The sequence below is a fragment of the Micromonospora sp. NPDC005215 genome, assembly GCF_040607915.1.
GTDB lineage: Bacteria > Actinomycetota > Actinomycetes > Mycobacteriales > Micromonosporaceae > Micromonospora.
The window spans coordinates 1-56,233 of the sequence record NZ_JBEXHQ010000023.1; the positions used below are offsets into that span (position 1 = coordinate 1).

Annotated in this window: 51 protein-coding genes (1 of these 51 cut by a window edge); 16 read left to right on the plus strand and 35 right to left on the minus strand. The window is 72.7% G+C overall.

Going from position 1 to position 56,233, the window contains the following annotated elements; all coding sequences use genetic code 11:
- Nucleotides 1-884: 884 nt before the first annotated feature.
- From ABZU25_RS18220 to ABZU25_RS18230, 3 genes are all read right to left on the minus strand, one after another.
- Nucleotides 885-1,511: a hypothetical protein gene (locus ABZU25_RS18220; protein WP_355030511.1), complete on the minus strand. Its 627-nt coding sequence runs from the start codon at nucleotides 1,509-1,511 to the stop codon at nucleotides 885-887.
- 13 nt (nucleotides 1,512-1,524) lie between these two features.
- On the minus strand, nucleotides 1,525-3,309 hold the full coding sequence (locus tag ABZU25_RS18225; RefSeq protein ID WP_355030512.1) for a DUF4012 domain-containing protein: 1,785 nt from the start codon (nucleotides 3,307-3,309) through the stop codon (nucleotides 1,525-1,527).
- 97 nt (nucleotides 3,310-3,406) lie between these two features.
- Nucleotides 3,407-4,654 carry a glycosyltransferase family 4 protein gene (locus ABZU25_RS18230; RefSeq protein WP_355030513.1) on the minus strand — a complete coding sequence of 416 codons (1,248 nt, stop codon included), beginning with the start codon at nucleotides 4,652-4,654 and terminating at the stop codon, nucleotides 3,407-3,409.
- A gap of 168 nt (nucleotides 4,655-4,822) precedes the next feature.
- Between ABZU25_RS18230 and ABZU25_RS18235 the strand changes: the two genes are divergently transcribed.
- Nucleotides 4,823-5,377, plus strand: a complete 555-nt coding sequence (locus tag ABZU25_RS18235) for a low molecular weight phosphatase family protein (protein WP_355030514.1) — start codon at nucleotides 4,823-4,825, stop codon at nucleotides 5,375-5,377.
- On the opposite strand, the gene ABZU25_RS18240 is transcribed toward ABZU25_RS18235, so the two are convergent.
- Entirely contained in the window at nucleotides 5,358-6,821 is a 1,464-nt protein-coding gene (locus ABZU25_RS18240; RefSeq protein WP_355030515.1) for a polysaccharide biosynthesis tyrosine autokinase, read from the minus strand. The genes ABZU25_RS18235 and ABZU25_RS18240 overlap by 20 nt on opposite strands.
- A 337-nt stretch (nucleotides 6,822-7,158) precedes the next feature.
- On the opposite strand from ABZU25_RS18240, the gene nhaA reads away from it, so the two are divergent.
- Entirely contained in the window at nucleotides 7,159-8,505 is a 1,347-nt protein-coding gene (gene nhaA, locus ABZU25_RS18245; protein ID WP_355030516.1) for a Na+/H+ antiporter NhaA, read from the plus strand.
- A gap of 37 nt (nucleotides 8,506-8,542) precedes the next feature.
- Here nhaA and ABZU25_RS18250 read toward each other — a convergent pair whose 3' ends face one another.
- The 10 genes from ABZU25_RS18250 to ABZU25_RS18295 all read right to left on the minus strand — a co-directional run bounded on the left by ABZU25_RS18250 (nucleotide 8,543) and on the right by ABZU25_RS18295 (nucleotide 16,224).
- Entirely contained in the window at nucleotides 8,543-8,740 is a 198-nt protein-coding gene (locus ABZU25_RS18250) for a hypothetical protein (protein WP_355030517.1), read from the minus strand.
- A gap of 4 nt (nucleotides 8,741-8,744) precedes the next feature.
- Nucleotides 8,745-9,068, minus strand: coding sequence for a hypothetical protein (locus ABZU25_RS18255; RefSeq protein WP_355030518.1), 324 nt, complete (start codon nucleotides 9,066-9,068; stop codon nucleotides 8,745-8,747).
- Nucleotides 9,065-9,427, minus strand: coding sequence for a DUF1622 domain-containing protein (locus tag ABZU25_RS18260; RefSeq protein ID WP_355030519.1), 363 nt, complete (start codon nucleotides 9,425-9,427; stop codon nucleotides 9,065-9,067). The genes ABZU25_RS18255 and ABZU25_RS18260 overlap by 4 nt, the downstream gene beginning before the upstream one ends.
- Nucleotides 9,428-9,466: 39 nt before the next feature.
- The gene (locus ABZU25_RS18265; RefSeq protein WP_355030520.1) at nucleotides 9,467-10,054 is read right to left on the minus strand and encodes a TMEM165/GDT1 family protein; all 588 of its coding nucleotides are present in this window, start codon (nucleotides 10,052-10,054) and stop codon (nucleotides 9,467-9,469) included.
- A 218-nt stretch (nucleotides 10,055-10,272) separates the two neighbouring features.
- Nucleotides 10,273-11,238, minus strand: coding sequence for an L-histidine N(alpha)-methyltransferase (gene egtD, locus ABZU25_RS18270; RefSeq protein WP_355030521.1), 966 nt, complete (start codon nucleotides 11,236-11,238; stop codon nucleotides 10,273-10,275).
- Between the two features lie 49 nt (nucleotides 11,239-11,287).
- Nucleotides 11,288-12,034 carry an ergothioneine biosynthesis protein EgtC gene (gene egtC, locus ABZU25_RS18275; protein WP_355030522.1) on the minus strand — a complete coding sequence of 249 codons (747 nt, stop codon included), beginning with the start codon at nucleotides 12,032-12,034 and terminating at the stop codon, nucleotides 11,288-11,290.
- Nucleotides 12,035-12,074: 40 nt separating this feature from the next.
- Complete coding sequence (egtB, locus tag ABZU25_RS18280; protein WP_355030523.1) at nucleotides 12,075-13,412, minus strand: ergothioneine biosynthesis protein EgtB; 1,338 nt, start codon at nucleotides 13,410-13,412, stop codon at nucleotides 12,075-12,077.
- Complete coding sequence (gene egtA / locus ABZU25_RS18285) at nucleotides 13,409-14,647, minus strand: ergothioneine biosynthesis glutamate--cysteine ligase EgtA (RefSeq protein ID WP_355030524.1); 1,239 nt, start codon at nucleotides 14,645-14,647, stop codon at nucleotides 13,409-13,411. The genes egtB and egtA overlap by 4 nt, the downstream gene beginning before the upstream one ends.
- A gap of 157 nt (nucleotides 14,648-14,804) precedes the next feature.
- Nucleotides 14,805-15,575, minus strand: coding sequence for a hypothetical protein (locus ABZU25_RS18290; RefSeq protein WP_355030525.1), 771 nt, complete (start codon nucleotides 15,573-15,575; stop codon nucleotides 14,805-14,807).
- A 16-nt stretch (nucleotides 15,576-15,591) separates the two neighbouring features.
- Nucleotides 15,592-16,224 carry an RNA polymerase sigma factor gene (locus tag ABZU25_RS18295; RefSeq protein ID WP_355030526.1) on the minus strand — a complete coding sequence of 211 codons (633 nt, stop codon included), beginning with the start codon at nucleotides 16,222-16,224 and terminating at the stop codon, nucleotides 15,592-15,594.
- Between the two features lie 538 nt (nucleotides 16,225-16,762).
- Between ABZU25_RS18295 and ABZU25_RS18300 the strand changes: the two genes are divergently transcribed.
- The gene (locus ABZU25_RS18300; protein WP_355030527.1) at nucleotides 16,763-18,133 is read left to right on the plus strand and encodes a serine/threonine-protein kinase; all 1,371 of its coding nucleotides are present in this window, start codon (nucleotides 16,763-16,765) and stop codon (nucleotides 18,131-18,133) included.
- 126 nt (nucleotides 18,134-18,259) lie between these two features.
- Nucleotides 18,260-19,522: a nucleotide sugar dehydrogenase gene (locus ABZU25_RS18305; protein ID WP_355030528.1), complete on the plus strand. Its 1,263-nt coding sequence runs from the start codon at nucleotides 18,260-18,262 to the stop codon at nucleotides 19,520-19,522.
- 142 nt (nucleotides 19,523-19,664) lie between these two features.
- Here ABZU25_RS18305 and ABZU25_RS18310 read toward each other — a convergent pair whose 3' ends face one another.
- From ABZU25_RS18310 to ABZU25_RS18325, 4 genes are all read right to left on the minus strand, one after another.
- Nucleotides 19,665-22,139 (minus strand): ABC transporter permease, encoded by a 2,475-nt coding sequence (locus ABZU25_RS18310; RefSeq protein ID WP_355030529.1) that lies wholly within the window; start codon nucleotides 22,137-22,139, stop codon nucleotides 19,665-19,667.
- A gap of 147 nt (nucleotides 22,140-22,286) precedes the next feature.
- Entirely contained in the window at nucleotides 22,287-22,952 is a 666-nt protein-coding gene (locus ABZU25_RS18315; protein ID WP_355030530.1) for a response regulator transcription factor, read from the minus strand.
- The gene (locus ABZU25_RS18320; RefSeq protein WP_355030531.1) at nucleotides 22,949-24,160 is read right to left on the minus strand and encodes a sensor histidine kinase; all 1,212 of its coding nucleotides are present in this window, start codon (nucleotides 24,158-24,160) and stop codon (nucleotides 22,949-22,951) included. The genes ABZU25_RS18315 and ABZU25_RS18320 overlap by 4 nt, the downstream gene beginning before the upstream one ends.
- 80 nt (nucleotides 24,161-24,240) lie before the next feature.
- Nucleotides 24,241-24,942: a DUF305 domain-containing protein gene (locus ABZU25_RS18325; protein ID WP_355030532.1), complete on the minus strand. Its 702-nt coding sequence runs from the start codon at nucleotides 24,940-24,942 to the stop codon at nucleotides 24,241-24,243.
- 138 nt (nucleotides 24,943-25,080) lie between these two features.
- Between ABZU25_RS18325 and ABZU25_RS18330 the strand changes: the two genes are divergently transcribed.
- The 7 genes from ABZU25_RS18330 to ABZU25_RS18360 all read left to right on the plus strand — a co-directional run bounded on the left by ABZU25_RS18330 (nucleotide 25,081) and on the right by ABZU25_RS18360 (nucleotide 31,086).
- The gene (locus ABZU25_RS18330) at nucleotides 25,081-26,517 is read left to right on the plus strand and encodes a hypothetical protein (protein ID WP_355030533.1); all 1,437 of its coding nucleotides are present in this window, start codon (nucleotides 25,081-25,083) and stop codon (nucleotides 26,515-26,517) included.
- Nucleotides 26,518-26,646: 129 nt separating this feature from the next.
- Nucleotides 26,647-27,858 (plus strand): SLC13 family permease, encoded by a 1,212-nt coding sequence (locus ABZU25_RS18335; protein ID WP_355030534.1) that lies wholly within the window; start codon nucleotides 26,647-26,649, stop codon nucleotides 27,856-27,858.
- 127 nt (nucleotides 27,859-27,985) lie between these two features.
- Nucleotides 27,986-28,141 carry a lasso RiPP family leader peptide-containing protein gene (locus ABZU25_RS18340; protein ID WP_355030535.1) on the plus strand — a complete coding sequence of 52 codons (156 nt, stop codon included), beginning with the start codon at nucleotides 27,986-27,988 and terminating at the stop codon, nucleotides 28,139-28,141.
- Nucleotides 28,142-28,165: 24 nt separating this feature from the next.
- A complete protein-coding gene (locus tag ABZU25_RS18345) occupies nucleotides 28,166-28,780 on the plus strand; it encodes an ATP-binding cassette domain-containing protein (RefSeq protein ID WP_355030536.1) in 615 nt (204 codons plus the stop codon).
- 16 nt (nucleotides 28,781-28,796) lie between these two features.
- A complete protein-coding gene (locus ABZU25_RS18350) occupies nucleotides 28,797-29,654 on the plus strand; it encodes an ABC transporter permease (RefSeq protein ID WP_355030537.1) in 858 nt (285 codons plus the stop codon).
- A gap of 8 nt (nucleotides 29,655-29,662) precedes the next feature.
- The gene (locus ABZU25_RS18355) at nucleotides 29,663-30,808 is read left to right on the plus strand and encodes an asparagine synthase-related protein (RefSeq protein WP_355030538.1); all 1,146 of its coding nucleotides are present in this window, start codon (nucleotides 29,663-29,665) and stop codon (nucleotides 30,806-30,808) included.
- Nucleotides 30,805-31,086: a PqqD family protein gene (locus ABZU25_RS18360; RefSeq protein WP_355030539.1), complete on the plus strand. Its 282-nt coding sequence runs from the start codon at nucleotides 30,805-30,807 to the stop codon at nucleotides 31,084-31,086. The genes ABZU25_RS18355 and ABZU25_RS18360 overlap by 4 nt, the downstream gene beginning before the upstream one ends.
- 104 nt (nucleotides 31,087-31,190) lie before the next feature.
- Here ABZU25_RS18360 and ABZU25_RS18365 read toward each other — a convergent pair whose 3' ends face one another.
- From ABZU25_RS18365 to ABZU25_RS18390, 6 genes are all read right to left on the minus strand, one after another.
- Nucleotides 31,191-32,117: a nucleotidyltransferase family protein gene (locus tag ABZU25_RS18365; protein ID WP_355030540.1), complete on the minus strand. Its 927-nt coding sequence runs from the start codon at nucleotides 32,115-32,117 to the stop codon at nucleotides 31,191-31,193.
- Nucleotides 32,114-32,992, minus strand: coding sequence for a hypothetical protein (locus tag ABZU25_RS18370; protein ID WP_355030541.1), 879 nt, complete (start codon nucleotides 32,990-32,992; stop codon nucleotides 32,114-32,116). The genes ABZU25_RS18365 and ABZU25_RS18370 overlap by 4 nt, the downstream gene beginning before the upstream one ends.
- Nucleotides 32,993-33,057: 65 nt before the next feature.
- The gene (locus tag ABZU25_RS18375; protein ID WP_355030542.1) at nucleotides 33,058-35,748 is read right to left on the minus strand and encodes a fibronectin type III domain-containing protein; all 2,691 of its coding nucleotides are present in this window, start codon (nucleotides 35,746-35,748) and stop codon (nucleotides 33,058-33,060) included.
- Between the two features lie 304 nt (nucleotides 35,749-36,052).
- Nucleotides 36,053-36,883: a MerR family transcriptional regulator gene (locus ABZU25_RS18380; protein WP_355030543.1), complete on the minus strand. Its 831-nt coding sequence runs from the start codon at nucleotides 36,881-36,883 to the stop codon at nucleotides 36,053-36,055.
- A gap of 36 nt (nucleotides 36,884-36,919) precedes the next feature.
- Nucleotides 36,920-38,533 carry an asparagine synthase-related protein gene (locus tag ABZU25_RS18385; protein WP_355030544.1) on the minus strand — a complete coding sequence of 538 codons (1,614 nt, stop codon included), beginning with the start codon at nucleotides 38,531-38,533 and terminating at the stop codon, nucleotides 36,920-36,922.
- A 4-nt stretch (nucleotides 38,534-38,537) separates the two neighbouring features.
- Nucleotides 38,538-39,506, minus strand: coding sequence for a DUF5715 family protein (locus tag ABZU25_RS18390; protein ID WP_355030545.1), 969 nt, complete (start codon nucleotides 39,504-39,506; stop codon nucleotides 38,538-38,540).
- 199 nt (nucleotides 39,507-39,705) lie between these two features.
- Between ABZU25_RS18390 and ABZU25_RS18395 the strand changes: the two genes are divergently transcribed.
- A complete protein-coding gene (locus tag ABZU25_RS18395; RefSeq protein WP_355030546.1) occupies nucleotides 39,706-40,278 on the plus strand; it encodes a PIG-L family deacetylase in 573 nt (190 codons plus the stop codon).
- On the opposite strand, the gene ABZU25_RS18400 is transcribed toward ABZU25_RS18395, so the two are convergent.
- The 3 genes from ABZU25_RS18400 to ABZU25_RS18410 all read right to left on the minus strand — a co-directional run bounded on the left by ABZU25_RS18400 (nucleotide 40,275) and on the right by ABZU25_RS18410 (nucleotide 42,924).
- Entirely contained in the window at nucleotides 40,275-41,081 is an 807-nt protein-coding gene (locus ABZU25_RS18400; RefSeq protein WP_355030547.1) for an isocitrate lyase/phosphoenolpyruvate mutase family protein, read from the minus strand. The two genes, ABZU25_RS18395 and ABZU25_RS18400, sit on opposite strands and share 4 nt — an antisense overlap.
- Nucleotides 41,078-42,112, minus strand: coding sequence for a cytochrome P450 (locus ABZU25_RS18405; RefSeq protein ID WP_355030548.1), 1,035 nt, complete (start codon nucleotides 42,110-42,112; stop codon nucleotides 41,078-41,080). The genes ABZU25_RS18400 and ABZU25_RS18405 overlap by 4 nt, the downstream gene beginning before the upstream one ends.
- Nucleotides 42,113-42,180: 68 nt before the next feature.
- Nucleotides 42,181-42,924: a winged helix-turn-helix domain-containing protein gene (locus ABZU25_RS18410; protein WP_355030549.1), complete on the minus strand. Its 744-nt coding sequence runs from the start codon at nucleotides 42,922-42,924 to the stop codon at nucleotides 42,181-42,183.
- A gap of 208 nt (nucleotides 42,925-43,132) precedes the next feature.
- On the opposite strand from ABZU25_RS18410, the gene ABZU25_RS18415 reads away from it, so the two are divergent.
- Nucleotides 43,133-43,822: a hypothetical protein gene (locus ABZU25_RS18415; RefSeq protein WP_355030550.1), complete on the plus strand. Its 690-nt coding sequence runs from the start codon at nucleotides 43,133-43,135 to the stop codon at nucleotides 43,820-43,822.
- Nucleotides 43,823-44,512: 690 nt separating this feature from the next.
- On the opposite strand, the gene ABZU25_RS18420 is transcribed toward ABZU25_RS18415, so the two are convergent.
- A complete protein-coding gene (locus ABZU25_RS18420; protein WP_355030551.1) occupies nucleotides 44,513-44,908 on the minus strand; it encodes a hypothetical protein in 396 nt (131 codons plus the stop codon).
- Between the two features lie 235 nt (nucleotides 44,909-45,143).
- A complete protein-coding gene (locus tag ABZU25_RS18425; RefSeq protein ID WP_355030552.1) occupies nucleotides 45,144-45,662 on the minus strand; it encodes a 2'-5' RNA ligase family protein in 519 nt (172 codons plus the stop codon).
- 439 nt (nucleotides 45,663-46,101) lie between these two features.
- Here ABZU25_RS18425 and ABZU25_RS18430 point away from each other — a divergent pair, with 439 nt between their 5' ends.
- Nucleotides 46,102-47,847, plus strand: coding sequence for a DEAD/DEAH box helicase (locus tag ABZU25_RS18430; RefSeq protein ID WP_355030553.1), 1,746 nt, complete (start codon nucleotides 46,102-46,104; stop codon nucleotides 47,845-47,847).
- 48 nt (nucleotides 47,848-47,895) lie between these two features.
- Here ABZU25_RS18430 and ABZU25_RS18435 read toward each other — a convergent pair whose 3' ends face one another.
- The 4 genes from ABZU25_RS18435 to ABZU25_RS18450 all read right to left on the minus strand — a co-directional run bounded on the left by ABZU25_RS18435 (nucleotide 47,896) and on the right by ABZU25_RS18450 (nucleotide 52,588).
- The gene (locus ABZU25_RS18435) at nucleotides 47,896-48,300 is read right to left on the minus strand and encodes a DoxX family protein (RefSeq protein WP_355030554.1); all 405 of its coding nucleotides are present in this window, start codon (nucleotides 48,298-48,300) and stop codon (nucleotides 47,896-47,898) included.
- Between the two features lie 133 nt (nucleotides 48,301-48,433).
- Nucleotides 48,434-50,764, minus strand: coding sequence for an endopeptidase La (lon, locus tag ABZU25_RS18440; RefSeq protein ID WP_355030555.1), 2,331 nt, complete (start codon nucleotides 50,762-50,764; stop codon nucleotides 48,434-48,436).
- 139 nt (nucleotides 50,765-50,903) lie between these two features.
- The gene (locus ABZU25_RS18445) at nucleotides 50,904-51,773 is read right to left on the minus strand and encodes a manganese catalase family protein (RefSeq protein WP_355030556.1); all 870 of its coding nucleotides are present in this window, start codon (nucleotides 51,771-51,773) and stop codon (nucleotides 50,904-50,906) included.
- 83 nt (nucleotides 51,774-51,856) lie between these two features.
- Complete coding sequence (locus ABZU25_RS18450; protein ID WP_355030557.1) at nucleotides 51,857-52,588, minus strand: HAMP domain-containing sensor histidine kinase; 732 nt, start codon at nucleotides 52,586-52,588, stop codon at nucleotides 51,857-51,859.
- Between the two features lie 98 nt (nucleotides 52,589-52,686).
- Between ABZU25_RS18450 and ABZU25_RS18455 the strand changes: the two genes are divergently transcribed.
- Together ABZU25_RS18455 and ABZU25_RS18460 are read left to right on the plus strand one after the other, a co-directional pair.
- Nucleotides 52,687-53,295, plus strand: a complete 609-nt coding sequence (locus ABZU25_RS18455; RefSeq protein ID WP_355030558.1) for a response regulator transcription factor — start codon at nucleotides 52,687-52,689, stop codon at nucleotides 53,293-53,295.
- 140 nt (nucleotides 53,296-53,435) lie between these two features.
- Nucleotides 53,436-53,783 carry an Lsr2 family protein gene (locus ABZU25_RS18460; protein ID WP_355030559.1) on the plus strand — a complete coding sequence of 116 codons (348 nt, stop codon included), beginning with the start codon at nucleotides 53,436-53,438 and terminating at the stop codon, nucleotides 53,781-53,783.
- Between the two features lie 126 nt (nucleotides 53,784-53,909).
- On the opposite strand, the gene ABZU25_RS18465 is transcribed toward ABZU25_RS18460, so the two are convergent.
- Both ABZU25_RS18465 and ABZU25_RS18470 read right to left on the minus strand, forming a co-directional pair.
- A complete protein-coding gene (locus ABZU25_RS18465) occupies nucleotides 53,910-55,169 on the minus strand; it encodes a hypothetical protein (RefSeq protein ID WP_355030560.1) in 1,260 nt (419 codons plus the stop codon).
- Nucleotides 55,170-55,453: 284 nt separating this feature from the next.
- Nucleotides 55,454-56,233, minus strand: partial view of a DUF2726 domain-containing protein gene (locus tag ABZU25_RS18470; protein ID WP_355030561.1) — the 3' portion only. The gene runs 105 nt beyond the window's last position; 780 of the gene's 885 nt are visible here — the last part of the coding sequence; the start codon falls outside the window, past its right edge — the gene reads right to left on this strand; it ends in the stop codon at nucleotides 55,454-55,456.

The following is a 56,233-nucleotide window of genomic DNA, read 5'->3' on the forward strand; positions in this document are numbered from 1 at the left end:
ATGGGGGTAGCTCCTTCGGGGGTAGGAACACCCAACCACTGACCGGGGAGTCGGCGGCACGGGTGAGAGCACCTCGTCCGGCGCTGCACAAACAAGAAAGTCTTCGGGGGTGGGCAACCGACAAGCCGCAGGGCTCGTGGTGCCGGGTCCAGATGTAACGACCGGGGGGCCGGGGTCATTCCGGGGGCGGCCCATCCATCGGCACCCTCGTGGGGACCGCGGTCGTTCGTGGGGACTGTAACGACCGGGCCGCGGCCCGCATTCCAACCCCGGTGGGCGGGGCGGCGGGCCGGTGGTGCTGCGATCGTCAGGGTATGTAACGACCCCGGCCCGGCCATCATTCCGGCCCCCAGGTGCGGCCCACCACAACGCCGAAACACCCAAACCCGCCGCAATGCCCCGCCGGTCTGCCGCCCGTGTCATCCGGCGGCCCGACACTTGCGCCAGGCCATCCGCTCCGCACATGATCCACTCGACATCATTGATACCGGGGCATCCGGCACGCTCCGACACCCCGACATCAAGAAACCCGAGTCGATCAAGACGGGTCGAGCACAGCCGAGGCTTATGAAAACGGATGAAGCCCCCGAAATGGGCTCTTGACTGAGCTTGTATCAGTGGATGACCCAACGGTGCCCCGGATCTGGACACCTCCGAGCGCCGGGGTACCAGCGTGGATGTACCCAGCGCCGGACGCACCCGGGGCCGGACGGCATCCGGGGGCCGCACGCACCCGGGGCCGCACGCACCCAGGGCCGCACGGCACCCGGGCCGGACGCACCCGGGGCCGGACGGCATGTGGGCCAATAGGCGCTGGCGCCCGTCGGAGTGTTCCGACGGGCGCCAGCTTCAGGTGCGATCCGGGCAGGGCCCGGTGGTGCGGATTAGTGCGCAGCCCCACCGAGGCGCTGGCGGCGACGCCAGGCCAGGGTCAGCAGCAGCATGACCGCTCCGGCGCCGACGAGGCCGCCGCCGAGCTTCATGGGCGTGCCGATGCTGTCACCGGTGACCGGCAGCGGCTGCTTCTTGGGCAGCACCCGCAGCTCGGTGGTGGCGGTACGGCCGGACTCCCGACCCGTGGCGGTGAAGGTCAGCAGACCCGTCACCGACGGCTTGTAGCTCCTGCTGAACCTCCCCTGGGCGTCGGTGACCGCCGTGAAGTTCAGCGGCGCGCTCGCCTGGTAGGCCACCGGGGCCATCGCCACGGTGCTGCCGTCGCTGCGGCGAGCCGGAGCCTGACCGCCGGCCGGAGCGGCCAGCGGAGCCACCGTCACCGAGATGTCGACGGTCTCGTTCGGTCCGAAGCCGGTGCCGGTCAGCACGACCGTCTCGCCGATGAAGATCGTCGGTCGGTTGACGGTCAGGGCCGGGTTCACCGGCGTGTACGGCGGCGGCTGGGTCGGGTCAGTCGTGGTAGGCGCCGGCTGCGGCTGTGCCGCCCCCGCTGCCGTCGGCACGGCCACCACGGCCAGGCCGACCGTGAGCGCCATGATGATGCGGGTTAGCCGCATGATTGGTTCCCTCCTACTGGTCACAGCTTGGTGCGGAATGAACTTGGGTGATCCAGGGGCTGGCGGTGGGGGTTAGCCACAACTCGGCCTGCCCGACGCCGGTCTTGGCCGTCAGCACGGTGACCTCAAGCGCCTTCTCGGCGCCGGGGGCGACGTCGACGCTGGCGGTCGCCACCTGACGGCGGCGTTCCGTGCCGCTGCCAAGCGCCGTCTCGACCCCGTCGAGCCGGGCCTCGAGCACCGCCCCGCCAGCCGGGCTGAAGATCGACACCAACGTGCGGGCGGTGTACGGATCACCAGCCATACCGAGACCGAGGACGGATTCGCTAAGTCCGGACTTCGGCGCGGTCGAGCGCAGGGTCACCCGCAGCCGGAGCTCGCGGCGACCGTCGGGCCGGCATTCGCCCACCGTCAGGTTCGCCGTCGGCCGCAGGTAGTAGCCGAGCTTCGCGCCGCTGCCGTCGTTGAGGAAAACGCCGACGGTCGGCACGGTGTCCTGTTCCGGAAGCGTCCCGGCCATCCGGCTCGCGCCGAATGTCCGCTGTTCCTCAGGTCGGGCACTCCAGAACAATATCCGTCGTTCAGTGATAGCACGGTCAAATGCGGACAACAACACACGAGGGTTGACATTCTTCTTGAAGAAGGCGTCGAACACCGACGCGGCCGACGCCGCGAAGAACTCGTCCTGCTGCCGTACGTTCAGCCGCTGGTAGCTGTCGTTGAGCAAGGTCTGCACGACCTTCTCGCTGGCCAGCGGGACGCCACCGGGCACCAACACCGGGCCGGTCGCCTTGAGCAGGTAGGACAGCACCACCGGGTCGACGGCGAGCACACCGTCGACAGTGATGCCCGTCGAGCGCCGGAACATCTCGCGGTACAGCATGGCGGCGGTCGGGAAGTGCGGAGACAGATTGACGTCGGCGGGATAGATGCCGGGCAGGTCGGTCCAGAGTGCCCGGGTCTCGGCGGGCACCTTCAGCGCCGGGGTGAACCGGCCCAGCGAGGCACTGCTGCCCTGCTTGCCCATCTTCACCGCGCCGTTCTCAGCCTCGATCATCGCGTACGCGCCGAACATGCCTCCGGTGGCGCGCAACTCGGCGAGGTTCTGTGAGACCAGCAGGTACCGTCGCGGTCCGTTCGCGCCGAGCAGCGGCGGCAGCAGGCGGGCTCCCTGGTCGGCGGCCGTGGTGAGGCTGGACAGCCGGTCGATCTCGTCGCGCAGGTCCGTCAGTGCCTGCCGGATCTGGCTGACCAGGCGATCGGCCGGCACCGCACCCAGGTCTCGGCGGGTCCGCTGCACCGACTCGTTGACTCCGGTCAGCTCGGTGGACACGGCGGTGAGCCCAGCGAGATCCAGCCGTCCGCCGGTCGGCACCAGGCTGGTCAGATCCGTCCGCAGCAGACTCGGGAACGCCTCCCGGGCCAGTTGGTCGATGGCGACGGCGATCCGGCGGACGGCGTCGAGATCGTCACCCGCGAGCGGCGTTCGCCGACCCAGTCGCCAACTCGGATCAGCTGTCGCCGCCCGAGCGGCACCGGACTGCTCCTGTAGGGCGGCGAGCGTCCGCAGGGCACGGTCGGTGTCCCCGCCCACCACCTGGGCGCTCAGCTCCCGGGCCAGGCCGGCGGCGTTGAGCAGGTGGGTACGCGCCTGCCAGCCGCGGAAGCCGATCCATCCGCCGGTCGCCAGCAGCAGCGAGCCGACGACCAGGGCACCGAGGAGGGCACGTCGCAGTCGGGCGCGCCGACGACGCCGGGATCGGCTCCGCCGCCGGGTCGGCCGTTCGCTTTCCGTCACACCACACTCCCGTTCGCGGAACCGGACAGAAGGTCCGTTCCCTGACGTTCTTAGCACGCGTCGGGCACGTTCATACCGTTATTCGTTTTTTCGCCCTTTAAGCGAATTTCCTTCGCCGTTCGCCGACTGGCTCGGTGACTCGTCCCGCCGCCTCGTGCAGCAGTCGCTCGATCCGGTCCACCCCGGCGGGCAGCGACATCTCCCGCAGGTACGCCGCCCGCCCCCGGCGACCCATCTCGGTACGCGTCGGCGGCGGGATCGTGGCGGCCAACCAGAACCGGTCGGCCAGCGCCGCCCAGTCCTCCGGTGGGCAGGACAGCCCAGCCCTGACTCGTTCGACCAGCTCGGTGGTATCGCCGCCGGCCGACGCGACCACCGGTGCGGCACAGGAGAGCGCCGCCTGCAGCTTGCCGGGCACCGTGCCGCGCAGTTCCGGAAGGTCGCGCAGCATGACCAGCTGATAGTCGGCGGCGGCGTACAGCTCGGGCATGTCGACCGGCGACCGGCGCTCCACGAAGCGGACGTTGTCCGCGCCCAACTCGGCGGCGAGCCCTCGGACCCGCCGCTCGGCCGAGCCCGAACCGACAAGGACCAGGTCCATCGTCCGGTCCAGCGCCGCAGCCGCCCGGACCGCGGTCTCCAGCCCCTGCCGTGGGCCGATCGTGCCGGCGTGCATGACCACGCAGCGACCGTCCCGCCGGACCAACTGGCGGGCCGCCGCGCCGGGTGTCGCCGGATAGAAGATCCGCTCGTCGGTCCAGTTGAGCACCAGCCGGACCCGGTCCGGTTCGGCGCCGGCGGCGACGACCAGGTCCCGCATCGACGGCGCGGCGACCGCGATCCGCGCCGCGGACCGGTAGATCCGGGTCATCGCGCTGCCCATCCGCGCCACCCAACGCCCCTCGGCCGCCTCGTCGGCGCCGTCGCGGGTCCAGACGTCCTGGACGTGCAGCACCGCCGGCACCTGCCCGAGCAGCCGGAGCACCCCGGCGGCGGCGAACGTCGTGGCCGGGAGTTGGAAGACGTACAGCGCGTCGAGGTCGCTGAAGTACCGACGGGCGGCCAGCGTCGCGCTGCCGGCGAAGGAGAGGTAGCTGGCCATCCGGGCGCCGGTGGACGTGGCGCCTCCCGGGTAGCGGGGCACCCTCCGCACGGTCAGCCGTTCGCTGTGCGTCTCGTGGTGCCAACGCTGCCGCCAGCCGGGATAGACGTGCCCGCCGGGGTAGTCCGGAAACCCGGTGAGCACCCGGACCTCGTGCCCCCGCGCCGCCAACTCCTCGGCGAGGCTGCCGGGGATGAACGCGGGCTCGGGCGGAAAGTGGTAGGACAGGATGCCGATCTTCATTGCCGCGCCCCCATCCGCTGCGAATCGGCGTCGACCGGCGCGGCACCCTGACCGACGGGTGGACGGCCCGCGTACGATGCCGACAACCCCTCCCCGCGCGGCCGCCGGCACCGACGCACCGTTCGCACGGTGTGCCCGCCCGCGTCCGCACCGACGAGAGGGGCACCGATGGCTGATCGCGTGTTGTTCGTCTGCCACGCCAACCTGTGCCGGTCACCGATGGCCGAGCATCTGGCCCGCCGGCTGCTGGCCGACCGGCCCGTCACGGTGGCCAGCGCCGGCACCGACGCGATCGACGGGCTGTCCATGCATCCGTACGCCCTGGAGGTCGCGACCGAGAGCGGCGCGGACCCGTCGGCGTTCCGGACCCGGGGTTTGCGGCCCGAACACCTCATCGACGCGACGCTGGTGCTGACCGCCACCCGCCGCCAGCGCTCGGTCTGCACCGCGCTGGCACCGAGCGCGCTGCACCGGACGTTCACCCTGCGCCAGTTCGGTCGGCTGGCCGCGGCGGCCGAGCCGCCCGCCGGGCCGGCGGACGACCCGTTGCGGGCGGCGATCGCCGCCGTCGCCCAGGCCCGGGGACGGCTGCAACCCGCCGCCCCGGACGCGGACGACCTTCGGGACCCGATCGGCGGCACGTCCGCCGACTTCCGCCGCTGCGCCGAGGAGATCGAACGGTCGCTGCGACCCCTCGCCGCGCTCATCGGGGCAGCCGGGTGAGTTCCTGGGTGTGGTCGGCGACGCCGTTGACCCCGGTGGTGGTGTCGCTGTGCCGGCCGCACATCGTCCGGTCGGCCGGTACCGACGCCGGAGGCATCGAGGCGACCACCCGGTAGGCCTCGTACTGGTACGCCTCGGCCTTGGCCACCTTGGCCATGTTCAGCACGCAGCCGAGCAGGCGGACCGAGACCGAGTGCAGTGCGCGGGCCGCCGCGGCCACCTGGGTCCGTGAGGTACGGCCCTGCTGGCTCACCAGCAGCGCACCGTCGGCCTGCACGGCCACGACCACGCCGTCGGTCACCGCGAGCAGCGGAGCGGTGTCGATGATCACGATGTCCGCGGACTCCCGCAGCGCCAGCAGCAGATCCGACATCGCCTTGGAACCGAGCAGCTCGCTGGGGTTCGGTGGGGCGGAACCGCTGGGTAGCACCAGCATCGACTTGTCGCCCCAGCGCTGCACCACGTCGCCGACCTTCACGTCGCCGACGAGCACGTCGGTGAGGCCGACCCCGGCGTCCAGCCCCAGGTACTCGTCGACCTTCGGCCGGCGCAGGTCCGCGTCGACAAGCAACACCCGCCAACCCGCCTCGGCCAGCGCGATGGCCAGGTTGCAGGAGAGCGTGGTCTTGCCCTCGCCCTGCAGCGCGCTGGTCACGGCGATGACCCGGGCCGGCTCATGGACATCCACGAAGCGCAGGTTCGTCCGCAGCTTGCGCACCGCCTCGGCGCGGGCCGAGGTCGCGGCGGCGCCGATGATGAGCGGCTCGGAGCGGGCACTGCTCTCGTAGGGGATCTCGCCGAGCAGCGGACTGCCGGTGGCGCGTTGCAGGCCGGCGGAGTCCCGCAGCCGGACGTCGGCGACGCCGCGCAGGATCGCCAGGCCGACGCCGAGCATCAGGCCGATCAACCCGCCGAGGGTGAGGTTGCGCGTCGGCTGCGGTGAGACCGGGTTGGCGGTGACCCGTGGGCCGCTTACCACCTCGATCTTGATCGGGGCCTTACCTTCGGGTGTCGTCTCGACCTTCTGCACCAGGTCGACGAACTTTGCCGCGAGCGACTCCGTCACCCGCAACGCCCGGGTCTGGTCGGTGTCGGTGACCGAGGCGCGCAGCAGGACGGTGCCGGTCTCGGTGGAGGTGCTCACCCGGCTGCGCACCTCGTCCGCGGTGAGGCCCACCGGGGTCTCGGCCACCACGCTCTGCGACAGCCGGTCGCTGGTGAGCAGGTCGGCGTACGACTTGACGCGCTGTTGGAGGAAGAGCCCACCCTGGTAGGCGTCGCTGACGCCGGAGTTGGGGGTGGTGACGAAGAAGGTCACCGAGGCGACGTACCGGGGTTGTGCCCGTACGGTCAGGAACGCCGAGACGCCCAGGGCCACCATGACCGTGACCAGCACGACCCACCAGTGCCGACGCACGTGGCGCAATTGGCGGAGCAGGTCCATCAGGAGCGCCTCCGCGTCGGTCCGGTTACGCCAAAAAACTTCACGAAAACCCCCAAGGTCGTCTGTAAACTCGTGAAACCATTAAAGCCGCTCATGCGGCTTATGTCCGGAGTTAGGCAGTTCTGCCTCGACACGTGCGCCCGCATAACCAACCGGGCGAGGGTGCATTCGGCAGCGGCGAGACCCGGGGAAAAGTCGGCCGCCGATCGGATGCCGACCGAACGGCCCCTGCGGTCGCCGCCGCACTTGAGCCCGGATAGGGTCGGCAGCGGTGTGCCGGGAAGTCTGGTCGGCGAGTGGATTCCTGCCGTCCTGACTCCCGAGGTGAACCCCGCAGATGACCTCCCCACCGTCGAAGCCCCGGCCGAGAACCCGGCTGTTCTCGCGATCGTCCTGGCCCGAGGCCCGGCACCTGGCCGACGTGCTGCGCACCGAGACGGTCGGTGGCGCGTTGCTGCTGCTCGGCGCCGTGACAGCGCTGGTCTGGGCCAACTCGCCCTGGTCCGACTCGTACACCCGGCTCGGCGGTTGGGTGCCCTGGCCCGGCGGCGCGCCCTGGCACCTCGACCTGGACGTGGCCACCTGGGCGGGCGACGGCCTGCTGGCCATCTTCTTCTTCGTGGTGGGTCTGGAACTCAAGCGGGAGTTCGTCGCCGGTGACCTACGCGACCCGCGCCGGGCCGCGCTGCCCGTGGTGGCCGCCCTCGGCGGGATGCTGCTGCCGGCGCTGATCTACGTGGCGGTCGTCGTGGCCGGGGGTGGGCCGGGACTGCGCGGCTGGGCGATTCCCACCGCCACCGACATCGCCTTCGCACTCGCCGTGCTCGCGCTGGTCAGCTCGCACCTGCCCCAGGGCCTGCGCGCCTTCCTGCTCACCCTCGCCGTGGTCGACGACCTGTTCGCCATCACCATCATCGCGGTCTTCTACACCGCCGACTTCCATCCCGTACCGCTGCTCGCGGCGCTGGCGCCGATCGGGGTCTTCGCGGCGCTGGTGCGACGCGGCCATACGTGGTGGTGGGCGCTGATCCCCCTCGCGGCCGCGGCCTGGGCGCTCGTGCACGCCTCCGGTGTGCACCCCACAGTGGCCGGTGTCCTGCTCGGCTTCACGGTCCCGGTGCTCGCCCGCCACCGGACGGCGGGCGGCAGCCAGCCGGGCACCACCGCTACGGGGACGGACGAGGGCGGGCTCGCCGCGCACCTGGAGCACCGGTGGCGGCCGGTGTCGGCCGGCATCGCGGTGCCGATCTTCGCCCTGTTCGCCGCCGGGGTCACAGTGCGCGGCACCGACCTGGGCGCCCTGCTGACCGACCCGGTGGTGATCGCCATCGTCGCCGGACTCGTGCTCGGCAAGAGCATCGGCATCTTCGGCTCGACGTACCTGCTGGCCCGGTTCACCCGCGCCGAACTGGACGAGGACATCACCTGGTCGGACCTACGCGGAATCGCCCTGCTGGCCGGCGTCGGGTTCACCGTGTCGCTGCTCATCGGCGACCTGGCCTTCGGCACCGACAGCACGGCCGACGACCGGGTCAAGGTGGCCGTGCTGCTCGGATCGGTGCTCTCCGCCGGGCTGGCCGCCACGGTGCTCCGCCGCCGCAACGCCGCGTACCGCCGGGTGGCGCAGCGGGAGCGGCTCGACGGCGACGGCGTGCCCGACGTCTACCAGCGGCCCGCCGACTGATCAACGGAGGCCGCCGCTCACCCGGCAGGCCGCGCGCTCAGCGGCGACGCTCGGCGGGCGGCAGGTCCTCGGTCTCCTCGACCAGCGCCTCCGCTGCCGGTGCGGTGAGGTCGTCGCCCGGCACCGCCACCGCCTCGGCCCGATCCTGCTCGTCGGCCTTGCCGCCGGGCGGTGGCTCGGGAGCGGTGGCGCCGCCGGCGAAGCCGTACTCGTTCGGTTCGTCGTGCCGGCTCATGTGGTCATCCTCCCGCTGTCCCGGTTTCGCCTCTCACCGCCAACGGTAGGTGCTGATCGTCGCCGGCGCAGGGCGCCGGGGATTGTCGCCCGGACCGCGGCCGTGCCGTGCCCAGCGCCGCCCCGAGCAGCTGACGCAGAGCGATGATCGCCACCGCGCCGGCCAGCCCGTTCCACCCCGGATCACCGGCCAGCCGGAGCAGGCCCGCCGCGGTCAGCAGATCCAGCAGCACCCGGACGGCCGCCCGAAGCGCCCCGGTGCTGAGCGCGGTGACCACCCCGGCGACCAACGCCAACGCGGTGACCGCCGTGATCAGGACGCCCGTCACGGCCGACGCTCACCCTCGGCCACCTGCCGCTGCTCCTGACGGATCTCCCGTCCCAGGAAGTAGTTCAACGCCGTTCGGATCGTCGCGATCGCGGCCAGCTGGCCGATCTGGTCGAACGACGGGGACACCGCCGTCCGCAGGACGTCGGCCGCCAACTGGAATTCGAGGCCGAGGGTCAGGAAGCGACCCAGCGAGAGCCGGATCGGCGTGAAGCGGGCGGCGCTGCGGTGTCGTAGCCCCTCGACCACGAACCGCACCGCCGCCCAGACCGCCCCGACGAAGATGACAAGCGCGCCCGCCACCTCCACCACGGCAACCAGCACCTGGTCGCCCTGGCGCAACAGCTCGGCCGGCTCCACCCCGGGCCGTTACCCGCCCTCGGCCCAGCTAGTCGGCGCTCAGGTCAGCTCGTTGACCGCCTCCAGGATCAGCCAGAGACCGGAGATCGCGAACAGGACCGCGGCGCCGTACCTGATGGCCTTCTCCGGCAGCCGCCGACCGAGCATCCGGCCGACCAGGATGGCCAGCGCGTCCGCGGCCACCATGCCGATGGTGGAGCCGAGCCAGGTGCCGAACCAGCCGTACTTGGTGGCGAGCGTGATCGTAGCGAGCATCGTCTTGTCGCCCAGCTCGGCAAGGAAGAACGCCACCGACACCGCCACGATCGCGGTCTTGCTGGTCTTCTCCGCCTTGCGCTTCTCCTCCTCGGTGAGCTTGTCGCCGCGCAGCGTCCACGCACCGAAGCCGAGGAAGGCCACGCCGGCCACCAGGGAGATCCACTCGGTCGGCAACACCGCCCCGAGGCCCACGCCGATGGCCACCGACGCCAGGTGCACCACCGCCGTGGCGACCGTGATGCCGATCAGCACCGGGATCGGCTTGAACCGCGTGGCGAAGGTCAGCGCCATCAACTGGGACTTGTCCCCCAGCTCGGCGACGAAGATGACGCCGAAGCTGATCACCAGCGCGGCGAAAAATCCCTCCATGACATCCTTCCCGTTCAGGCCGGGAGGAGGTACAGGGGCGCCCTCGACCCGGCTGCAACAGCCTGAGTCGAAGGTCTCGCCCGCCCCGGGAAACACCGGGGCCGCGTGGCCGGATGCGGAACGCACCAGTATGTCGACCACGACATTGGGGGCTACTCCCCTTCGCGGCACCAGCCTATCGGATCACCACCGGGCTCCGCCGGGGTGGGTGGACCGGCTCACCGCGCCCGCGCCAGCGTGACTCCGAAGAGCCCGTCCGGGTCGGTCCAGAACTCCGTCGTGGCGAAGCCCGCGGTGGCCAACTCCCCGGCGATCCCCTCCGGGCGGAACTTCGCCGAGACCTCGGTGCGCAGCTCCTCCCCCGCGGCGAAGTCCACTGTCAGGTCCAGCACCCGTACCCGCATCGGCCGGGTCGCCCGCAACCGCATCTCGATCCACTCGTGGGTCGGGTCCCAGCGGACCACGTGCGCGAACGCGCCCGGGTCGAAGTCGGCCCCCAACTCCCGATTGATCACCCGCAACACATTGCGGTTGAACTCGGCGGTCACCCCGGCGGCGTCGTCGTACGCGGGCACGACCACCGACGGGTCCTTCACCAGGTCGGTGCCGAGCAGCAGCCAGTCGCCGACCTCCAGCGCGCCGCGCATCGCCGTCAGGAACCCGGCCCGCTCGGCCGGCAGCAGGTTGCCGATGGTGCCGCCCAGGAACGCCACCAGCCGACGGCCGCCGGTCGGCAACCGGTCCAGTTGCCGGGTGAAGTCGCCAACGATGCCGCGGACCCGCAGGCGCGGATAGTCGGCGGCGATCTGGGCCGTGGAACTCGACAGCGCGCTGACCGACACGTCGAGCGGGACGAACGTGCCCAGCCCGCCGCGCCGGCTGAAGGCGTCCAGCAGCAGCCGGGTCTTCTCCGACGAGCCGGAACCCAACTCGATAAGGGTCTTCGCCCCGGTCAACGCCGCGATGGCGGGGGCACGCTCGGCCAGCACCGCCCGCTCGGCCCGGGTCGGGTAGTACTCGGGTAACCGGGTGATCTCCTCGAACAACTCGCTGCCCCGGGCGTCGTAGAACCACTTCGGCGGCAGCCACTTCTGCCCGGCGCTCAGCCCGGCCCGGACGTCGTCGCGCAGGCCACGCTCCAGATCGCCCTCTTCGAGGTAGATCTCCAACGGTTCCGCGGTCATCGATTCGCCTCTCTGCTCGAACAACAGTTGGTGTCACGACCGGTACGGCTCACCGGGTCGGCAACGGGCGTACCCGTACCTCGTCCGCGGTGGCCAGGACCAGGTGCCCCTCCGGCACCGGGCGCCACCCGGGATCGTCGTCGTGCGGCTCGGAGGCGAGCAGCACCGAACCCGGCGTCTCGCGCACCGACAACGCATGCCCGGCCACGCTGGCCACCGCCCGACGTCCGTCGGTGAGCAGCAGGTTGAGCCGCGACCCGGGGGCCGCGACGGCCACGTCCGCCACCGTCCGCCCGACCGCCTCGGCCGGGTCCTCGCCGGCGCGCAGCCGATGCCGCACCAACGCCCAGAGCAACGCCGAGTCGGTGGCGGCATCCAGGGTGAGCAGGTCACGCACCGGCAGCCCGGCGGCGAGCGGCACCACCGCGTCCGGCCAGCCGCGGACCACGCCGTTGTGGCTGAACAACCACCGCCCCTCGGCGAACGGCGCGGCGGCGTTGTCGAGCACCGCCATCCCGACGGTGGCCGAGCGCACCGCCGCGAGCAACGCGCCGGTGCGGGTCACCGCCGCGAGCTGGGCGATGGTCGGGTCGCTCCAGATCGGCTGCGCCCGTCGGTAGCGCACCGGCGCACCGTCGCCCGGATACCAGCCGATCCCGAACCCGTCGGCGTTGATGGTGCCCCCGCCGCGCATGTCGCGGGGCGCCCAGGACTGCCGCACCAGCGAGTGCGCCGGATCGAAGAGCACCTCGGCCAGGGTGACCGGCGGCCCCAGGTAGGCCAGGTGGCGACACATCAGCACACCGTCCCCGCCGGGCCGCCGGCCGCGCTGTGGATCACTGGTACGACTCGTCCCGCCGGACGTCGCGGGCGCAGCGGAAGCCGCTGAAGATCTGCCGGCGGATCGGATAGTCCCAGTTGCGGAAGGTGCCGCGGCAGGCCGAACGGTCGGTGCCGAACGAGCCGCCGCGAAGCACCCGGTGGTCGTCGCCGAAGAAGACCTCCGAGTATTCGCGGTAGGGGAAGGCGGTGAAGCCGGGATGCCCGTCGAACGTGGTCGAGGTCCACTCCCAGACGTCACCGATGAGCTGGTGCACGCCCAACGGCGAGGCGCCCCCCGGGTACGCGCCCACCGGCGCCGGCCGCAGATGACGCTGGTCGAGGTTGGCGTGCGCCTCGGTCGGGTCGTCATCCCCCCAGGGATACCGGCGGGACCGCCCGGTCGCCGGGTCCCACCGGGCCGCCTTCTCCCACTCCGCCTCGGTCGGCAGCCGCTTGCCGGCCCACGTCGCGTACGCCTGCGCCTCGTACCAGCACACGTGCACCACCGGCTCGTCGGCGCGGACCCGGCTCCACCGGCCGAAGCGCCGGTACGACCATTCGTCACCGTCCCGACGCCAGTGCATCGGCGCGCTGAGCTGCTCCTGAAGCCGGTGGGACCAGCCCGCCGCGCTCCACCACCGCTGATCGGTGTAGCCACCGTCGGCGATGAAGGCCGCGTACTGCCCGTTGGTCACCGGCGCGGCGTCGATGGCGTACGCCGGCAGGTCGACGCGGTGCGCCGGGCGTTCGTTGTCCAGCGCCCACGGGTCGGTGTCGGTGCCCATTGTGAACTCGCCGGCCGGCACCAGCACCTCACCGCCAACCCGGGCGGAGGGCTCGGGCGGCGGCGGGGCGTGCAGCACCGCCGACCCCGACCGCAGCTGGTGGGTGGCGAGCATGGTCTCGTCGTGCTGCTGCTCGTGCTGCACGATCATGCCGAAGGCGAACCCGTCGGCGACCAGGGGCCGCTCGGTGAACGCCACCCGGTCGAGCAGGTCGTGCACCTTGTCCCGAACGGTGTGCAGGTAGGCGCGCGCCTCGGCGGGCGGCAGCAGCGGCAGCGCGGGACGGTCCCGTCGCGGCTGCTTGAACGCGTCGTACAGCTCGTCGATGTCGCGGCGGACCGGCGCGCGGCCCCCGACGTCGCGGACCAGCCACAGCTCCTCCTGGTTGCCCACGTGGGCGAGATCCCAGACCAGCGGCGACATCAGCGGTGAGTGTTGGCGCAGCAGATCCGCGTCGTCGACCACCTCGGTGAGCAGCGTCGTGCGGGCACGGGCCCGTGCCAACTCCCCCGCGATCCGGTCGCGCAACCGCTCCCCGTCGGTGTGTCCCGTCGTGCTCGCGCTCACCTGTCCCGCCCTCTCGTCGCGGCGGCCAACCGCCGTCGTACTCCGTGCTGGATCTCGTCGTGGATGCCCGCCGGCAGGTCCAGCCGGGGCAGCGTGCGCAGGGCCAGGTCGAGCAGCGCCGCCGCGGCATCGGCCAGCGCGGCATCGCCCAGGCCGCGCCGGGCGGCGGCCGACCAGCGGTGCGCCACCGGCGCGGCGAGGGCGTGCGCCGCGCGCACGGTGCCCGGATCGGTGAAGAGCGCGGTCAGCACCGCCAGCGGGAGCCGCCAGTCCCGGTCGGGCTGGGCGTCCAGGTAGCGCAGCTCCAGATAGCCGCGTGGGCGCACGGGCGGGAAGAGGGTGCTGACGTGGTAGTCGAGGTCGTCGGTGGTGGGCGGTCGGGGCAACGCGCCGTCGAGCCAGTCGGCGAAGGTCACGCCGGGTGGCGCGGTCCAGTCCGTGCCGTGCCGGCGCAGACAGAGCAGGGGCGCGGCCAGCACGTACCGGACCCAGGTGGCGGTCGGGTCCTCGTCGACGCGGCCGGGCGTCCAGACCGGGCGGGTGCGGGCCGGGTCGATGGCCAGCCAGGCGGCCATCCGCGCGGAAGCCCAGCCGGTGCGCCGCCCGGCGTGCCGGTTGGCCGACGCGAAGACCGCGAGCAGCGGCGGCCCGACCGCGTGGGCGGCCGCCCAGCGTGCCGCGACCTGGTCCGGCTCACCGGCGTCGAGGCAGACCTGCAGGCCGGCGGTGCTGTACATCATGGTGCGGCCGGCTGCGCCGTGCCGGTCGAAGGCGCCGCGCATCGCGCGGTAGCGGGGAGTTTCCAGCACCGGGCGGGGCCGTCGGTGTGGGTCGATGCCGCTGCGGCCGAGGATCAGCCCGGCGGCGGCCAGCAGGTTGGTGACCTGGGCGATGTCGGCCTCGGTAGCCTGGATCAGTGCGGTGACCGAGGGGCGGGGCGGGGTGGAGATCTCCACCTGGCCACCCGGCTCGAGGGTCACCAGGCCGCCGTGTCGCAGCGGCTCGGCCGGGCTCGTGGCATCCAGCGTGGCGGGGCTGTGCCGCCCCAGCGCCGCCCGTAGCCGCGTCGGGTCGACGGGGCGGGCGGGATCGGCGGCGTCGTGCACGGTCCATTCCAGTTCGACGCCGGTGAGTGTCGGTGGGCCGGTCTTGAAGCAGATCCGGGCGAGGTGCCGGCCCGCGGCCCCGGACTCGCGCAGGATGGCGCTGCGATCCAACTCGGGTGACGTCACCAACGGTCGGGACCCCTCTCCGTGTGCCGACTCCGGGAGACGGTGCCACCGTAAACCCACCCACCGACACCGGCGGGGGTGTGCACGGCGCCACCCACCTCTGTCTAACAGACGAATTTCCCGCGCAGGGCGGAACGGAAACGCGCCAGCCGCCGGTCGTTCACCGGGGGCCGTGGTGGCCCGTCGACGGGGGTGGCCCCTTGGGCTTCGCCGACTCGGACGGCTTGGGTTCGGGCGCCAACCGCTGGCAGTACGCCGCGACCTCGGCGACGCCGCCGGCGGCGGCGACCAACCTCTCGAAGGCCGGCGTCCGCAACGCCTTCTCCCGCTGTTCGGGCTTCTTGGCCTGCCAGGCACGGCACAGTCCGTGCAGCTGGCCAGCGGGCGCGCCAGGGGTCGACGGCGGGTCCGGCGAGGGCGGGCCGGGCACCGGCGCTCCGGGGGACGGTCGGCCCGGCGACGGTGGGCCGGGCGGCGCCGATCGATCGGGAGCGTCGGACGTGGGTGCGCTCCTCTCGGGGCTCGACGACGTCCGCGACGGCGCCGGTGCGACCGGGTCCGGCGTCCGGTCCCTGGTGACCGCGGCGAAGGCGGCGCCGGCCGTGGCGGTGGCCGCCACCGCGCCGATCCAGGCCACCGCGCCGGTGGTCAGGCGGCGACGGCCGGGCCGGTGGGGCGCGGACGGCGCCGGATTGGCCCGGGCGGCCCGAAACGCGGCCAGCGCGGCCTCCTCGCCGGCCAACTCGCCGGGCCGGGCCGGGCCGGCGGCCGCGGCGAGCAGGCCGGCCACCGGGTCCGCCGGTGGTACGGGGGCCCGCAACGACCCCGGGTCGGCCCGGCGAGCCTGGTCCGCCGTGGCGTCCACGTCGGCGCGGGCCGAGTCGAGCAGCCGTTCGGTCTCGGCATGGTCGACGCGCCGGAACGGGTTCATCCAGAATCCCCTCACGTCAGCCGTCCGCCGGCTCGGCGTGCGGTGCCCGCAGGGGTGGGGTGCCGCCCGTGCGGGGTGGCGGGACCCCGTCGACCTCGACGGACGGCTCGGCCTCGCGCTGCCGCTCCAGCACGGCAGCGAGCCGTCGCAAACCGCGATGGGCGGCGGTCCGGACGGCACCGGCGCGGCGGCCCAGCACCCGGCCGGCGGATCCCGCGTCCAGCCCGATCACGGCCCTCAGCAGGACTGCTTCGGCTTCGCGGGGAGGCAGGGTGGCGATCAGTGCCAGGGCGGTCTCGGTGCCGATCGTCTCGCTGGCGCCCTCGGCGGTGTCGGCCTCGCTGGCCAGGTCGACGAGCGCGTGCACCGGGACCGGCAGGGACGGTCGGCGGCGTAACCGGCGCAGGTGGTCCATCGCCCGGTTGCGGGCGATGGTGACGGTCCAGGCGCGGAACTCGCCACCGGTGAAGGTGGGCAGGTCGCGGGAGATCTGTAGCCAGGTCTCGGAGGCGACGTCCTCCGCGTCCGGGCCGACCAGGGCGGTCAGATAGCGCAGCAGGCCCGGTTGGAGGCTGCGGTAGAGCACACGGAACGCGTCCTCGTCCCCCGCCTGCGCCGCGCTGACCGCCTCCGACAGTTCGCCGGTCATCCGCGGCCCGTGGCTTGTCCGGCTCGTGCCGCAGTGCTCCGCCGCGGTGCGGCAGACCACGCGGTACGCATCGTCCGCCCGCTCAACACCGCCCCCGCACCGCCCTCCGCCAATCTGTTCCCACCCGTGACCGAGATCGTCGGGCCGGGGTGTGTGGTGGGCCGACGCCAGGGTCGTCGGCTCGGCACGCCGACGGTCGAGGTGACCGGGGCGGCGCGAGCCGGGCTAACGCTAGGACGGGGCCAACGACGCGACAAGCCGGCACGTTGTCACGGAAGAGTGACAATTATCAACCCTCCGAGCCGGCGTGTCGTCATCACTGCCCGTGATCAGAGCGCGCAAACCAGGCGGCGGTACGCCTTTCGGCCACCGCCGAACACCGTCGCGCCGAAATATGTCACGTTTCGTCACGGCGTGTTGTCGCACCGTCACAACAACGCGGTGTCCATACAGGTCAGCGGGATGCGCCGCTGCTGTCACTCGTTCGGCTGACGGCCCGTGTCACGCTCCCGCGCGCCACTCTGGGTACGGTATTGCGGTGTTGTCATCGGAGGTCGTGCTCAGCGGTCGGTACCGCCTGGACGAACGTGTCGCCACGGGCGGCATGGGCGACGTCTGGCTTGCCGCGGACCTGATCCTCGGCCGGCAGGTCGCGGTCAAGGTGCTGCTGCCGACACTGGTCTCCGACCCCGACTTCATCGCCCGGTTCCGGGCCGAGGCCCGGATCATGGCGGCGCTGCGGCACCCCGGCATCGTGCAGGTCTTCGACTGCGGCGCCGACGACCTGCCCGACGGCGGCGGTCGGGCGGACTACCTGGTCATGGAGTTCGTCGCCGGCGAGCCGCTGTCCAAGCGGATCGAGACGGCCGGCCGCCTCGACGTGGCCGAGACGATGTCAATCGTGGCCCAGGCCGCCGCGGCGCTGAACGCGGCGCACCGCGGCGGCATCGTGCACCGCGACGTCAAGCCCAGCAACCTGCTGGTGCACGACGACGGCACTGTCGTCCTGGTGGACTTCGGCGTGGCCCGGTCCACCGACATCACCAGCATCACCAGCACCAACGCGGTGCCCGGCACCGCTCTCTACATGGCCCCCGAGCAGGCCGCCGGCCGTCCGGTCAGCGGTGCCACCGACATCTACGCGCTGGGCGCGGTCACCTACTGCTGCCTCACCGGCAGTCCGCCGTTCACCGGCGACAACCCGCTCCAGGTCGCCGTCCGGCACCTCGACGACGAGCCGCCGGAGCTGCCGCACGAGATTCCGGAGGCGGTCCGCGCCCTGGTGTCCCGGGCCCTGGCCAAGGACCCGCTGGACCGCTTCAGCAGCGGCGCGGCGATGGCCGAGGCCGCCCGGACCGCGGTCACCGGCGGCGAGCCGCCGACCGCGATGGCGGCAGCCGTTGCGCTGCGCGACGCTGGGCCGGGCACCCGCACCGACGGGCCGGCTGGCGCGGCGGTGGCGGGTGCGGCCCAGGCGCGGCGTGAGCGACGGCGGGGTCCGCTGGTCGGCGCGGCGGTGGCCGTGCTTGTCGCACTGGTCGGGCTCGGGGTGGCACTGGCCACGACGCACAAGACCAGCGAGGACCCGGCGGTCAACCTGCCGACCACCTCGCCGACGGTGGCGCCGAGCGGCCCGTTGGATCTGCCGGCGGGCAACGAGCAGATCGCCACCGGTGGCCCGACGCGGCCCGACCGGCCGGTGGCGCCCGGCAACTCCCCGACGGCGTCGATCTCCGCCACACCGAGCGTGGCCCCCAGTCAGACGACAAGTCCGCCGACGCCGGCGGTGCCGCCCACGATCACCACGGCACCGACCACCACCCCGCCGAGTACCCCGCCGCCCCCGACGTCGGCGCCCCCGTCGACCCCGCCGGAGAGCCCCGTCCCGGAGGGACCGGTGGTCGACTGAGCGCGCCGGGTTCACCCAGCGCGGATAGTCCCACCAGCACCGATATCCCCAAAACGGACTTGGGTCGTCGAACACCCCTCTAGGCTCCTCAGCAGGTCATATCCACCATCTGCCGCGGGAGCCTGGGTGAACGCTGAAAAGCTGGTCGTGATCGGTCAGGGGTACGTCGGGCTGCCGCTGGCGATGCGCGCGGTAGAGGCGGGCCTGGACGTCGTCGGCCTCGACGTCGACGTCGACCGGGTGAAGCGTCTCGCCTCCGGCGAGTCGTTCGTCGAGGACATCCCGACCGACCGGCTGGGCCGCGCGTTGGGTAGCGGCCGGTACAACCCCAGCACGGAGTACACCGATGCCGAAGGCTTCGACATCTGCGTCATCACCGTGCCGACCCCGCTGCGCGACGGCACCCCCGACCTGAGCTTCGTCGAGCAGGCCGGGTTGGGCATCGGCCCGTACGTCCGCCCGGGGTGCACGGTGATCCTGGAGTCGACCACCTACCCGGGCACCACCGAGGAGTTGCTGCGCCCACTGTTGGAGTCGGCCAGTGGGCTGCGCAGCCCCGGGGACTTCCATCTCGGCTACAGCCCGGAGCGGATCGACCCGGGCAACCCGACGTGGCGGTTGGAGAACACGCCGAAGGTCGTCTCCGGCGTGGACGCGGCGTCGCTGGCCAGGGTGGACGAGTTCTACCAGCGCCTGGTGGAACGCACAGTGCCGGTGGGCTCGACCCGGGTGGCCGAGCTGACCAAGCTGATCGAGAACACCTTCCGCCAGGTCAACATCGCCCTGATCAACGAGCTGACCATGCTCTCGCACCACCTCGACATCGACGTCTGGCAGGCGATCGACGCCGCCGAGACCAAACCGTTCGGCTTCCTGCCGTTCCGGCCCGGGCCCGGGGTCGGCGGGCACTGCCTGCCGATCGACCCGTGTTACCTGTCCTGGCAGGTCAAGCGCCGCCTCGGCCGGCAGTTCCGGTTCATCGAGCTGGCCAACGACATCAACCACGAGATGCCCGAGCACGTCGCGCAACGGATCATGGCGGGCCTGAACCGGGACGGCCGGGCCGTCAGCGGCGCCCGGTTGCTGCTGCTCGGTCTGGCGTACAAGAAGAACACCGGCGACATGCGCGACTCCCCCGCGGTCGACGTGGCCCTGCGGCTGCGGGCGCTGGGTGCCGAGGTGCACGCGGTCGAGCCGTACGCCGAGGCGCACCACATCCCGGCCGGGGTCACCGTGGTCGGGCTCACCGAGCAGGAGGTCCGCGCCGCCGACGCGGTGGTGGTGGTCACCGACCACGACAGCTTCGACTACGACCTGGTGGTCCGGCACGCCCGCTACGTCTTCGACACCCGCAACCGGTGCGTCGGCCCGATGGTCGAGCGCCTGTAGACCCGGCACCGCTGGCCGGTCCCGCCGCCGGGGAAGACGGCGGGGCCGGCCGGCGGATGTCCGTTCCCGCCCCGGGCGGCGGCACCGTCGACGGGGCCGGGCGGCGGCACCAGGCGGCGGCACCGGGCGGCGGCAGAGTCGGTCACTGGTCGGCGAGCGCCTCGACGACCGGGCGGGACAGCGCCCGGCGGGCCGGCAGGACCGAGGCGAGCAGGGCGGCCAGCACCGCGACGCCGAGGATCAGCCCGAGCTGGCCGAGCGGCAGCACCAGGTGGAAGTCCCCGCCGAGGCGGGTCAACAGGGCCATCGCGGAGGCGCTGACGCCGGTGCCCAGCCCCACGCCGAGCACCGCACCGACAAGTGCCATCAGCACCGCCTCGACGGCGAGCACCGCCCGCATCCGTCCTCGGGTGAGCCCGACCGCCCGCAGCACGGCGTTCTCCCTGGTCCGCTCGACCACCGACAGGCTCAGCGTGTTCGCCACGCCGACCAGGGCGATCACCACGGCCAGGCCGAGCAGAGCGGTGACGAAGGCGAGCAGCATGTCCACAGTGCCGGTGAGCATCCTCTTGTACGCGCCCTGGTCCATCAGGTTCACCGTCGGATAGCGGGCCAGCACCGCCTCGATCACGTCCCGGGCCTGCTCGGCGCTCACCCCGGCGGCGGGGTCGATCTCGGCGAGGAAGCCCCGCTGACCGGGGAAGAGCGCGGCGAAGTCCGCGTCGGCCATGTCGATGACGTGACCCGCGGGCGCGCCGTCGGCGGGCGTGTCGTCGGTGACCACCGCCGCCACCCGGAACGACCGCTGCGCGACGGTCACCGGGGAGCCGACCCGCAGGTCGCGGGCCTGGGCCAACTCCCGGTGCACAAGCACCTGACCGGGCCCGACCCGGGTGGCGTCGCCGGCCAGCACCCCGCCCAGTGTCCGACTGACCAGGGCCGGGTGGGCCGCCCGGATCTCGACGTCGGCGACGACCGTGTGGCGCTGCTCGTGCACCACAGCCAACTCGGGGCGCGCGGCCAGCTCGCCGGTGAGCGCGGCAGGGAGGTCCTGACCGATTCCGCTGACCACGAAGTCCGTCCCGATCTGGGCGTCCACGCTGCGCTCGATGCCATCCTTGGTGCTGCGCGCGCCGACCATGAAGGCCGACACCAGTCCGATCCCGATCACCAGGGCGGTGGCGGTCGCGGCGACCCGCCGCGGATTGCGGACCGTGTTGGCCACCGCCAGCGCACCGGTCGCCCCGAGGACGCGACGGACCGGCCAACCGAGCACCCGGGCCAGCGCCGGGACGAGCACCGGCCCGAACAGCACGATCCCGAAGAAGGTAAGCACCCCGCCCGCCGCCACCAGCACCAACTGGCCGGCGCTGGCGGCGCCGGCCAGCGCGGCCACACCGACGGCCAGCAGCACCGCGCCGAAGGCCAACCGAAGCCGACCGGCGCCCCGGCTCGGCTGCACCGCCGCGTCGGTGAGCGCGGCCACCGGCGCGATCCGGGTGCCCCGCCAGGCCGGCAGCAGGGCTGCGCACACGGTGAGCGCGGTGCCCAGCAACAGGCCGGTCAGCACTGTCGAACCGGTCACGGTCAGGCCACCGACGCCCAGCACGTCCAGTTGGGACAACAACTGCCGCAGTCCACCGGCGAGGGCCACCCCGAGCAGCACCCCGAGCGCGGAGGCGACAAGCCCGAGCACCGCCGACTCCAGCAGCGCGGCCCGGAAGACCTGCCCCCGGGTGGCGCCGATCAGGCGCAGCAGCGCGGTGCGCCGGGTGCGCTGTGCCAGCACGATCGCGAAGGTGTTGGCGATCACGAAGCCGGCCACCACCACGGCGACCCCCACGAAGATCAACAGCAGCATCCGGAACTGGTCCACGTTGCGGACCGCCTCCTCGACGGCCTCGTCGAGAATCTGCTGACGACTCTTCACGATGGCTTCGCCGCCAGCCACGGCACGCACCCGCTCGGTCACCGCCTCGACGGAGGCGCCCGGTCGGGCCGCCACCATGATGCGGCCGTAACCCCGCTCGCCGGTGAGGGCCAACGCGTCCGGCCCGACCAGACCGACGAACGGGCCGCCGACGTCGCGGACGGTGCCGGCCACGTCGACGGTGCCCACCAGGGTGTACGGGCGGGCCGCGCCGCCACTGCCGCCGACGCGAACCTCGGCGCCGAGGGCGAAGCCCTCCTCGGCCACCGTCGGCGCGTCGAGCACCACCTCCCCGGCCCGGTCGGGCAGTCGGCCGGCGACCACGTCGTACGAGCGCAGAGCCTGCTCGGTGGGAATGGCCACGAGCATGGTGAAGCCGAGCACCGGACGGCCGTCGGAGCCGAGGATCCCGGCGGTGTTTGTCAGCTCGCCGGCCGCGGCGGCCACCCCGTCGACCGCACGCACCCGCTCGACGAGGGACGGGGGCAACAACTCCCGGCCGGCCGAGTAGACACCCAGGTCGGTGTGCCGGTCGAAGGTGCCGGCCCGCTCGTACGCCCCGGCGCGCATCCCGTCGACGAAGATCATCGTGCCGGCGACGAACGCGACACCGAGCACGACGGCCAGCGCGGAGAGCAGCATGCGCAGCGCCTCGGCACGCAACGAGCGCAGGGTCAGGCGGATCATGCGGGGCTCCCGGTGCGGGTGGCGGATCGGACCCCTCCGACGCTATGGCCGGAGCTGGTCGGTTGATCTCCACCTGGGCGCTCGACCTGCCTGCGCCCCGGGTCGCGGTGCGCCCGCCACCCGCTACGACCCAGGTCGTACGCGGCGTCATCCGCCGGGTGTCACAAGCCCGCTCTCGTACGCCAGGACCACCGCCTGGACCCGGTCGCGCAACTGGAGCTTCGCCAGGATCCGACCGACGTGGGTCTTCACCGTCGCCTCGGCCACGTGCACCCGGACGGCGATCTCCGCGTTGGACAGACCCTGTGCGACAAGCAGCAGCACCTCCCGTTCCCGCTCGGTGAGCTGGGTGAGGCGAGGGTCCGCGCTCGGGGTGGCGCCGAGCTGCCCGGCGAACCGGTCCAGCAGCCGCCGGGTGATCGACGGGGCGACCACCGAGTCGCCCCGGGCCACCACCCGGATCGCGGCCAACAGCTCCTCCGGCGGGACGTTCTTGAGCAGGAACCCGCTCGCCCCGGCCTGTAGCGCGGCGAACGCGTCCGCCTCGGTGTCGAAGGTGGTCAGCACCAGCACCCGGGGTGGGCCCGTGGGCCGGTCGGCGCAGAGCCGCCGGGTCGCCTCCACCCCGTCCATTGTCGGCATCCGGATGTCCATCACGACCACGTCGGCCTCGGTGCGGGCGAGCACCCGCAGGGCGTCCGCACCGTCGATCGCCTCCCCGACCACCTCCAGGTCGGGCTGGGAGCCCAGCACCATCCGGAACCCGGCGCGGACCAGCGCCTGGTCGTCCACGATCACCACCCGGACCGTCATGCCGCGATCACCTCCGTTGCCGGCTCCGACGGTAGCGGTAGCCGGACGTCGAGCTGCCAGCCCCCGGCTGGCCGGGGGCCGGCGGTGAGGCTGCCGTCGTACACCGTCACCCGCTCCCGCATCCCGAGGAGACCGTGACCGCCGGACGGTGCCGGGCTGACCAGCGGGCGGCCCCGACCGTCGTCGCGCACCCGGACCACGACGGCCTCGGCGGTGTGGGTCAGGGCGACCTCGACGCCAGCGCCGACGCCGGCGTGCTTGAGCGCGTTGGTCAGCGCCTCCTGCACCACTCGGTAGACGGTCAGCTCCAACCCCGGAGGCAGGGCCGGCTGCTCGCCGGTGACGGTGCTGCGGACGTGCAGCCCGGCGTCACCGAACCGGGCCAGCAGGTCGGGCAGCTCGGCCAGCGCCAGGCGCCGGTGCTCCGGGTCGGCGGCCGCCACGAGCCCGTCGCCGCCGGCTGGGCCGGCGGCGCGCAGGACGCCGACCAACCGGCGCATCTCCTCCAGCGCCGCCCGGCCGGTGTCCGCGACCACCTTCACGGCGGTGCGGGCCTGCGCGGGGTCACGGTCGAGCATGAACCGGGCGCCGTCGGCCTGGACGATCATCACCGCCAGGCTGTGGGCGACCACGTCGTGCAGCTCACGAGCGATCCGGGTGCGCTCCTCGGCGACCGCCGCCCGGGACTCGGCCTCCCGTTCACGTTCCAGGGTGGTGGCCCGTTCCTCCAGGCTGAGCACGTAGAGCCGGCGGGTCCGCACGTTCAGCGCGACCAACCACACAGCGCCGGTGACCAGCGCGTACCACAGCGCGGTCACCCACCAGCTGATGACACCAGGGGTCTGCACGGCGGCGAGCACCACCCCCACGGCGGCGGCCACACCGGCGAGCACCGCGGCGCGCAGCCGCTCGCCGTACTTCACCACGCTGTAGAGCGCGATCAGGACGGCGACGTCGAAGGGCAGCGGACCCCACTCGGCGATCACCTGCACCAGGCCGAGCGCGGCGATCACCACTGTCACCGCGCCCGGGTGCGCGCGGCGGAACAGCAGCGCCACCGCCATCCCCGCACAGACCAGCGCGGCCGCCCAAGCGCCCGCCAGGTTCGCCGCGCCGGCCAGGCCGATGAGGGCCACCACGACGGAAACGGCCACGTCGAAGGCGACGCCGCGCAGCGGGCGACCGAACATCGTGCGTCTCACGGTCACCCAGCGTACGTGCCGGGACTCGCCGCCCGCGCGCCTCGGCCGGGTCGGGCCGTGCGCGATCCGGGCGGCCGGCCCGGCTCTCAGCGGCCGAGGACCTCGCGCATCCGGTCGATCTCGACGGTCTGCTCGGTGGCGACCGAGGTGGCGAACTCGTTGAGCGTGAGGTCGGAACCGACAGTGAGCAGGTTGGTGGCCATCTCGATGGCACCCTCGTGATGCTCGGTCATCATCCGGACGAAGAGCCGGTCGAAGTCGGTGCCACGGCTGGCGGCGAGCTGCCGCATCGCCTCGGGTGACTGCATGCCGCGCATGGTGCCGTGGTCGTGCCCCTCGGCCTCCGCCGGAAGGCCGCGGGTCTGCAACCAGCCCCGCATCATGCCCATCTCCGGTCCCTGGCTGGCCCGGATGCGCTCGGCCAGGGCGCGGATGTCGGGGTCGGCCGCACGGTCTCCGGCGAGTTCCGCCATCGCGAGGGCCTGCGCGTGGTGCGGGATCATCATCCGGACGAACAGGACGTCCAACGAGTTGTGCGGCGCGGGGCCAGCGTCGCGGACCTCGTGGGCCGCGCGGGTGGCCGCGGCCTCACCCGGGCGCCCGGGTGCGATGACGGTCAGGTCGGTGGGAACCGGGCTGACCGTCGGCGAGGCGGACGCGGGCGCGGAGGCCGACTGGGCGGCGTCCGTCGCGACGTCGTCCTCGGGACGGCTCACGACGAAAGCCACAAGCGCGAGCACGACCGCCAGTGTGACGATCGCCAGGGTTCGTGCGCGCCGATCAGTCATGGGCCACTCCCTGGAGTCGAGGTCATCGCGATGCTATCCATTGACGCAGGCACTTCGATGTGACCCGCATCACATCGACGATCATCGCCGGACGGTAAGGTGTCGACAATCATCTTCCCCTTGCGAAGGGCCTCGCCGATGATCAAACTCCACATGCCACGGCTACGACACCTGCGCATCGTGGCGCTCGCCACGACCGGGCTCCTCGTCGCCAGCGCGCTCGTCGCCCCGGCCAGCAACGCCCAGGTGGCGCCACGCTCGGCCCCCACCACCAACACGATCCCCGGCGTCGACGAGATCGTCAGCAGCCCCAACCTGCGTCAGATCGCCAACGTGCCCAAGGTCGCCCCACTGGACGCGACAAACAGCGACATCGCCTTCCAGGGCAGGTACGCGTTCGCCGGCAACTACAACGGCTTCGTCATCTACGACATCTCGCGGCCCAGCGCCCCGACGGTCAAGGCCCGGGTGCTCTGCCCGGGGTCGCAGAACGACATCTCCGTCCACGGCGACCTGCTCTTCCTCTCCACCGACTCGTCGCGCAGCGACGACTCCTGCAACAGCACCACGCAGGGGGCGGACGTGAAGGGGTCCTGGGAGGGCATCAAGGTCTTCGACATCAAGGACAAGGCCAACCCGCGGTACATCAAGTCCGTCGAGACGGCCTGCGGCTCGCACACCCACACCCTGGTGCCGGGCAAGGACCGCAAGGCCATCTACCTGTACGTCTCGTCGTACAGCCCGCGGGCCGAATTCCCGGACTGCCAGCCGCCGCACGACTCCATCTCGATCATCAAGGTGCCGCTGAAGAAGCCCACCGACGCGGCAGTGGTCGCGACGCCGAACCTCTTCCCGGACGGCGGCTTCCCCGGCAGCGGGACCGGCTCGGCGACGACCGGTTGCCACGACATCACCGCCTACCCGTCGAAGGACCTGGCCGCCGGCGCCTGCATGGGTGACGGCATCCTGCTCGACATCAAGAACCGGGAGGCGCCCCGGGTCATCAACCGGGTCCGGGACACCGTCAACTTCGCGTTCTGGCACTCGGCCACCTTCAACAACTCCGGCACCAAGGTGGTCTTCACCGACGAGCTGGGTGGTGGCGGGGCGGCGACCTGCAACGAGGCCATCGGACCGAACCGGGGCGCGGACGCCATCTACGACATCGCCGGCCGCGGTACCGCCCGGACGATGACCTTCCGCAGCTACTACAAGATCCCCCGGGTCAACGCGGACACCGAGAACTGCGTGGCGCACAACGGCTCGCTGGTCCCGGTGCTCGGTCGGGACATCATGGTGCAGGCGTGGTACCAGGGCGGCATCTCGGTCTGGGACTTCACCGACTCGGCCAACCCGAAGGAGATCGCCTTCTGGGAGCGCGGCCCGCTCTCGGCCGACACGTTCGTCGGCGGTGGCACCTGGTCCGCGTATTACTACAACGGCCACATCTACTCCAACGACATGGTGAAGGGCCTGGACGTCCTGGAGCTGAACGACTGGCGGACCTGGACGGCCAAGCTGACCCGCTACAACGAGCTCAACGTGCAGACCCAGCCCAGTTACCTGGGCTGGTAGGCACCTCGCACCACACCGGGCCCGGTCCCCCGACCTGCGGGGGGCCGGGCCCGGCCACGCGGGTGTGGCCCGTCACCCGGGCGGGGGCTGCCGGCCAGCCGGCCGCCAGCTGTGCCAACGTGGGCAGACGTGAAACCCGCAGCCCCGCCCGAGCAGTCCGTGCGCTGGCAGCCCCATCCGCTGGACCTCGTGGCTGTCGTCCTGGCGGTGGCCGGCGCGGGCTGCGCGCTGAGCGGGCTGTTGCCACGGGCGGAGACCACCGCCACCCTGCACCGGATCCTGCCGCTGCTGCTCTTCCTCGGCACCGTGATCGTGCTCGCCGAGCTGACCGCCGTGGCCGGCGTCTTCGACGTGCTGGCCAGCCGACTGGCCATCGCCTCCCGGGGCAGGTGGGCGGCGCTGTTCCTGCTCTGTGGCGGCCTCGCCACGCTGACCACCCTCGCGCTCAACCTCGACACCACCGCCGTGCTGCTCACCCCGGTGCTGCTCGCGTTGGCCCGCAACCTGCGCGTCCCGGCTGGCCCGCTCGCGGTCACCACGGTCTGGCTGGCGAACACCGCCAGCCTGCTGCTGCCGGTGTCGAACCTGACCAACCTGCTGGCGGCCGACCGGGTCGGGTTGACCCCGTTGGCCTACGCCGAGCGGATGGCGCTGCCGCAGCTCGCCGCGGTGGCGGTCACCATGGCGCTGCTGTGGTACGCGTGGTGGCGGCGGGATCAGCCGGCCGGCGGGCGTTTCGTACCGCCGGCCCCGCACGTGCCGGCGGACCCGGTGCTGCACCGCGTCGCGCTCGCCGGCTGCCTGCTCTTCGTCGCCGGCATCCTCGCCGGTGTGGAGATCGGTCTCGCCTCCGCCGTCGCGCTCGCGCTGGTGCTTGTCGGGTTCATCGTCCGCTCCCCCGCCACACTGCGCCTCCGGTTGGTGCCGGTGCGGCTGCTGCTCTTCGTCATCGGCCTGTTCCTGGTGGTGCAGACCCTCGGTCAGCACGGGCTGGACGACCTGGTCGCGGGTCTGCTCGGCGCCGACGACGGGGCGCTCGGCGCGCTGCGGGCCGGCAGCACCGGGGCGCTGCTGGCCAACGGCGTGAACAATCTGCCGGCCTACCTGGCCGGTGAGGCGGTGCTGCCGACCACCGACCACACCCGCCTGCTGGCCCTGCTGATCGGCACGAACGTCGGCCCGCTGGCCGCTCCCTGGGCGTCGCTGGCCACCCTGCTGTGGTTCGAGCGGTGCCGGGCGGCCGGGGTGGCGGTGCCGTTGACCCGGTTCGTGCTGACCAGCACCCTGCTCGCGGTGACCGGCACGCTCGCCGCGGTCGGCGCGTTGCTGCTGGTGAGCTGAGCCCGGTCTCCACCACTATCGAGGGATTCTCGGCCTGTTGCGGTGTATGCCCACCGGAGGCGTGTTAGCGACCTCTCGGGCGAGTTGACCGTTATGCTGGCCCGACATCGACACGAGTGGAGAACCGATGACATCGCACCGCGAGCTGGACACCGCCCAGACGGCCCCTTCGGACTACCGGCCGCCGACGATCCAGCGCCTGGGCACCCTCGCCGAGCTGACCAAGGGTGGCACCGTCGGTCCGGACGACGGCCTGGGTGGCGGCGGCGACGGTTCGCTCTGACCCGCCACCGTGGGAGGACCGCCGTTGCTCACGATCCGCCGGGCACAGCGTCGGTTCGGTCGTCGGGTGATCTTCACCGACCTGGACCTCGACGTCCCGGTCGGTGCCCGAGTGTTCCTGGGCGGCAGCAACGGATCCGGTAAGACCACGCTCCTGCGGTGCCTGTCCGGCACGCTGACCCTCAGCGCCGGACAGGCCACCGTCGGCGGCCACCCGGTCGGCTCACTGCCCGCCCGGCGTTTGACCGGTGTCTGCCTCGCCCCGGAACAGGGCCTCTACGAGCAGCTGTCGGCGCGGGAGAACGTGGCCCTCGTCGCCCGACTCCGGCTGCCCCGGCGAGCCGTCCGCGCCGCCGTCGCCCGGGTCGAAGCCGAACTGGACCTGGCCGGCTACGCCACCGTCCCGGTGCAACGGTGCTCGGCGGGGATGCGGGCCCGGGTCAGCATCGCGCGGGCTCTCGTCGCCGAGCCCACGCTGCTGCTGCTCGACGAGCCGGGCCGCTCTCTCGACGAGACGTCGAGGCTGCTGTTGTGGCAGGCGCTCGACCGGCGGCCCGAGCTGAGCTGCGTGATCGCGTCGCACCTCGCGGACGACCGCGACCGGTGCCAGTCCGCCCTGACCCTCACGGCGCCCCGATGACGACGCCGGTCGTGTCGTGACACCGACCACCTCGGCCACGACCACCAGCCGACCGGTCGGTCGCCGGGCCGCCGGGGCCAGTCCGAGCGCGATGATCCTCGCCCTGGTCCGCCGTGATCTCGGCGACCCACGGCAGTTCCGGCTGCCACTGCTGCTGGACCTCACCTTCGGGGTGGTGAACCTTGTCGTCTTCCTGTTCATCTCCCGGGTGCTCACCCCCTCCCCGGGCACCGACCTCGTCCACTCGCACAGCTACTTCGACTTCGTGGCGGTCGGCATCACCTTCCTGCTCGTCCTGCAGGCCGCCACCACGCAACTGACCGGCCGGGTGATCCGGGAACAACGCAGCGGGACACTGGAGTTGCTGGCCGCCCAACCCGTGCCGGTCATCGCGCTGGCCATCGGGACCGCCGGCTACCCGTTCCTGTTCGCCCTGCTGCGTTCCTGCGTCTACCTGGGCATCCTCGGGAGCGTGCTCGGCCTGCGTACCGGCCGGGCCGACTGGTGGGGAGTCGCGGTGCTGCTGATCGCCGGCACCGCGTCGGTGCTCGGCATCGGCATCGCGCTCGCGGCGTTCACCGTCGCCGTCGGGCACGGCGACGCCGCCGCCCGGCTGTTCGTCGTCGGACTCACCTTCGTGTCCGGCACGTACTTCCCGGTCTCCGAACTCCCCGGCCCCCTGCCGGAGCTGACAGCGGTGCTGCCCAGCCGGATCGCGCTGGACGGCCTGCGCGCCGCGCTGGCCGGCGGCGACTGGGCCCGGTCGGCCGGCGCGCTGCTCGGTGCCACCGCGCTCCTGCTACCGCTGTCGAGCTGGGCCTTCGCGGGCGCGCTGCGGGTCGCCGCCGGCCGCGGCGCCCTGAAACGCGATTGAGGTACGACATGCTCCGTCCGACACCGTTCGACCTCGCCACCGGAACGCTGCTCGGTGTCGCCGCGCCACCGCCGCGTCGGCCCGTGCCGGCCGGCGTACCGGACCCGTTGGACGCGCTCGACGCCGCCGTGCTGGCCGGCCTGACCCGCCCACCGTGCGTTGTCAGTTTCTCGGGCGGGCTGGACTCGTCGCTGATCCTGGCGGTGGCCGTCCGGGCGGCCCGGCGCGAGGGGCTGCCGGACCCGGTCCCGGTGACCTGGCGGTTCACCGCGGCCCCCCGGGCCGACGAGTCGGACTGGCAGCAACGGGTGATCAGGGCACTGGGGATCGGCGGATCGTGGCAGATCCTGCGGGCCGACGACGATCTGGACCTGGTCGGGCCGGTCGCCCGCCGGCTGCTGCACCGCCACGGGGTGGTCCATCCGGTCAACCTGCACCTGCACCTGCCCATCGCCGAGTTGGCAGCCGGCGGCGCGCTGCTCACCGGTGCGGGCGGCGACCAGATCCTGGCCGGGTGGCGTCGCCCACCGGCGACCTCGCTGCGCGGCCGGCTGTGGTGGCTGCGGCACACCGCGCGTACCCGGCAGGGGCCGGCGGAGGTCTTTCCGTGGCTGCGCGCGACTGTCGCCCGGGAGGCGCACCGCGCGCAACGGGCCGAGCAGCGTGCCGAACCGCGCCGCCTGCGGCAGCGGATCGCCTGGCACACCCGGCGACGGGACCTACTGATGACCTGCTCGACGCTTGCCGCGTTGGCCGCCGAGCACCGGGCGACAGCGATTCAGCCGCTGCTCGACGAGGCGTTCCTGGCCGCGCTGGCGCTGCGCTGCGGCGACCACCGCGGGATCGGCCGGGACCGGCTGCTCGCGGAGATCGTCCGGGGCGCCCTCCCGACCGAGGTCACCGCGCCGCGCCGCAAGGCCCGCTTTCTCGAGGTGTTCTTCCGGACGCCGACCCGGGAGTTCGTGCGCGGCTGGGACGGCTCCGGCGCCGATGAGGAGTTGGTGGACGCGGAGGTTCTCCGCCGGCTCTGGTCCCAGTGGCCGATTCCCGGCGGCACCGCCAGCCTGGTCCAACAGCTCTGGCTGGCCGCCAACCCGCCCGACTCCGTCCGCCGGCCGGAGCGGGCCGACATCGACGTGGAGGTCAGGTCGTGACAGAGCAGGAGATCGTGCACCGGATCGACCCCGACCGGGTGGCCTGGCGGGTCGCCGGTGACGAGGTGGTCGTGCTGGACACCCGCAACTCGGTCTACTTCGGGTTGGCTGCCACCGGGGCGCTGCTGTGGCGCCGACTGGCGACCGGGGCCACCAGCGCGGAGCTGGTCACGGCACTGGTGGAGACCGCCCCGGTGGACCGGGAGCGGGCCCGAGCCGACGTGGCCGCGTTCCTGGCGGACCTCCGCGGGCACGGGCTGCTGGTGCGGCGGCCCTGACCGATCCTCGTCGTCCGGACGGACGCCAGGTGCGGCCGGGCGGGTCGGCGAGGAAGCAGCCGCACCGCCCGCCCGCCCGCCCGGCCGGCCCGGCAGGACGGCGGTCAGCCGCGATCGCTGCGCTGGGCCGCGCGCACCTCGCTCAGCGCGGCCGGGAGTCGTCCGGCGTTGCGGGCCAGCCGACCCAGGTGCGCCAGCAGCAACCCGACCGGGCCACGTCGGGCCAGCGGGCTGGCGTGCCGCATCGACGCCGGTGTCGGGAACAGCCGCGGGCCGAGGTGCCGCAGTCGGTCGGCCACACCGGACAGTTCGGCGAACTGCGCGATCGTCAGGGCGGCGGGCGAGGCGCGGTGGGCCCGCAACCACAGCGCCGGCGTGCCCTGTCGGGGCAGGACCAGCGTGGCGGCCAGGGCCGCGCCCGCCGCGTTCAGGCGCAGACCGAGCGCGAACGACGGCAGGGCGCCGGTCAGCGCGGCGAGGTCGGCCGCCGATCGCCAGGTGTCGACGGGAAAGACCTCCAGCGCCCGCCGCAGGTCGGCGCGCGGCCGGTCGGAGCGGCCCGGTGCGGCGGCGTGCAGGGCCACCAGCAGGGCGGTGCCGGCCTCGTTCGGCACCGCGACCAGGCCGCCGGCCAACCTGATCCGTTCCGCCGAGGGCCACAGCCCGGTCCACAGCGCCTCCGGATCGGCCACCCCGTGAAAACCGCGATGCAGGTCGATGGTGAGCGACAGCGGGCCGGGCAGCCGCCACGGTCGCTCGTACCAGTGCGACAGGTGGTCGGGTCGACCCTCCGGGAGCGCGCTGTGACAGCCGAGGTCGCCCAGCGTGCGCTGCGCGAGGCCGAACGAGGCGGGCGCGACAAGCAGGTCGATGTCGGTGTAGACCCGGTGCCGCTGCTGGCCCAGCCGGCGGGCCAGCCCGGCCCCCTTGAGCAGGACGGCTTCCACGCCTCGTTCGGCCAGTGCGGCGGTGACGCGGGCCGCGGCGGTGTCGAGGCTCAGGCAGCGGACCGCCTCCGGTAGGGCCCTCACCGGGTCGCTCCCACGGCCGAGGTGGCGGCGACGGTGTCGGCGAGCAGTCGGTGGGTGTCGTCGAGGGCCGCCCAGTCGCGCGGCCGGGTCAGCTCCCACGCCGGCAGGGCGGCGAGCGACAGCAGCACGGCCGGGTCGGAGGGCAGCTGCCCGAACGACCGCTGGCTGGCGAGCCGAGCCAGCAGGGTGGCGCCGGGCAGTCGGGTCAGGGTTACCGCGGCGCCCCAGTGCAGGAACAGCCAGCCGCCCAGGGGAACGCGGGGCGCGATCGGGGGCAGGCCCACCCGCAGCCGGTCGCCGGACCGGACCGGCCGGCTGGGCAGGGCCGCGCCCGGCACGGGCTGGCGCAGGTCGACGCAGCGGGGGCCGGCGAAGGCGTCGGCGCGGTCGACGACCAGGATGTCGTCGGTCAGGATCGGCACACCCCGGGCGGCCAGGGCGGCGAGCAGGCTGCTCTTGCCGGCGGTACGCGGCCCGAGCACCGCCCAGGCCCGGCCGGCGAGCACGAACGCGCCACTGTGGAACGTCTCCCGACCGGTCCACCGGTTGACTGTCGTCGCCACCGGCGCGAGGTACGGGTGGGCCAGCACGTCCGGGGCGAGCGGTGGGCCGTAGAAGGTGGCGGTGCCCCGCAGCCGGTCCACGCAGAGGGTCCGGCCGTCGGCGAGGATCCGGGTGCCCCGCCGGTCGTTGAGGGGCACCGGCGGTGGTGGCGGGGTGTTGCGCTGCCCGACCCGTACGGCGGGCCACCCGAGGGCGGGGCCGTCGGCCGGTGGCAGCTCGGTCACCCCGTCCAGCCCGTGCACCCGCAGCCCGTACACGCCTCGTCCGGCTGTCGGCATGATCTCCCCGCTCATCGTCTGGTCAACGATCATGGACGGCGACGCGGTGCGGGTGGCGCTCGTGGTGACGCGCCACCCGCACGCTTGCCCGACGAGCGTCAGCGCAGGCTGCCGCTGACCAGGCGCAGCTTCTCGGATTCGGCGAGCCTGCGGGCCTCGGCCTTCTGCCGGGCCACCGTCCCGCTGTCCGTCCTGGACAACGCCGCGACGGCGGGTGACGGAGACGGAGTGCCGCCCAGCGCGTCGATGTTGTAGCCGACCCAGAAGGGCCCGAGCGTGTCGACGGCGAACGTCAGCGCGATGTGCACCGACGCGCCGGGGGCCAGACCGCCCAGCTCAAGCGGAATGCTCAGGGTCGTGCACAGACCACCACCGGGTGGACTGGTGGCCGGCGCGTCCATCGACAGGTTGCGCACCACCAGCGTGCGCCCGTCGCTGACGGTGATCGAGTTGGTCGGCATGGCCGGGTTGATCAGGCGCAGGTGGGAGTAGACCGCCGGAGTCGTACCGCCGGGCAGCGGGGCGCCGTTCACCTGGCTGAGGCTGCTGATCCGGATCCGAGCCTGGGTGATCGGGTAGAGCGACCGGTTGGTGATGGTCCGCCGGATGACCAGCCGGCCCGGGGCGCGTACCCGGTTGGGTTCGGCCGACTGGGCCACGTTCGGATCGAGCAGGGTCGACTGCATCGAAGCGTTCTGCTCGTAGATGCCGAGGCTGTTGTGTGGCGACGGTGAGCCCAGGGCGGACGGTACCCCGTTGATCGGCCCGTGCACGGTGGCCGCCAGCCGGAAGTCGGTCGCGTTGTCATTGGTGTCGTGGGGCACGGCGGCGACTCGGAACCGGATCCAGGCGAAGTTCACGAACGGTGGGCTCCCGAAGGGCGGCAGGGCCTTGCCCTCGACGTAGCCGGGCGTCGAGCCGGCGGCGTCGGTGACCGTCTGCGCGGTGTCCGGGGCGATCAGCCGGATGCCCCCCTGACCGAGGCTGGGCACGACGAGGTCGGGTTGGATGTTGGTGAGGGAGTAGTCGCTCGCCGCCAGCAGCCACCCTCGGTTCGGCGGCAGTGGGCGCTCGGTGCCGGGGATGGTCACGGAGAGCCCGCCGGGCGCCTGCACCTTGAAGCCGGCGATCGGCAGGTTCAACGCGGTGGTGTTGACCACCGAGACGAACTGGTCGGCGACGCCGGCGATGCCGGACTGGGCGAACTGCTCGACCAGCAGCTGCCCGGACGCGGCGGAGACCTCGATGGTGACGGTGTTCGACACCGCCTCGGCGTTCGGGTTGACGCCGTCGTACTGGACCCGGAAACGGTTGAGCCCGAACGCGGGCATCTGCAGGTCGAACGAGGCGACGTTGAGCGCCAGCGGGAAGGTGCCCAGCGGGGTCTCCACGCCGTTGGGCAGCTCGTCGATGAGCGACACTGTGCCGTTGGCGACGCCGGGCCCGACCAGGACCTCGAAATGCACCGGGGTGCCGAAGGTGGCGGCGTGGGTGGACACGGTCAGCGTGACCGTGCTGGCCGGCTGGATGACGATCCGGACCGGTTTGGTGGCGACGAACCCGTTGGCGTCCGTCACCTGGATGGTGGACAGGTACGCCCCGGCCACGGTGGGCCGGCCGGAGAGCAGTCCGGCGTCCGGAGCGAGGCTCAGACCGGGCGGCAACGACCCCGCCGCGACGCCCCAGGTGAACGAGGCGGTGCCGCCGGTGACGGCGAGTTGGTCGGCGTACGGGGCGCCGACCTCACCCAGCGGTGGCGGCGGGAAGTTCAGCACGGGCGCCTTGTTGACGGTCAGCACGACCAGCCGGGTGCCGGACTTGCCGGCGGAGTCGACCACCCGGACCACCATCGGGTAGACGCCCTCGTCGGTGGGGACGCCGGAGACGCCGTTGCTCACCGGGTTCAGGCTCAGCCCCGGCGGCAGCGTCCCGGACGCCAGCGACCAGACGTACAGGGGTACGCCGTGGGTGACGTTCAGCGTCGCGGTGTAGGCGACGCCGACGGTGGCGGAGGCCGGCGCGTTGAACAGCAGCGTCGGGGAGATGTTGGCGGTGACCTCGTGCGACGGGGCCGATTCCGGGCCGGTCCCCGCCACGGTGCGGGCAGCCACGGTGAACCGGTAGGTGACAGTCGGGGTCAGACCGGTGACGGTCTGCGTGCTGGCCGGGCCGAAGGTCTGGGTGGCCTGGCGCACCCCGGCGATCCACGGGGTGACCTCGTAACCGGTGATGGGTGACCCGCCGTCCGGGCCGGGTGTCCAGCTCAGCAGCGCCGTGGCGGTGTCGGCGGTGACCGCGATGATGGTCGGCGCGCCCGGCAACGCCATGATCTTGGCAGCGGCGGAGGGCTTGCTGGTCGGGCCGGTGCCCTCCGCGTTCCGTGCGGCGACAGTGAAGGTGTGGGTGCCGTTGGCGGTCAGCCCCTCGACCTTCTGGGTGGTCGTCGACGCGTCGAAGGTCACCGTCCTCACCTTCCTACCGTTGCGGTACGCGGTGACCACGTAGCCGGTGAGGGCGGAGCCGTGGTCGGCTGGCGCCTGCCACGTCACAGTGGCCGTGCCGGCGCGCCAGAACGCGTCCGGCCGGGCCGGGGCGGCCGGTGGCTGCGCCGGGGCGGCTCGTTGCGTGGTGACAGCCGGCGCTGTGACCGGCGCCGTCAGGGCTGTGGGGGTACGACTCGGGGCGCGCGCCGCGGCCGCCGTGGGTGCGACGAGCAGAGCGACGATCAGCGCCAGAATTGCGGCGCAGGCCGTGACGGCCCGTGGACGGGCACGGAGCACTGGGGACATGAATGTTTTCTCCCTCTCCCGGGGATGAGGACCACCGCGGATGGGGGAAGGAGACAGGCCACCGGCTGACAGTCCTGTGGCGGCCACGTGTCTGATGCCCCCGGCCGCAGGGCAACTGGCGGAAACCCGACTGTCGCTCACGGAACGGCTTTCACGTGCTGAGCGACGAGCCTCTATCTACTTCTACCAGTTTTCCCAGCTCAGACGACATCTCGGCGATGGGAGTGTCGTAGCGCGGGCGGTGGCTGTCCGGAACCCGACTGCCGTCGGGTCGCCGGTTCGGCGGCCCGACGGCACTGTCGCGTCAGTCCTGGCGCACCGCGAGCTGAAGCTCGGTGACGCCCTTCTCCGGCTGGTCCGGGCAGTAGTCCAGGTACACCTCGCGGGCGAAGCCGTCGGCGCGGTAGCCGTTGTCGTCGATCCATCGGGCCAGCACCTGCATGCTCTGCTCGACGTCGTCCATCGCGCCATGATGGACGATCGTCGCGGCGGCGCCCAGCGCGGGCAGGTCGCGCACCTCGACATCGGGAACTGTCGACGCTCCGACCGCGACGGTCACCCCGGCGTGCACAAGCACCGCGTCGCCGTCGCCCTCCGCGGCCGGCTCGTACCAGGCGATGGTCGGCCCCGCCGGGGTGATCCCGGCGGTGGCCAGCCGGCGGAACAGCTCCGGGTAGAGCGGCCCGATCACCGGGCTGATGTCCTGGCTCTGGTAACTCGGCGCGAGCGCGGTCAGCTCCGCGACGCGCACCGGTGCGATCTCCTTCAGGACGACGTCCTGGGTACTCATCGTGCCCTCCGACTCGATCATCCGGAGCCTCGCCTCGACCGCTGCCAGCCGAGCGGCGTCCGCAGCCAGTTGATCTTCCAACTGGGTACGCCGCAGCCGCAGCATGCCGCGCAACTCGACAACGTCGACGGCGTCGTCGACGATGACCCGCACCTGCTCGAGAGTGAGGCCCAGCTCCTTCAGGGCGATCACCCGGTTGAGCCGGCGCAGCTGGTCCGCGCGGTAGGACCGGTACCCGGTATGGGGGTCGACGGCGGCCGGACGCAGCAGCCCGATGCTGTCGTAGTGGCGCAGCATCCGCACTGACACCCGGCCGAGTCGGGCGAAGTCTCCGATGGTGAACATGGTCCCCTCACGCTCGTCCCTGACACGGTGTCAGAGTCAAGCGTGGGGTCGTCCGACCGACGAGCGGCGGGCCGGGCGCGGGCCGACCAACCGGCGGACCACCGGCGCGGCGTTCCACCGGGCGGCACCGACCAGATCGCGGGCGTGCTCCAGGACTGTGTAGTCGGGCCGGTCGAGCCCGTCGGCGATGGCCCGGTCGAGGTCGTTGCCACACCGGCTCAGCACGGTGTCGAAGTCGCGGCGCACCGGCTCCTGCAGGTCGTAGCCGAAGGAGCGGTGCAGCCGGGCGAAGAGCGGCTTGTAGAGCCGGACCCGCTCGTGCAACCCCGACGAGTACGACATCGGGTTCTTCGGCCGGCGCAGGATGTAGTCGGGCAGCACGTCGGCGAACGCCCGCCGGACGATCCACTTCTCCTGCCCGTCGCGCAGTTTCAGGTTCAGCGGCAGCCGCATCGCCAACTCCACGACGCTGAGGTCGAGAAACGGCACCCGCGCCTCCACCCCGTGTCCCATGGCCGCCCGGTCGACCCGCTGCAACTCCGTCCGGCACAGGTTGCGGATCCGGTGCAGGAACAGCCGGCGAGCCGCGGCCTGGCCGACCTGGTGGTACATCGGATATCCACCGAACAGCTCGTCGGAGCCGTCGCCGGTCAGCACCACCTTGATGCCCAGGTCACGCAGGCGGCGGAAGATCGGCACCGAGACCACCGCGTTGATGATGTCGCCGTACTCGGTCAACTCGGAGATCCGGATCGCCTCGCGCACGTCGGCGAGCCGGATGTCGCGCGGGCGCAGCTCGACCACGACGTGCGGCACGTCGAGGTCGGCGGCGAGCCGCCGGGCGTACGCGACGTCGGGGCTGTCCGCGACGCCGACCGTCACCGCGACGCAGTCCCGGTGGATGTCCCGCACCTGCCGCAGCATCAGCGAGCTGTCCAGCCCACCGGAGAGCACCACCCCGACGGTCAGGTCGGTCTCCACCCGCATCCGGATGGCGTCGCTCAGCGCGGCACGAACGAGCAGGGCGGCCTCGTCCGGGTCGTCGATGACCGGCAGGCCCGCGCCGATGCTGAGCAGGTCGACGTAGGGGTTGAGTCGGACGTGCCCGTCCGCCTCCGCCCAGCCGTGGTGCCCGGGTGGCACCTCGACGATCGGGGCGCCGTGCCCGACGAGCGCCTTGACCTCGGAGGCGAGCTGCAGGCAGCCGGGCCGACGGGACCAGTACAGCGGTTTGACCCCGAGCGGGTCGCGGGCCAGGTAGGCCCGGCCGGTGCTCCGCTCGACGGCCACGAACGCGTACTCGCCGCGCAGCCGGGTCACCGCCGCCTCACCCCACTGCTGGAACGCGGCGAGCAGCACCTCGGTGTCGCTCTCGGTCCGGAACGCCTGCCCGAGACGGGTCAGCTGCGTGCGCAGCTCCCGGTAGTTGAAGATCTCGCCGTTGAAGCAGAGCAGCCAGCGCTCGTCGCTCGAGGTCCACGGTTGCACCGCCCGGTCCCGGTCGACGACGCGCAGGCGGCGGGTGCCGGCGAGCAGCCCGCGCTCGGACCGGGTTTCGGTGACCTCGCCGCGCGGGGCCAGGACGGCGAGCATCCGCCGGAAGGTCGCCGGGTCGGCCTCGGGGCCGATGCTCAGCGCGATGCCGCACACCGGCTCAGACCCCCATCTCGGCTTCGTAGGCGCGGCGTAGGCGGCGCCGGGCGGCGGGTGCCAGGCACAGGTGCCACGCCTGCCCCTCGTCGATCACGTTGATCTCGCCGGCCTCCTGACGGGCCAGCAGCAACTCCGCCAGCGCCTGGCGCGCACCGAAACGTTCGAACCAGCTCAGCTCGACGTCGACGGAGTAGCCGAGGCAGTGCCCGCTGGGCAGCATCGCGGCGTAGCCCAGCCGGCGCAGCCGGTACTGGTGTTCGGCACTGCGGACCAGGCTGGTCACCCACAGTGGCGGGGTGTTCGGCGGGGCGGCGGCGGCGAACTCCCGCGCGAGGTCGTTGAGCAGCGCCACCACCTCCCGGCGGGCGCGGCGAAACAGCAGCCCGGCGGTCTGCGGGGTGGCGTCCGGGCGCAGTCGACGTCGCAGTCCGCGGGCGGCGCGGCCCAGCAGGGTCGCGGGCTGCTCCTGGTAGCGGAAACGCAGCAGGTCGCGGCGGCGCAGCCACTCCAGGTCCACCAACTCGGCGCTGCCGTTGACCTGGTCGTCGGTGACGAACGTCGGGGCGTCCTGCCACCACAGCACGTCGATGCGGGAGAGCAGGTAGATCCGCACCAGCGCGCCGAGGTCCCGCGCCGAGGTGCGCTCGTTGGGCTGGTAGCGGGCCATCTCCAGCAGCAGCGTCTCGCGGGCCCCGATCAGCCCCTGGGGGGTGGCGTCGAGGACGGCGGCGAGCGCGGGCTCCCGCAACCGCTCGTCGACGAGCACCTGGCGGGCCCGGGTGCTCGCCGCGTCGGCCAGGGCGCCCACCTCGACAAGCAGTTCGGCGACGGCAGCCCGGTAGGCGGCCAGGTCGGGCTCGACGGCGGACCGGCGGCGCGGGGTCGTGCCGGAGGGCCGGCGGCGGGGCGGCGCGGTGGATGAGACGGGCGAACCAGGTTGCTGTCCCGGACTACGGCTGGGCACTCGCATGACGGGGTCCCTTCTCCGCTCACGGCACTGGGTGGATCGCCCTGAAACACACCGTAATCAGCCGGACCGGGATGGATCGAACAATCCTCTGATTCACCCCCAAGAGAGCCGGATCTCGCGCCCGTCGGTACGCCGAACGGCGGCACGGGGCGTACCAGCGCGTGATCAGACGCTGACGGATTGCCGCCATACTTCGTCAATGGCTGACGACTTGGTTGGCGCGGTGAACCCCTTCGCGACGACCGCACTGCGGACCGCTCTGGTGGTCGTCGCGCACCCGGACGACGAGGCGCTGCTCTGCGGCGGCACCATCGCGCGCATGACCCAGGCCGGGATGGACGTCCACGTGGCCGCCCTGTCGCGCGGGGGGCAGGGCCGGGACAAGGCGTTCGACGCGTGCTGCGAGATCCTCGGGGCATCCGGCGAGGTGGGCGACCTGGCCTCCAACGACCTGCGTACCGACGGGGACCTGGTCACGATCACGGACGCGTTGATCGATGCTCGCCGCCCGGATGTCGTCATCACCCACGGCCCCGGCGCCGGGCAGAACTTCGCCACTACCGACTTCCGCCCGACCTTCTTCGTGGACGTCACGAACGTCTGGTGCGCCAAGATGAAGGCGCTCACCGCGTACCGGCAGATCCTCGACCGGGACTACATGACCGAGGAGTACCTGCGGGTCAAGAGTCGGTGGTGGGCACAGGTGGCAGGCCGCGACCGAGGGTTGTGCGAGGCCTTCGAGGTCGGCCTGTGGCGTCCCGCGGCGACCTAGCGCCTGGTTCGGGCGTCCGCCGGCACCAGGCCCTGCACCTCGGCGTACGACGGCAGCCCCGGCGGGGTGGCGAGCCCGCCCGCGCGGACCGCGTCGGCGACGGCGACGGCCGCGGCGAGCGCGGCCCGGAACAGCAGGGAGCCGGTGCTGACCCGGGCGACCCCGGCTTCGCCCAGCTCGTTTAGCGCCGGTCCGCCCGGCTGGTACAGCGCGTTCAGCGGACCGTCGATCCGCTCGCTGAGCACGCGCAGCGTCGCCAGGTCGACGGTGCCGGGCACGAAGATCCCGTCCGCCCCGGCGGCCCGGTAGGCACGGGCCCGGGCCAGGGTCTGCGGCAACGGGTCCGGCACCCCGAGCCACCACGTGTCGACGCGGGCGTTGACGAACAGGTCCGGCACCGCCGCCTTCACGGCCGCGACCTTGTCGGCGACACACCCCGGATCGGCCAGGGTGCCGTCGGCGCGCCCGTCCTCCAGGTTGATCCCGACCACGCCCAGCCCGGCCAGCTCCGCCACGTACCCGGCGACCGCCTCCGGGTCGTCATCGAACCCGGCCTCGACGTCGACGGTGAGCAGCACCGGCAGGCGCGCCAGCCGACGGGTCAGGGCCAGGGTTTCCGCGGCGGTGGCCGCGGTGCCGTCGGGTCGTCCGGCGGTCGCGGCGACCCCGAGACTGGTGGTGCCGATCGCCCGGTGGCCGCGCGCCGCGAGGGCCGCCGCCGACGCGTGGTCCCAGGCGTTCGGCAGCAGCAGCGGCCGGTCGCCGTGGTGCAGGGCGCGGAACTCCGCACGCCGGTCGGTCATCGGACGCTCACCTCCAGGGTCGTCGCCACCGTCAGGGTCGGGTGCGGCTCGTGGCACAGCGGGGCCCGGGTGCGCCGGCAGCGTTCGCGCAGCACGTCGAGCACCCCGGTGGCGAGGGCCAGGGCGTGCCGGTCGCCGGGGCAGCCGCGCTCCCCCGCCCCGAAGGTCAGCAGACCAGCGCCGGGACGGCCCGGCCGCAACGCCGCCGGCTCGGCGAACACCGTCGGGTCACGGTTCGCCGCGTCGAAGCGCAGAAGCACCGGGCTGCCCGCCGGCAGGTCTTGCCCACCCAGTCGCACCGCGCTCGCGGTGATCCGCCGGGTCGCCCGTACCGGCGGGTCGAGCCGCAGCACCTCGGCCAGCAGCTCCGCCGTCCCCGCCACGCCCGGCGGGTGGCCGCCCGGCAGGGGCAGCAGGTGGTGGGCGGCGGCGCCGATCAGGCCGGCGGTCGCGTCGCACGCCTGGACCAGCAGGCCGATCAGGTTCGCGCGTACCTCCGGCGCGGCCGGCGGCACCACCGCCAGCAGCGTCGCCACCGCCCGGTCGGCCCGCCGGACCACCGCCACGTCAACCCCCGGGTGGTACGCCGCAGCGACGACCGCGACCGCCGTCCCGGCGGCTACCGGATCGACGACACCGAGACGCCCGGCCAGCACCCGCAACGGCACCGACCGGGCCAGCTCCCGCATCACGTCGAGGCGGCCACCGGCGCGGTCCAGGACGGCGACGGTCCGCCGGGCCGCCTCCTGCCGCAGCTCGTCCGGGTCCAGCGCGTCCAGCGCGGTGACCACGATCGACCGGCGCTCGGCGTGGCGTCGCGGCGAGCTGAACCTGCTCACCGAGGCACGCAGCCAGGCGAGCGTGCCGGGCGGACCGCTGCCGACCGCCGGAACCCGGAAGGCCGGGTCGGTCAGCGCCGCCCGCACGTCCGCGTGCCGCGTCACCCACCACCCGCGCTCCGGCGCGAACGAGGGCGGGCCGCACGCCGGCATCGTCGCAGCGGGCGCGATGTCGGGCCAGGTGTCAGTCACCGCCCGACCGTAGAACCCGAACCCTTCGGCCCCCGCCGAACAATCCCGCCCCGGCCCGCGTCCCCGGGTCAGGCCCGGCCGCTGGCGGGTGCCGGGGGCGGGGTGGGCGCGAGGGTGGATGCGGGGACGTCCAGGGTTTCGGCGAGGGCGGTGCGACCGGTCGGGGTGAGTCGGACCGCGCGACCGGTGCCAGAGGTGATCCAGCCCAGGTCGGTGAAGCGGTCGCGCAGCGCCGCGCCGAGCGCGCCGGCCAGGTGCGGGCGGCGCTCGGTCCAGTCCAGGCAGTCGCGGACCGCCGGGCGTCGAGCGGCGCGCAGGGCATCCACCAGTACGCCCAGCTCGGCCGCCCACGCCCAGCCCTCGGCGGTCAGCGTCAAGCCGCTGGTGCGGTCCAGTCGTCCGTCGGCCACCAGCGCGTCGTACACCAGCACGCCCAACCGCCCGGCCAGGTGGTCGTAGCAGGTCCGGGCGTACGCCAGGGCGGCGCTGGCGGTGGCCGCGCGCAGCGAACCGGCCGGCGCCGGTGGGGCCGGAGCGTACCCGGCCAGGTCCTCGATCAGCTGGGCCACCGACGGCCCGGCCAGCCGCAGGTAGCGGTGGCGGCCCTGCCGCTCCTCGACCAGCAGGCCGCCGTGGACGAGTCGGGTGAGGTGGTCGCTGGCCGTCGACGGCGCGACCCCGGCCCGCCGGGCCAGCTCGCCGGCTGTCCAGGCCCGACCGTCGAGCAACGCCACACAGATGCCGGCCCGGGTGCCGTCGGCCAGCAGGGCCGCCAACTTGGCCATTGCGCGGCCCTCGGTGCCACCACTCATGCCGCCATCATCGCCCCGACGAGCGGCGCACCGACAATCCGGGGCCGCCGACGGGAGCCCGCCACGGGCCACTCGTCCCGGTCGGGACAGTTGGCGGATGGTGAGCCAGTGACGCGCTTGCCCGCCGCCCTACTCTGAAGGAGCCACGGCGCCACTTCGGCAAGTCGGGGCCCTAGCGCCCGCAGCCTGGGCGGATAGAAGTAGCCGCATGAACTGGACGACGTTCAGAAGCGACCGCACCCCCCGCCGACTCCGCGCCGTGGCCGACCTGCGATTTCCGGCCAGCGGGCGCGAGCATCTCCGGAATCAGTACCCCCATCTCAGCGACGACGACATCGTCGTCGTCGAGTCCGCGACGCGGCAGTGGTTCCGGCTGGCCGTCCGCCAGAGCGGCGCGAAGCTGTCGATGCCGTCGGTGGTCGTGGGCGACCTGTGGCAGGCACTGACGCTGCACGCGCAGGACTACTCCACCTTCTGCGACGCGGCGTTCGGGCGCCCTCTGCACCACCAGCAGAGGTCTGCGACAGGCGGCGACCCGACCGACGCCGGTCGCAGCGCGCTGCTGCTCGCCACGCTTGACCACGCACGCCGGGACGAGGGCGGTGGCCCGACCAGCCTTCCCCTGCTGTTCCGGGTCGACCACGAGCTTCGCATCCCGGGCGGCAATCGCTACCTGGCCGACTGCGGAGGCCGAGGCGAATGCTTCCCGGTGTCCGAACGGGTCTGCCTGCAACACCTCGCAGGGCTCGGCAAGCGGCCCAAGCCACGCGGCATTCGCGGCGATCTGCCCTTCAACGACGGCCGCCACGGCTACGCCGGCGGCGCCGGTGGCGTAGGTGGCAGCGACTTCAGTGGCGGGGGCGACGGCGGGGGCGGCGACGGCGGGGGCGGCAACTGAGGCCCGGCCACCTGCCGAGTCCGCTCGCCCCCGGCCGCCCGCGCCAACACACACGGGACGCTCCGCGCCGCGGGCCTAGACGAGCAAGTCCTAACTCAAGACGGGGCTGGGGTTGCGGCGAAGGGCGCTCGCCATCCGCTTTGGCAGCCCGCCATGTCGATGTGCTGTTGAGCGATATACCTCAGAGGTATGAATATGACTCTGAGGTATATCGCTCACTACCGCGTCCGCCCCCACGGAGGTGACCGACAGTCACCGTCGGCCGTCGGCCGTCGGCTGCGCCCACCGCCCCAGGCAGGGTCAGGAATCACTCGTGCAGCGGGCGCGGCGCTCCGCGGCCGCATGCCACCAGGCGGGCGGGCTGGGGTGGGTGGTCACCGCGGTTGGCTGGTCCGGGTGCAGACCGAGTCCACGCAGCGCGGCAGCCCGGACACGGATGCCAACCCAGCCGTGCCAGCGACCGTCATCGCCAACGCCGCAGGCCAGATCGACGCGAATCGCGTCGGCCGCGAGGGGCATCCAGTCGATGCCCCTATCACGTAGTCAAGCGCGGACGGTGTCCATCGACTGCGGGCAACCCCTGATGTTCGGATAGGCCGCGATGGTGACCCACCCGGATTCCGGAGCGTTCATGGCGACCATGATCCCTGCTGTCGCCCGGCTTGGGAAGTGCGATCCGCCGGCAGTCGGTCATCGTCGCCGCCGCCGCCGGCAGCCCGCCGCGGCGCGGACGGCCACCCGGCAGGCGTCGACCAGATCCGCGTCGAGTTCGATGGCGTGCCGAGCCCGGTACTCGGCCGGCATCGACACATTCCGGCCCTCGGAGGCGACCCGCTCGACCCAGCCGCCCCGGAGCAGGTGCGGCGTGAGCGTCTGATCCGCGCTGTCCAGGTCGGCAAGGAGCGTCGGCAGGTCGATCCGGTCCGGTTGGCCGCTGCCGAGCCCCGCGAAGATCCTCTCGTACGGTCCGCCCTCGAACCCCACTCTGGACGAGACACCCAGCAGCACCCGCCCCTCGGCCGGCGGGCCGGCCGCCTGTGGCACATCGCCGGCCTGGACGGCGTGGATCGGCGTCGCCGTGGACACCCGTCCAGTCCGGCCACCGCCGGCAGAAGTAGTCACTAGCACCACTCGCCCACCGTGGAGCCAGGCCCGACTCCCGCAGGCACCTGAGGTGGCACTGGCCGTACCGGTCGTCGGTGCCGGACCGGTCCGGTCCGAGGAAATACGGGGCCAGGTACACCCGCGTCACGCCACTGAACGTCGTGGGAGCCGTTGTTCCGCACGTGGAACCCCCGCTCCGACGATGACGCCGCTTACGCTAGCGGAGCCGGGTCAGGGGCGTCACCGTCCGGTCCGTTCCGTCGTAGCTGCGGGCGGCGTCGAAGTGTCCCGTCGGGCGCTGCCCACCGGCGACGGCACGGGCCACTCGCAGGTCCGCGTCGCGGAACCGCAGGGCCAGGCTCAGATGCGGCACCCACGCTCCCGGGGCGTGCCACGGACGGTGCCCGTCGGCCTCGGCGAGGACGTCCCAGACGGCGGCGTGCAGCCGGGTCAGCGCCGGCGTCGGCCGGACGAGCCAGACCAGCGGGGCGCTGCCGTCGAGGACCACGACGCGGTCGAGCGCGACCGGCACCGGCAGCGCGGCGTCGAACAACTCGGCGAGGCGGCGCTCGACCCCGGGCGGGAACTCGTCGACGGCGGCGAGAGTCAGATGCGGCCGGTTGGTCGGGTGGATGTTGCGAGCCAGGCTGGGCAGCCCGGCGGCCGCCAACCGCTGCCAGACCGCCCGGACGGCTGTTTCCAACCCGGGCGAGCAGAGCAGTTCCACCGTACGCACGCGTTCACGCTATCCGGGTGGTCCCCGTCGTCCCGACAGCTCGGGGTGCCCGGTTCGGCAGCGCTGCCGCGTTGTCCGCTCAGGCGAAGAAGATCTCGTCGGGAATCGCAGTGTCCCCCTGCTCTCGGCATTTCGGTGAAGTAGCCGACGTGTCGCAATCGAACCCTCCCCGCTCCGATGACGGCCCGGCGACCCCTATCCGAGGAACGCAGCGCCCAGAGCCCTCACGTCCCCCGGCCCGACCCCCAACCGACCCCCTCGCCACCCCCAAGATCCGCGCAGGTTCGGGGAAACTGCTGCCTCCACGGCGTCTGAGGCAGCAGTTTCCCCGATGTTGCGCGGATCTTGCGGGCTGGAGGCGGGGCGCCGGGCGGGGTGTCGGCGGCGGGTTGTGCCGGTCGGCGCAGCGGCCCGGACCGCGTAATGAAAGGCTTGGCACATGAGTTCCGCACCTGCACAGCACGACGCACCGACCGACGCACCGATTGACGCCACCCTCGGCGGCACCGACGAGGTGAGCGCCTTCACCGATCTCGGCCTGCGCGCCGAACTGCTGGGCGCGCTCTCCGCCCTCGGGTACGAGGAGCCGACCCCCATCCAGCGGGAGGCGATCCCACCACTGCTGGAGGGGCGGGACCTCCTGGGTCAGGCGGCCACCGGCACCGGCAAGACGGCGGCGTTCGCGCTGCCGCTGCTGAACCTCATGACGCCCCACCGCCGCGATGGCGACCCGGTGGCGCTGGTGCTGGTGCCGACCCGGGAGCTGGCGGTGCAGGTCTCCGAGGCGTTCCACCGCTACGGCAAGGACCTGGGTGCGCGGGTGCTGCCGATCTATGGTGGGCAGCCGATCGGGCGGCAGTTGCGGGCACTGGACAGCGGCGTCGACGTCGTGGTGGCCACCCCGGGTCGGGCCCTCGACCACATCGCCCGGGGCACCCTGCGCCTCGGTGGGCTGGCCACGGTGGTGCTCGACGAGGCCGACGAGATGCTCGACATGGGCTTCGCCGAGGACATTGAGGCGATCCTGGAGCACGCTCCGGCAGAGCGTCAGACGGTGCTCTTCTCGGCCACCATGCCGTCGCGCATCGACGGGATGGCCCGCCAGCACCTGCGCGAGCCGGTCCGGATCGAGATCGGCCGGGAGCAGACGGTCGCGGGCGAGGCGCCCCGGGTGCGGCAGAGCGCGTACATCGTGTCCCGGGCCCACAAGCCGGCCGCGTTGGGCCGGGTGCTGGACGTGGAGTCGCCCACCGCGGCGATCGTGTTCTGCCGCAGCCGGGAGGAGGTCGACCGGCTGACCGAGACGATGAACGGCCGGGGTTACCGCTCCGAGGCGCTGCACGGCGGGATGAGCCAGGAGCAACGCGACCGGGTGATGGGCCGGCTGCGGGCGGGCACCGCCGACCTGCTGGTGGCCACCGACGTGGCGGCGCGTGGGCTGGACATCGAGCAGCTCACCCACGTGGTCAACTACGACGTGCCGTCCGCGCCGGAGTCGTACGTGCACCGCATCGGTCGGGTGGGCCGGGCCGGCCGTGAGGGCGTGGCGATCACTCTCGCCGAGCCGCGTGAGCACCGGATGATCAAGACCATCGAGCGGGTGACCGGTCAGCGGATCACCATCGACAAGATCCCCACCGTGGCCGACATGCGTACCCGGCGGTTGGAGCTGACCCAGGCGGCGCTGCGGGAGAGCCTGCTGGAGGACGACCTCGACCCGTACCGGGTGATCGTGGAGACGCTGACCGACGAGTTCGACCTGATGGAGGTCGCCCTCGCCGCCGTGAAGCTGGCCCACGAGTTGACGTCGCCGGGCTCCGACGACGAGGAGGAGATCCCGCAGGTGCCGGTGCGCGGTCCGCGCGAGGGTCGACCGGAGAGCGGTGGCCGGGGCGGCGACCGGCGGGGCGGGGGCCGGCCGCGCTCGGGCGGCGGCAACACCGTCCAGGTCTTCGTCGGCCTGGGCCGGCGGGCCGGCGTGCGCCCGCAGGATCTGGTGGGCGCGATCACCGGGGAGACCGGGATCCGTGGCCGGGACATCGGCTCGATCGAGATCGCCGACCGGTTCTCGCTGGTGGAGGTGCCGCAGGGGGTGGCCGACGAGGTGATCTCCGGGTTGCGGCAGAGCACGATCAAGGGCCGCAAGGCCACAGTGCGCCGCGACCGTGGGGGCGACGAGCGCTGAGCGCGCCGCCGGCGACCGCCGGGGTACGACGGTCGCCGGCGCGGCGGATCAGAAGGAGTACGGGCCGAAGCGGCCCCAGGCCACCACGGCGGCGAGCACGAGCAGCACCGAGCAGGTGATCGCGCCCTGGATCTCGGTGCGACGCCCCTCCTGCGTGTCCCGCTTCTTCACGTCGCGCAGGTGCACCAGGATGCCGCCGACCATGACGACGACCAGCCCGACGGCGGCGAGCGGGGTGAGCACCGTGGCGATGCCGGTGAGCGGGGGCAGCACCAGCCCGACCGCGGCCAACAGCTCGACGGCGCCGAGCGCCTTGACCTGGGTCGGCGGGACCGGGTCCACCCACCGCATCAGCTCACGCAGCTTGTCCTTGGGCTGGGTCAGCTTGGCCAGTCCAGCGCCGGCGAAGACGACGGCGAGCAGGATCTGGATGATCCAGAGCACCAGATTCACGGGGGTTCCTCCAGGGGGACGCCGCACGGCGAAGAGGTAGTTGAGGGTTCAAGCGAGACAGTAGACCTCTCCCCCGCGTACCAGAGAACCCCCGCCGTCTGTGCAGACGGCGGGGGTTCCGGTGTGCGGAGCGTCAGGCCGCGAAGAGCGCCGGTCCGTCCAGCGTCTTGACGTCGGCCGGGCGCAGCGCCAGGGCGAGCACGTCGGCCACGTCGGCCAGGGTGTGCACGGTCAGCGCCTCGCGCACCTCGGTCGGCAGGTCGTCCAGGTCGGGCTCGTTGCGCGCCGGGATGATGACCTCGGTGAGGCCGGCCCGGTGCGCGGCGAGCAGCTTCTGCTTCACCCCACCGATCGGCAGCACCCGACCGGAGAGCGTCACCTCGCCGGTCATCCCGAACTCGGGGCGGACCGGGCGGCCGGTGACCAGCGACGCCAGGGCGGTGACCATGGTGATGCCGGCGCTCGGGCCGTCCTTGGGCACCGCGCCCGCCGGGAAGTGGACGTGGATCCGGCGCCCGGCCAGGACGTTCGGGTCGATGCCGAACCGGCGCCCGTTGGAGCGCAGGTAGGAGAGGGCGATCTGCGCCGACTCCTTCATCACGTCGCCGAGCTGACCGGTCAGGGTCAGCCCCGGCTCGCCCTCCATGCTGGTCGCCTCGATGAAGAGCACGTCCCCACCGGCGCCGGTGACGGCGAGGCCGGTCGCCACGCCGGGCACGGCGGTGCGCTCGGCCGACTCCGGGGTGAACTTCGGTCGCCCCAGGTAGCCGGTGAGGTTGTCGGTGTCTACGCGTACCGCTGTCGGGTCGGTCGCCAGCGTCACCGCCACCTTGCGCAGGATCTTGGCCAGCGCACGCTCGAGCTGCCGGACTCCGGCCTCCCGGGTGTACTCGCCCGCGATCAGCGCGAGAGCTTCGTCAGCGACGCCAACCTCGTCGGCGGTCAGCCCGGCCCGATCCCGCTGCCGGGGCAGCAGGTGGTCGCGGGCGATGGCGACCTTCTCGTCCTCGGTGTAGCCGTCGAGCGTGACCAGCTCCATCCGGTCCAGCAGCGGGCCGGGGATGGACTCCACCACGTTTGCGGTGGCGAGGAACAGCACGTCGGACAGGTCCAGGTCGACCTCCAGGTAGTGGTCCCGGAAGGTGTGGTTCTGGGCCGGGTCGAGCACCTCCAGCAGGGCGGCGGCCGGGTCGCCGGCGTAGCCGGCGGAGACCTTGTCCACCTCGTCGAGGAGCACGACCGGGTTCATCGAGCCGGCCTCGCGCAGCGCGCGGACGATCCGACCGGGCAGCGCGCCCACGTAGGTGCGCCGGTGACCGCGGACCTCCGCCTCGTCGCGGACTCCGCCGAGCGAGACCCGGACGAAGTTGCGCCCGAGGGCCCGCGCCACGGACTCGCCGAGGCTGGTCTTGCCCACTCCGGGAGGACCGGCGAGGGCGAGGACCGCGCCGGAGCCGCGACCGCCGACCACGCCGAGGTTGCGCTCGGCCCGCCGGTTGCGCACGGCCAGGTACTCCAGGATGCGGTCCTTCACGTCGGCCAGGCCGGCGTGGTCGGCGTCGAGCACCGCCCGGGCCGCAGCCAGGTCGGTGTTGTCCTCGGTACGCGTGCCCCACGGCATTTCCAGCACCGTGTCGAGCCAGGTGCGGATCCAGCCCGCCTCCGGTGAGGAGTCACTGGCCCGTTCCAGCTTGCCGACCTCGCGCATGGCCGCCTCGCGGACCTTCTCCGGCAGCTCGGCGGCCTCGACCCGGGACCGGTAGTCGGCCGAGCCGTCCGGCTCGTCCTCGCCCAGTTCCTTGCGGATCGCAGCGAGCTGTTGGCGCAGCAGGAACTCCCGCTGGGACTTCTCCAGCCCCTCCCGGACGTCACTGTTGATCTGCTCGGTGACCTCCTGCTCGGCCAGGTAGTCCTTCACCCAGCCGACAAGCAGCTCCAACCGGGCGGTGACGTCCGGCGCGCCGAGCAGTTCGGTCTTCTGGTCCAGGGTCAACCAGGGCGCGTAGCCGGCCGAGTCGGCCAGCTCGGACAGGTCGGTCATCCGCTCCACCGCGTCGATGACCTGCCAGGCGCCCCGTTGCTGAAGCACGGAGGTCACCAGGGCGCGGTACTCGCGGGCGAGTTCGCGGGCGCGGCCGGCGGGAGCGGGTTCGTCGAGTTCGGTCGCCTCGACCCAGAGTGCGGCGCCGGGGCCGGGCACGCCGGAGCCGATCCGGGCCCGGGACAGGCCACGGATGACGGCGGCGGGCTCACCCTCGGGTAGCCGGCCGACCTTCTCGATGGTGGCGACGACGCCGACCGGGCCGTACTCGCCGTCGATGCGCGGCACGGCCAGCAGCTTGCGGTCGCCGGTCGCCCGGGCCGCGTCGATCGCGGCCTGGGTGGTCGGGTCGAGGGTCACCGGGATGACCATGCCGGGCAGCAGCACGGCGTCGGTCAGGGGAAGTACCGGAAGAGTTGCCATCGAACACCTGCTATCGCGTTGAGTTGAGCGTGTCTCACTCAAGTAACAAAGCGTTCCCCTTGTTCCGGACTGTGACCCAGACCACGTGACCGAGGGCTTCGTCGGGCCGCCCGCACCGGTGGCGGCCCGACGAGACACCTCAGGTGATCTTGTTCTTGACCGTGTTCACCACCGAGCCGGCAACACCCGGGTTGGTGCCGTACAGGCGCGGATCCCCCGGCGGCAGCACCGGCTCCGGGGCGTTCGCCCGCGGGCCGTCGCCGTACCGGAACTCGCCCTTACCGTCCGGGGTGGGCCCGGACGCCCAGCGTCCCTGCGAGGCGTCGGTGCCCGAGGAGAAGCTCAGGTAGGTGTAGCCGAACTCCTCGGTGAACTCGTCGGAGTCCGGGAACGCGTCCGGCACCGGCATGTCCTCCAGCCCGTCCTCCTTGAGCTGCTCGATCGCCGCCAGCCACATGTTCTGGTGCATGGTGTCGCGGGCCAGCAGGAAGCGCAGCATCTGCTTGACGCCGGGATCGTCGGTCATGTTGAACAGCCGGGCGACCTGGAGCCGACCCTGCGCCTCAGCGGTGACGTTGAGCTGGAAGTCGGCAAGCAGGTTGCCGCTCGCGGTGACGAACGAGCCGTTCCACGGCACCCCGTTGGAGTCGGCGGGCAACGGCCCGCCCCCACTGTGGATGAAGTGCGCCGGGTTCGACCCCGCGTAGGTCGCCGCGCCCCCGGGGTCCTCCGCGATCCCCTCCGTCAGCGACAGCGGGGCGTTGTCCAGCAGGCGGGTGATCATCGTGACGATCATCTCGACGTGGCCCATCTCCTCGGTGCCGACGTCGAGCAGCAGATCCTTGTACTTGCCGGGCAGCCGGCAGTTCCAGCCCTGGAAGAGGTACTGGTTGGCGACTGTCATCTCGCCCCACTTGCCGCCCAGCACCTCCTGCAACCGGCGGGCGAACGCGGCGTCCGGACCGTCCGGCTTGGCCTCGAACTGCAGATCCTTGACATGACTGAACATCTGACCCCCTCGATCCGGGAAGGCTGGTAGCGAGGCGTTCCCCTCCCGGTGACCCGGTCGGGCCGACCCGCGTCCCGCCGGGGTCAGGCCACCGGCCGCGCCACGGGCAGCAGTACCTCCAGCGCCACACCGCGCGGCCGCAGTCGGTGCACCCGCAGCGTTCCCCTGTCCGTCGCCACGAGTTGCCGCACGATCCACAACCCCAACCCGGACATCCCGACGGTCGGCACCGGGCGACGCAGCGCCGCCAGCAGCGCGTCGTCCACCCGCCCCTCGTCGGTCACCAGGATGCTCAGGCCGGGACCGCGCAGCGCGGCGTAGAGCCCGACCTGCCCCTCCGCCGGCCCGTGCCGCAGCGCGTTCTCCACCAGGTTGACAAGCACCTGACGGGTCCGCCCGCCGGGCACCGGCCAGGAGGCCGCCCGCCGGGTGGCCCGAGCACGCCGCCGACGGGCCGGCACCAGCGCGGCGGCCTCACGCAGGATGCCCGCCAGCGGCACGACCGGCTCCGGTCCGGGGGCCAGCGCCAAGGCGCCGGTGCCGGCGGTCGCGTCACGCAGCAGGCTCTGCAGGTGCACAGCCTGGTCACGGGCCAACTCGGTGATCGCCCGCCGGTCCGCGCCGGTCAGGTCGCGGCGCTCGTCGGCCAGCGCGCGGGTCAGCGAGGTCAGGTTGCTGATCGGCGTGCGGAACTCGTGACACAACACCCGCAACAGCAACTCGGAATCGGCCCCCGGGAGCCGCAGGTCACCGGAGGCCGGCTCGATTCGGCGCAACCCTCGCAGCAGACCCCGCAGACCGTGGCGTGCGCGCATCCACCCGACTCCCCTCGTTCGGTGCGTACCCGCATGATCGGTACCCGCTGGGGAACGGCGCAGACATGCCGGGAGCCCCCACCATTCGACTCGTTGTCGTGGACGATCACCCCCTCTTCGTCCGCGGGCTGGAGTTGCTGCTCCCGATCACCACCGACGGCCGGGCCGAGGTGGTCGCCTCGACCGGCGACGCCGCCGCCGCGGCCGCGCTGACCAGCCGCTGCCGGCCCGACCTGGCCCTTGTCGACCTGCACATGCCGGCACCCGGCGGGATCCGGGCGGTGGCCGCGATCAGGCGGACCATCCCGCGGGTACGGGTGGTCGCGATGTCCGGTTCCGTCGACCCCGCTCCGGCACTCGCCGCGCTGCGGGCCGGTGCCGAGGGATTCCTGCCGAAGACCAGCGAACCGGAGGAACTGCTGCCCCCGCTGCTGGCCATCCTCGACGGGTGGGCGGTGCTCCCAGCCGAGTTGCTGCGTGCCATGCTGCGGCCCACGCACGCTCCGGCGGCCGACCTGGACGACGAGGAACGGCGGCTGCTGCGCGCGATCGCCGCCGGCCGCAAGACCATCGACATCGCCGAAGAACTGCACGTCTCGGAACGGACGGTGAAACGGATGACCGCCGCGTTGCTGCGCAGGTTGCGGGTGTCCAACCGGTCCGAGGCGGCCGCCGTGGCCGGGCACAGCGGCCTCCTCGACGATTGAGGCTCCGGCAACGCACCGATTCACGGTTTTTCTCGGTAACGGAATCACGACGCGCCGAATGGGACGCATATTGTTGCGGATTACCGGGGTGATAGGTCAGACTTTGGACACATCCCGCCGCACACAGGGAGTAATCGGCAATGGCGAGAAAAGTAATCACGGTCCTGACCGACGACCTCGACGGCGGCAAGGCCGACCGGACGGTCGAGTTCAGTCTCGACGGAGTGGCCTACACGATCGACGTCTCGGACGAAAATGCCGGCGTCTTGCGCAAGGCACTGGATCCGTACATCAATGCGGGTCGGCGGATCGGGCGCGGTCCGGTGGAGAGCACCCGATCGATCCGGAGGCCGGGGCGACCCACCGGCGCCGGAATGGATCGGGAGCAGAACCGGGCCATCCGGGAATGGGCCGTCAAGAACGGCTACAAGATTTCCGAGCGGGGCCGGATCCCGGTTGAGGTCGTCGAGGCGTACAAGGCGCGCTGACGCGCGAGTTGCCGACGGGGTCCCGCTGCGACGGCGGGGCCCCGTCGGATTGTCTCGGCAGGAAACGGCGGTGGCCGGCCACCCGGGTTGTCGCCCGGGTGACCGGCCACCGCCGGTTGAGATGGTTCAGTTGACGTCGATGCGTACCGAGTCGAACGCGGGGGTCTGGTTGGCCCGCTCCATCATCGGCAGACGGTGCGAGCCGTCACCGGCCCAGACGGAGCACTGCGCGGTTCCCGACTCCGGCAGGCCCGGAATCTGAATCGTCACCTCGTCGGGCTGGGCACCACCGCGGCCGTCCTCGGTCGCGACGAAGAAGGCGGGCACCTCCTGCGGCTCCGGCGGGGCGGTCAGGCTGTCCAGCATCCGGCACGCGGTGTGGAAGTGGCCCCGGACCAGGCCCTGGGCGTTGAGCAGGGAGCTCTCCACGTAGTAGCCGCCCTGGCCGGCGGCCAGGAAGCGGTCCCGGACCAGGTTGCGGGTGCTGACCCGTAGGGTGAACGCCTGGTTGCGGCCGATCTGATCGGGGAACTGGGTGATCAGCAGGGACGGGTTGTTGGCGGCGGCGCCGACCTCACCGAACTCGGTGCTCACGCAGCGGTTGCCGATCTGGAAACCGTCGTGCGGCTGGAGCCGGCTCTCGTCGCAGTCGTTGGCCAGCACGCCGAGCCCGGCGCCGGGCCCGGTGCCGCCACCGTTGTTGCCACCGCCGTTGTTGCCACCGCCGGGGGTGGTGGTGGGCGTGCTGCCGCCGCCGTTGTTGCCGCCCGTGTTACCGGTCGGCTGCACCTGGCAGTCGGCGAGCTGCGCGAGACCCTGCGGCCGAGGTCCGACCCGGTCGATCGCGGCAGTCATCCGGTCCAGCACCGCGCGCCGCTTGTCCCGCAGCGGCTGCAGGATCGCGGTGCGGATGAACGCCTCTCCCTTGTTGCCCTCGGCGGCCAACCGGCGGTCCGCCTCGGCGATCTGGGTCTGCAACTGGGCGAGACCGCGGTCCACCTCGGCCCGCGCCTGGGCCGGAACCTGCGGCAACTTCGCCGTCACATCCGGACAGGCGATGGCCGTGCCGGTGCCCACCGTGCCGTCCTTGCCGTCCTCGCACTCGGGGACCGTCTGCTGCCCGTCACCCCAGTGATTACGCACCCATCGACCGTTCTGCCAGGTCCGGCTGGTCGAGGCGCCGCCAGCCGGCGCGGTCGAACCCGGGCTCGGCTCCACGCACTGCCCGGCAACCGGACGCGGCTTATTTGTCCGCCGGTCCTGGGCCGACGAAATCTGGGTCACGGCGACGACTCCGCCGAAGACCACGAGCGTGCCGACAACGGCCAGCAGACGCTTGCTCCGCGCGTTGCCGGATGACCGGCGCGCCCGTGTGGACCTGCGCATCGAATTGCTCTCCTTCTCGATCCGGTAGTGGATTCCTGCCCTCGGCGGACCGACGGATGTGAGATGGCACGCCACGGCGGTGAGCACCGTGACCTACCCGGGTAATGCGTCGATGGCCGACGATGCCCTTTCCGCACCGTCTCCAGCGCCCGGTGGACGCGGATCGGGAGATCCTGTTCATTCGCGCAGGAGTACGGGACGGCGACCGGGAAGGTTCAACCGTCGCGCAGGAAATTGCCGAACCCGGATCCGGCGCCGGTGTCAGCAGGGAGAACGGGCGCCGGTCAGTCGGCGCAGAGGTGGTCGAAGGCGAACCCGCCGACCAGTTCGTCGCGGCGCCGACTCAGCGCGACGATCTGTGCGGTCAACTCGGCGCGCGGCAGCAGGCCCGTGCCGGTGTTCGCCCGCAGCCGCTCCCCCACCGCGACGGTGGCGAGATCCTCGGCCAGTTGGGCCGCGTCGATGCCGCAGGAGAAGCGGTGCGCGGTCACCGAGACCCGCTCAACGAGGCACGCGTCGGGGCGGACCTGCACCCAACTCCACCCCTGCGCCGGCCCGTCGGCCCACCGCACGTGCAGTCCTCGCACGATCGGGTCGGCCACCTGTCCCGCCACGTACGCCTCGACCGCCGCCGCGCGGGTCAGCGCGCCCAGGTCGTTGACCGGCCCGGTACGGCCGTCCGGCAGCCGACCGAGGATGTCCCGGAAGCCCACCGGGGCCGGGTCGTCGTCCCCACCGGCGGTCACCCCGGCACCGCCCGCAGCGTAGGCGCGCGCGTCGATCACGTACTCCACCAGGCGCCGGCCGTGCTCGGCGGCCCGCAACGTCGACGACCCGATCCGCAGCACGGGCAGGCCGGCGGCCGCGCTCACCGCGTCCTTGAGTCGCTCGACGCGCTGCTGCGCCGAGCCGGTGGACGCGACCGGGCCGATCTCCACGGCGACGATCGCCCGGCCGGTGTCGGCGGCGCAGACCACGAAGTCGAAGCTGGCACGGCTGGCCGAACTCCACTGACTGCCGGTGACCCCGGGCGGGCGACCCTGGACCAGATCGCTGAGCCGGCG

What these genes read in the sequence shown, in the direction of transcription:
- ABZU25_RS18330 (WP_355030533.1), top strand. Translation starts at nt 25,081, where the DNA reads ATGATCAAACTCCACATGCCACGGCTACGACACCTGCGCATCGTGGCG.
- ABZU25_RS18390 (WP_355030545.1), bottom strand. Translation starts at nt 39,506, where the DNA reads ATGCGAGTGCCCAGCCGTAGTCCGGGACAGCAACCTGGTTCGCCCGTC.
- ABZU25_RS18370 (WP_355030541.1), bottom strand. Translation starts at nt 32,992, where the DNA reads ATGATCGTTGACCAGACGATGAGCGGGGAGATCATGCCGACAGCCGGA.
- ABZU25_RS18445 (WP_355030556.1), bottom strand. Translation starts at nt 51,773, where the DNA reads ATGTTCAGTCATGTCAAGGATCTGCAGTTCGAGGCCAAGCCGGACGGT.
- ABZU25_RS18450 (WP_355030557.1), bottom strand. Translation starts at nt 52,588, where the DNA reads ATGCGCGCACGCCACGGTCTGCGGGGTCTGCTGCGAGGGTTGCGCCGA.
- ABZU25_RS18465 (WP_355030560.1), bottom strand. Translation starts at nt 55,169, where the DNA reads ATGCGCAGGTCCACACGGGCGCGCCGGTCATCCGGCAACGCGCGGAGC.
- ABZU25_RS18235 (WP_355030514.1), top strand. Translation starts at nt 4,823, where the DNA reads ATGGCTGATCGCGTGTTGTTCGTCTGCCACGCCAACCTGTGCCGGTCA.
- egtD (WP_355030521.1), bottom strand. Translation starts at nt 11,238, where the DNA reads ATGACCGCGGAACCGTTGGAGATCTACCTCGAAGAGGGCGATCTGGAG.
- ABZU25_RS18315 (WP_355030530.1), bottom strand. Translation starts at nt 22,952, where the DNA reads ATGACGGTCCGGGTGGTGATCGTGGACGACCAGGCGCTGGTCCGCGCC.
- lon (WP_355030555.1), bottom strand. Translation starts at nt 50,764, where the DNA reads ATGGCAACTCTTCCGGTACTTCCCCTGACCGACGCCGTGCTGCTGCCC.
- ABZU25_RS18430 (WP_355030553.1), top strand. Translation starts at nt 46,102, where the DNA reads ATGAGTTCCGCACCTGCACAGCACGACGCACCGACCGACGCACCGATT.
- ABZU25_RS18355 (WP_355030538.1), top strand. Translation starts at nt 29,663, where the DNA reads ATGCTCCGTCCGACACCGTTCGACCTCGCCACCGGAACGCTGCTCGGT.
- ABZU25_RS18310 (WP_355030529.1), bottom strand. Translation starts at nt 22,139, where the DNA reads ATGATCCGCCTGACCCTGCGCTCGTTGCGTGCCGAGGCGCTGCGCATG.
- ABZU25_RS18290 (WP_355030525.1), bottom strand. Translation starts at nt 15,575, where the DNA reads ATGAACCCGTTCCGGCGCGTCGACCATGCCGAGACCGAACGGCTGCTC.
- nhaA (WP_355030516.1), top strand. Translation starts at nt 7,159, where the DNA reads ATGACCTCCCCACCGTCGAAGCCCCGGCCGAGAACCCGGCTGTTCTCG.
- ABZU25_RS18410 (WP_355030549.1), bottom strand. Translation starts at nt 42,924, where the DNA reads ATGAGTGGTGGCACCGAGGGCCGCGCAATGGCCAAGTTGGCGGCCCTG.
- ABZU25_RS18220 (WP_355030511.1), bottom strand. Translation starts at nt 1,511, where the DNA reads ATGCGGCTAACCCGCATCATCATGGCGCTCACGGTCGGCCTGGCCGTG.
- ABZU25_RS18375 (WP_355030542.1), bottom strand. Translation starts at nt 35,748, where the DNA reads ATGTCCCCAGTGCTCCGTGCCCGTCCACGGGCCGTCACGGCCTGCGCC.
- egtC (WP_355030522.1), bottom strand. Translation starts at nt 12,034, where the DNA reads ATGTGTCGCCACCTGGCCTACCTGGGGCCGCCGGTCACCCTGGCCGAG.
- ABZU25_RS18415 (WP_355030550.1), top strand. Translation starts at nt 43,133, where the DNA reads ATGAACTGGACGACGTTCAGAAGCGACCGCACCCCCCGCCGACTCCGC.
- ABZU25_RS18265 (WP_355030520.1), bottom strand. Translation starts at nt 10,054, where the DNA reads ATGGAGGGATTTTTCGCCGCGCTGGTGATCAGCTTCGGCGTCATCTTC.
- ABZU25_RS18230 (WP_355030513.1), bottom strand. Translation starts at nt 4,654, where the DNA reads ATGAAGATCGGCATCCTGTCCTACCACTTTCCGCCCGAGCCCGCGTTC.
- ABZU25_RS18325 (WP_355030532.1), bottom strand. Translation starts at nt 24,942, where the DNA reads ATGACTGATCGGCGCGCACGAACCCTGGCGATCGTCACACTGGCGGTC.
- ABZU25_RS18295 (WP_355030526.1), bottom strand. Translation starts at nt 16,224, where the DNA reads ATGACCGGCGAACTGTCGGAGGCGGTCAGCGCGGCGCAGGCGGGGGAC.
- ABZU25_RS18240 (WP_355030515.1), bottom strand. Translation starts at nt 6,821, where the DNA reads ATGGACCTGCTCCGCCAATTGCGCCACGTGCGTCGGCACTGGTGGGTC.
- ABZU25_RS18380 (WP_355030543.1), bottom strand. Translation starts at nt 36,883, where the DNA reads ATGTTCACCATCGGAGACTTCGCCCGACTCGGCCGGGTGTCAGTGCGG.
- ABZU25_RS18395 (WP_355030546.1), top strand. Translation starts at nt 39,706, where the DNA reads ATGGCTGACGACTTGGTTGGCGCGGTGAACCCCTTCGCGACGACCGCA.
- ABZU25_RS18340 (WP_355030535.1), top strand. Translation starts at nt 27,986, where the DNA reads ATGACATCGCACCGCGAGCTGGACACCGCCCAGACGGCCCCTTCGGAC.
- ABZU25_RS18250 (WP_355030517.1), bottom strand. Translation starts at nt 8,740, where the DNA reads ATGAGCCGGCACGACGAACCGAACGAGTACGGCTTCGCCGGCGGCGCC.
- ABZU25_RS18460 (WP_355030559.1), top strand. Translation starts at nt 53,436, where the DNA reads ATGGCGAGAAAAGTAATCACGGTCCTGACCGACGACCTCGACGGCGGC.
- ABZU25_RS18400 (WP_355030547.1), bottom strand. Translation starts at nt 41,081, where the DNA reads ATGACCGACCGGCGTGCGGAGTTCCGCGCCCTGCACCACGGCGACCGG.